At 42.2% G+C, this 57671-nt stretch carries 52 protein-coding genes and 1 tRNA gene (1 of these 53 running past the window's edge); 29 read left to right on the forward strand and 24 right to left on the reverse strand.

What is annotated here, in order from left to right; translation table 11 throughout:
• Positions 1 to 145 precede the first annotated feature (145 nt).
• The 6 genes from VQ643_RS00005 to VQ643_RS00030 form a co-directional block, all read right to left on the reverse strand.
• The gene (locus tag VQ643_RS00005; protein WP_414197078.1) at positions 146 to 2212 is read right to left on the reverse strand and encodes a hypothetical protein; all 2067 of its coding nucleotides are present in this window, start codon (positions 2210 to 2212) and stop codon (positions 146 to 148) included.
• Positions 2209 to 3357 carry a VWA domain-containing protein gene (locus VQ643_RS00010; protein ID WP_414197079.1) on the reverse strand — a complete coding sequence of 383 codons (1149 nt, stop codon included), beginning with the start codon at positions 3355 to 3357 and terminating at the stop codon, positions 2209 to 2211. Before VQ643_RS00010 ends, VQ643_RS00005 begins: the two co-directional genes overlap by 4 nt.
• On the reverse strand, positions 3354 to 5924 hold the full coding sequence (locus tag VQ643_RS00015; RefSeq protein ID WP_414197081.1) for a DUF5682 family protein: 2571 nt from the start codon (positions 5922 to 5924) through the stop codon (positions 3354 to 3356). The genes VQ643_RS00010 and VQ643_RS00015 overlap by 4 nt, the downstream gene beginning before the upstream one ends.
• An 8-nt stretch (positions 5925 to 5932) precedes the next feature.
• Positions 5933 to 7030 (reverse strand): ATP-binding protein, encoded by a 1098-nt coding sequence (locus VQ643_RS00020; RefSeq protein WP_414197083.1) that lies wholly within the window; start codon positions 7028 to 7030, stop codon positions 5933 to 5935.
• Positions 7031 to 7171: 141 nt separating this feature from the next.
• Complete coding sequence (locus tag VQ643_RS00025) at positions 7172 to 10960, reverse strand: DUF4132 domain-containing protein (protein ID WP_414197084.1); 3789 nt, start codon at positions 10958 to 10960, stop codon at positions 7172 to 7174.
• A gap of 273 nt (positions 10961 to 11233) precedes the next feature.
• The gene (locus tag VQ643_RS00030; protein ID WP_414197085.1) at positions 11234 to 13879 is read right to left on the reverse strand and encodes a DUF4132 domain-containing protein; all 2646 of its coding nucleotides are present in this window, start codon (positions 13877 to 13879) and stop codon (positions 11234 to 11236) included.
• A gap of 107 nt (positions 13880 to 13986) precedes the next feature.
• On the opposite strand from VQ643_RS00030, the gene VQ643_RS00035 reads away from it, so the two are divergent.
• Together VQ643_RS00035 and VQ643_RS00040 are read left to right on the forward strand one after the other, a co-directional pair.
• On the forward strand, positions 13987 to 14451 hold the full coding sequence (locus VQ643_RS00035) for an N-acetyltransferase family protein (RefSeq protein WP_414197086.1): 465 nt from the start codon (positions 13987 to 13989) through the stop codon (positions 14449 to 14451).
• Between the two features lie 36 nt (positions 14452 to 14487).
• Positions 14488 to 14868: a hypothetical protein gene (locus VQ643_RS00040; protein ID WP_414197087.1), complete on the forward strand. Its 381-nt coding sequence runs from the start codon at positions 14488 to 14490 to the stop codon at positions 14866 to 14868.
• Positions 14869 to 14904: 36 nt separating this feature from the next.
• Here the strand turns inward: VQ643_RS00040 and VQ643_RS00045 are convergent, their stop codons facing one another.
• Positions 14905 to 15498, reverse strand: coding sequence for a DUF308 domain-containing protein (locus tag VQ643_RS00045; protein WP_414197088.1), 594 nt, complete (start codon positions 15496 to 15498; stop codon positions 14905 to 14907).
• Positions 15499 to 15679: 181 nt separating this feature from the next.
• On the opposite strand from VQ643_RS00045, the gene VQ643_RS00050 reads away from it, so the two are divergent.
• From VQ643_RS00050 to VQ643_RS00065, 4 genes are all read left to right on the forward strand, one after another.
• A tRNA-Asn gene (locus VQ643_RS00050) sits at positions 15680 to 15754 on the forward strand.
• Positions 15755 to 16354: 600 nt separating this feature from the next.
• Positions 16355 to 16678 carry a DUF4377 domain-containing protein gene (locus VQ643_RS00055; protein ID WP_414197089.1) on the forward strand — a complete coding sequence of 108 codons (324 nt, stop codon included), beginning with the start codon at positions 16355 to 16357 and terminating at the stop codon, positions 16676 to 16678.
• A 67-nt stretch (positions 16679 to 16745) separates the two neighbouring features.
• Complete coding sequence (locus VQ643_RS00060; RefSeq protein ID WP_414197090.1) at positions 16746 to 17252, forward strand: hypothetical protein; 507 nt, start codon at positions 16746 to 16748, stop codon at positions 17250 to 17252.
• A 128-nt stretch (positions 17253 to 17380) separates the two neighbouring features.
• Positions 17381 to 17929, forward strand: coding sequence for a hypothetical protein (locus tag VQ643_RS00065; RefSeq protein WP_414197091.1), 549 nt, complete (start codon positions 17381 to 17383; stop codon positions 17927 to 17929).
• Between the two features lie 103 nt (positions 17930 to 18032).
• On the opposite strand, the gene VQ643_RS00070 is transcribed toward VQ643_RS00065, so the two are convergent.
• Positions 18033 to 18254, reverse strand: a complete 222-nt coding sequence (locus tag VQ643_RS00070) for a YdcH family protein (RefSeq protein WP_414197092.1) — start codon at positions 18252 to 18254, stop codon at positions 18033 to 18035.
• A gap of 379 nt (positions 18255 to 18633) precedes the next feature.
• On the opposite strand from VQ643_RS00070, the gene VQ643_RS00075 reads away from it, so the two are divergent.
• Both VQ643_RS00075 and VQ643_RS00080 read left to right on the forward strand, forming a co-directional pair.
• Positions 18634 to 19578 (forward strand): putative 2-dehydropantoate 2-reductase, encoded by a 945-nt coding sequence (locus VQ643_RS00075; protein ID WP_414197435.1) that lies wholly within the window; start codon positions 18634 to 18636, stop codon positions 19576 to 19578.
• A gap of 2 nt (positions 19579 to 19580) precedes the next feature.
• Positions 19581 to 20474, forward strand: a complete 894-nt coding sequence (locus tag VQ643_RS00080; protein ID WP_414197094.1) for a 5'-nucleotidase — start codon at positions 19581 to 19583, stop codon at positions 20472 to 20474.
• Here the strand turns inward: VQ643_RS00080 and VQ643_RS00085 are convergent.
• Positions 20471 to 20674: a hypothetical protein gene (locus VQ643_RS00085; RefSeq protein WP_414197096.1), complete on the reverse strand. Its 204-nt coding sequence runs from the start codon at positions 20672 to 20674 to the stop codon at positions 20471 to 20473. The two genes, VQ643_RS00080 and VQ643_RS00085, sit on opposite strands and share 4 nt — an antisense overlap.
• A gap of 93 nt (positions 20675 to 20767) precedes the next feature.
• The gene (locus tag VQ643_RS00090) at positions 20768 to 21352 is read right to left on the reverse strand and encodes a DNA-J related domain-containing protein (RefSeq protein WP_414197098.1); all 585 of its coding nucleotides are present in this window, start codon (positions 21350 to 21352) and stop codon (positions 20768 to 20770) included.
• 111 nt (positions 21353 to 21463) lie between these two features.
• On the opposite strand from VQ643_RS00090, the gene ttcA reads away from it, so the two are divergent.
• The 3 genes from ttcA to VQ643_RS00105 all read left to right on the forward strand — a co-directional run bounded on the left by ttcA (position 21464) and on the right by VQ643_RS00105 (position 24112).
• Positions 21464 to 22288: a tRNA 2-thiocytidine(32) synthetase TtcA gene (gene ttcA, locus VQ643_RS00095; RefSeq protein ID WP_414197100.1), complete on the forward strand. Its 825-nt coding sequence runs from the start codon at positions 21464 to 21466 to the stop codon at positions 22286 to 22288.
• A 48-nt stretch (positions 22289 to 22336) separates the two neighbouring features.
• Positions 22337 to 23527, forward strand: a complete 1191-nt coding sequence (locus VQ643_RS00100) for an MFS transporter (RefSeq protein WP_414197101.1) — start codon at positions 22337 to 22339, stop codon at positions 23525 to 23527.
• A 78-nt stretch (positions 23528 to 23605) separates the two neighbouring features.
• The gene (locus tag VQ643_RS00105) at positions 23606 to 24112 is read left to right on the forward strand and encodes a hypothetical protein (RefSeq protein WP_414197102.1); all 507 of its coding nucleotides are present in this window, start codon (positions 23606 to 23608) and stop codon (positions 24110 to 24112) included.
• Between the two features lie 107 nt (positions 24113 to 24219).
• Here VQ643_RS00105 and pncB read toward each other — a convergent pair whose 3' ends face one another.
• The 5 genes from pncB to VQ643_RS00130 form a co-directional block, all read right to left on the reverse strand.
• On the reverse strand, positions 24220 to 25434 hold the full coding sequence (pncB, locus tag VQ643_RS00110) for a nicotinate phosphoribosyltransferase (protein WP_414197104.1): 1215 nt from the start codon (positions 25432 to 25434) through the stop codon (positions 24220 to 24222).
• A gap of 76 nt (positions 25435 to 25510) precedes the next feature.
• Complete coding sequence (cmoB, locus tag VQ643_RS00115; protein ID WP_414197106.1) at positions 25511 to 26470, reverse strand: tRNA 5-methoxyuridine(34)/uridine 5-oxyacetic acid(34) synthase CmoB; 960 nt, start codon at positions 26468 to 26470, stop codon at positions 25511 to 25513.
• Complete coding sequence (gene cmoA / locus VQ643_RS00120; protein ID WP_414197107.1) at positions 26467 to 27210, reverse strand: carboxy-S-adenosyl-L-methionine synthase CmoA; 744 nt, start codon at positions 27208 to 27210, stop codon at positions 26467 to 26469. The genes cmoB and cmoA overlap by 4 nt, the downstream gene beginning before the upstream one ends.
• A 117-nt stretch (positions 27211 to 27327) precedes the next feature.
• Positions 27328 to 28410 carry a TIGR00730 family Rossman fold protein gene (locus VQ643_RS00125; RefSeq protein ID WP_414197108.1) on the reverse strand — a complete coding sequence of 361 codons (1083 nt, stop codon included), beginning with the start codon at positions 28408 to 28410 and terminating at the stop codon, positions 27328 to 27330.
• 9 nt (positions 28411 to 28419) lie between these two features.
• A complete protein-coding gene (locus VQ643_RS00130) occupies positions 28420 to 29829 on the reverse strand; it encodes an MBL fold metallo-hydrolase RNA specificity domain-containing protein (RefSeq protein WP_414197109.1) in 1410 nt (469 codons plus the stop codon).
• 110 nt (positions 29830 to 29939) lie between these two features.
• Between VQ643_RS00130 and VQ643_RS00135 the strand changes: the two genes are divergently transcribed.
• Positions 29940 to 32354: a xylulose 5-phosphate 3-epimerase gene (locus VQ643_RS00135; RefSeq protein WP_414197111.1), complete on the forward strand. Its 2415-nt coding sequence runs from the start codon at positions 29940 to 29942 to the stop codon at positions 32352 to 32354.
• A 57-nt stretch (positions 32355 to 32411) separates the two neighbouring features.
• Entirely contained in the window at positions 32412 to 33209 is a 798-nt protein-coding gene (locus VQ643_RS00140; RefSeq protein WP_414197112.1) for a YiiX/YebB-like N1pC/P60 family cysteine hydrolase, read from the forward strand.
• A 26-nt stretch (positions 33210 to 33235) separates the two neighbouring features.
• Here the strand turns inward: VQ643_RS00140 and VQ643_RS00145 are convergent, their stop codons facing one another.
• Positions 33236 to 34549, reverse strand: a complete 1314-nt coding sequence (locus VQ643_RS00145) for a short-chain fatty acid transporter (protein WP_414197113.1) — start codon at positions 34547 to 34549, stop codon at positions 33236 to 33238.
• A 388-nt stretch (positions 34550 to 34937) separates the two neighbouring features.
• Here VQ643_RS00145 and VQ643_RS00150 point away from each other — a divergent pair, with 388 nt between their 5' ends.
• The 6 genes from VQ643_RS00150 (at position 34938) to VQ643_RS00175 (ending at position 40454) form a co-directional block, all read left to right on the forward strand.
• Positions 34938 to 36458 carry an aldehyde dehydrogenase family protein gene (locus VQ643_RS00150; RefSeq protein WP_414197115.1) on the forward strand — a complete coding sequence of 507 codons (1521 nt, stop codon included), beginning with the start codon at positions 34938 to 34940 and terminating at the stop codon, positions 36456 to 36458.
• 91 nt (positions 36459 to 36549) lie between these two features.
• Positions 36550 to 37383 (forward strand): undecaprenyl-diphosphate phosphatase, encoded by an 834-nt coding sequence (locus VQ643_RS00155; protein WP_414197117.1) that lies wholly within the window; start codon positions 36550 to 36552, stop codon positions 37381 to 37383.
• A gap of 87 nt (positions 37384 to 37470) precedes the next feature.
• Positions 37471 to 38154, forward strand: a complete 684-nt coding sequence (locus tag VQ643_RS00160; RefSeq protein ID WP_414197119.1) for a TetR/AcrR family transcriptional regulator — start codon at positions 37471 to 37473, stop codon at positions 38152 to 38154.
• A gap of 37 nt (positions 38155 to 38191) precedes the next feature.
• Positions 38192 to 38695, forward strand: a complete 504-nt coding sequence (locus VQ643_RS00165; protein ID WP_414197120.1) for a L,D-transpeptidase family protein — start codon at positions 38192 to 38194, stop codon at positions 38693 to 38695.
• 13 nt (positions 38696 to 38708) lie between these two features.
• A complete protein-coding gene (gene nagZ / locus VQ643_RS00170; protein ID WP_414197122.1) occupies positions 38709 to 39704 on the forward strand; it encodes a beta-N-acetylhexosaminidase in 996 nt (331 codons plus the stop codon).
• 12 nt (positions 39705 to 39716) lie between these two features.
• Positions 39717 to 40454: an S-methyl-5'-thioinosine phosphorylase gene (locus tag VQ643_RS00175; protein WP_414197124.1), complete on the forward strand. Its 738-nt coding sequence runs from the start codon at positions 39717 to 39719 to the stop codon at positions 40452 to 40454.
• Here the strand turns inward: VQ643_RS00175 and VQ643_RS00180 are convergent.
• Complete coding sequence (locus tag VQ643_RS00180) at positions 40444 to 41160, reverse strand: 4'-phosphopantetheinyl transferase family protein (protein ID WP_414197125.1); 717 nt, start codon at positions 41158 to 41160, stop codon at positions 40444 to 40446. The genes VQ643_RS00175 and VQ643_RS00180 overlap by 11 nt on opposite strands.
• A 97-nt stretch (positions 41161 to 41257) precedes the next feature.
• Here VQ643_RS00180 and cysB point away from each other — a divergent pair, with 97 nt between their 5' ends.
• Together cysB and speE are read left to right on the forward strand one after the other, a co-directional pair.
• Positions 41258 to 42232, forward strand: coding sequence for an HTH-type transcriptional regulator CysB (cysB, locus tag VQ643_RS00185; RefSeq protein WP_414197126.1), 975 nt, complete (start codon positions 41258 to 41260; stop codon positions 42230 to 42232).
• Between the two features lie 76 nt (positions 42233 to 42308).
• A complete protein-coding gene (gene speE / locus VQ643_RS00190; protein WP_414197128.1) occupies positions 42309 to 43169 on the forward strand; it encodes a polyamine aminopropyltransferase in 861 nt (286 codons plus the stop codon).
• Between the two features lie 53 nt (positions 43170 to 43222).
• On the opposite strand, the gene VQ643_RS00195 is transcribed toward speE, so the two are convergent.
• Together VQ643_RS00195 and VQ643_RS00200 are read right to left on the reverse strand one after the other, a co-directional pair.
• Entirely contained in the window at positions 43223 to 43537 is a 315-nt protein-coding gene (locus VQ643_RS00195; RefSeq protein WP_414197130.1) for an SCP2 sterol-binding domain-containing protein, read from the reverse strand.
• Between the two features lie 42 nt (positions 43538 to 43579).
• Complete coding sequence (locus VQ643_RS00200; protein ID WP_414197131.1) at positions 43580 to 44275, reverse strand: histidine phosphatase family protein; 696 nt, start codon at positions 44273 to 44275, stop codon at positions 43580 to 43582.
• 162 nt (positions 44276 to 44437) lie between these two features.
• Here VQ643_RS00200 and sohB point away from each other — a divergent pair, with 162 nt between their 5' ends.
• The gene (sohB, locus tag VQ643_RS00205; protein WP_414197133.1) at positions 44438 to 45478 is read left to right on the forward strand and encodes a protease SohB; all 1041 of its coding nucleotides are present in this window, start codon (positions 44438 to 44440) and stop codon (positions 45476 to 45478) included.
• A gap of 13 nt (positions 45479 to 45491) precedes the next feature.
• The gene (locus VQ643_RS00210) at positions 45492 to 46478 is read left to right on the forward strand and encodes a YhdH/YhfP family quinone oxidoreductase (RefSeq protein WP_414197134.1); all 987 of its coding nucleotides are present in this window, start codon (positions 45492 to 45494) and stop codon (positions 46476 to 46478) included.
• A 709-nt stretch (positions 46479 to 47187) separates the two neighbouring features.
• Here the strand turns inward: VQ643_RS00210 and fabB are convergent.
• The 5 genes from fabB to VQ643_RS00235 all read right to left on the reverse strand — a co-directional run bounded on the left by fabB (position 47188) and on the right by VQ643_RS00235 (position 53631).
• The gene (gene fabB, locus VQ643_RS00215; protein ID WP_414197135.1) at positions 47188 to 48408 is read right to left on the reverse strand and encodes a beta-ketoacyl-ACP synthase I; all 1221 of its coding nucleotides are present in this window, start codon (positions 48406 to 48408) and stop codon (positions 47188 to 47190) included.
• Positions 48409 to 48420: 12 nt separating this feature from the next.
• Positions 48421 to 48936, reverse strand: a complete 516-nt coding sequence (fabA, locus tag VQ643_RS00220) for a 3-hydroxyacyl-[acyl-carrier-protein] dehydratase FabA (protein WP_414197136.1) — start codon at positions 48934 to 48936, stop codon at positions 48421 to 48423.
• A gap of 218 nt (positions 48937 to 49154) precedes the next feature.
• On the reverse strand, positions 49155 to 50636 hold the full coding sequence (locus tag VQ643_RS00225) for an ATP-binding protein (protein WP_414197137.1): 1482 nt from the start codon (positions 50634 to 50636) through the stop codon (positions 49155 to 49157).
• Positions 50629 to 51525, reverse strand: a complete 897-nt coding sequence (locus tag VQ643_RS00230) for a hypothetical protein (RefSeq protein WP_414197138.1) — start codon at positions 51523 to 51525, stop codon at positions 50629 to 50631. The genes VQ643_RS00225 and VQ643_RS00230 overlap by 8 nt, the downstream gene beginning before the upstream one ends.
• A gap of 3 nt (positions 51526 to 51528) precedes the next feature.
• Positions 51529 to 53631: a TonB-dependent receptor plug domain-containing protein gene (locus VQ643_RS00235; protein ID WP_414197140.1), complete on the reverse strand. Its 2103-nt coding sequence runs from the start codon at positions 53629 to 53631 to the stop codon at positions 51529 to 51531.
• Between the two features lie 125 nt (positions 53632 to 53756).
• Here VQ643_RS00235 and VQ643_RS00240 point away from each other — a divergent pair, with 125 nt between their 5' ends.
• The 6 genes from VQ643_RS00240 to VQ643_RS00265 form a co-directional block, all read left to right on the forward strand.
• Positions 53757 to 54776 (forward strand): NAD(P)H-dependent glycerol-3-phosphate dehydrogenase, encoded by a 1020-nt coding sequence (locus VQ643_RS00240; protein ID WP_414197141.1) that lies wholly within the window; start codon positions 53757 to 53759, stop codon positions 54774 to 54776.
• Positions 54777 to 54788: 12 nt separating this feature from the next.
• The gene (locus VQ643_RS00245; protein ID WP_414197142.1) at positions 54789 to 55109 is read left to right on the forward strand and encodes a DUF4389 domain-containing protein; all 321 of its coding nucleotides are present in this window, start codon (positions 54789 to 54791) and stop codon (positions 55107 to 55109) included.
• The gene (gene sixA, locus VQ643_RS00250) at positions 55106 to 55558 is read left to right on the forward strand and encodes a phosphohistidine phosphatase SixA (protein WP_414197143.1); all 453 of its coding nucleotides are present in this window, start codon (positions 55106 to 55108) and stop codon (positions 55556 to 55558) included. Before VQ643_RS00245 ends, sixA begins: the two co-directional genes overlap by 4 nt.
• Positions 55559 to 55577: 19 nt before the next feature.
• Positions 55578 to 56438: an alpha/beta fold hydrolase gene (locus VQ643_RS00255; RefSeq protein ID WP_414197145.1), complete on the forward strand. Its 861-nt coding sequence runs from the start codon at positions 55578 to 55580 to the stop codon at positions 56436 to 56438.
• 112 nt (positions 56439 to 56550) lie between these two features.
• Positions 56551 to 57363 (forward strand): DUF4892 domain-containing protein, encoded by an 813-nt coding sequence (locus tag VQ643_RS00260; protein WP_414197147.1) that lies wholly within the window; start codon positions 56551 to 56553, stop codon positions 57361 to 57363.
• 13 nt (positions 57364 to 57376) lie between these two features.
• Positions 57377 to 57671 carry the beginning of an AI-2E family transporter gene (locus tag VQ643_RS00265; protein ID WP_414197149.1) on the forward strand. Its footprint extends 782 nt past the window's final position, so 295 of the gene's 1077 nt are visible here — the first part of the coding sequence; the start codon lies at positions 57377 to 57379; its stop codon lies beyond the right edge, outside the window.

Below are 57671 nucleotides of genomic sequence, written 5' to 3' on the forward strand. Positions count from 1 at the left end.
ATGTTAATTATTTTAAGTTGAATTTTTTTTGATAACTCTGGCATTTTATTTTCCATTACAATCTGGTTTTCTTTTTAATATCTTTTTCAGTCATTCCTTCAGATACCAATGCACTTAGTGCTTAAAAACTAGCTTCCTGTGTGATTTATTCCGCCAACGCAATAGGTACTGAGCACTGCATTTGTTGCATGACATAGCACAAATAGACAGTGCGCAGAAGTTGCGGGAGGATGGGGCGTTGCTGGTTGTAAAGTTGCTCCAAGCTGTTGACGAGTGTTGTTAACCCTAACTGTTCAGCATCTTCTTTACATTGGGTTAGGGTATCTTTTTGTTCTTGAGTAAATACTTTACGTCCTGTGCACGCTTGTGCTTCTAAGCAATCTAGCAACGGTCGAGTAATACGCTGACTAATACTTGGTTGGCTATAGCTGCTTTGTACAAGTCGTTTTTTATGTTTTACGTATTCAATAATACGGTTAACAAAGTTGCCTTTTAATCGGCTAATAAAACGTTTAGGTAGTTCAAAGTCAAGGCATAAAGGTTTGATATGCCCTGTTTTTTCGTCCTCAATTAACAGACTAAAAGGTGAGAACTCCAAATGCTGATCTTGCTGATTAGGGCTGATTAATACAGCGCGTACTTTAGGCTGTTTTTTCAGGACTTGTTCTAATTTCTCAATACGTAACTGGCTATGTTCGTCCCAGAATAAACGTAAAAAAGCGGTATTGCCTTGGGGGTCTTTAACAGGCCAGACAATGCATTGTTCTACTTCGTCAAGGTAGGCCTCTTCGTAGCTCGTAATGTGTAATAGCAAGGTAAAAGGCATGCCTTCTTCACTGCTGTTTTGTTGATTCACATACTGCTTAAGCTGAGAAAAATTAGTGAAACCAAGCTGATTTTTTAGTTGTTCATAGCTGGTCGAGTTGAGTGGTTCTTTTGCAATAGCACGGCTATCAGCATTAAAGGCTAATTTGTTATCTTCAGATAAACGTGGTTTTTCTAGGGTAAAGGGCTGCATTATTAAACGATCAGGCGTTTGCTGCCAGAGTGCTAAGCTTTCCCATACATTTAACCGTGTAAAGCTGCTATCCATATTGTTGGTGCGGGCATTAGTACATTCAAGCCATTCAAGGTTGTCGTTATCCCAAAAGTGAAAAGTAGCACCGTGAGCCCCTGTTTTGCTGCTCCACCAGCTAGCACCTAAAGGTGTAAGGTTAAGCGCTTGATCCTGAGTTTGATAGCTGCGACGGCTACGTTTGCGTAGTAGGCTGAGCGTGTCTACATCGGCTTGTTTTAAGCTTTGTAAGTGTGCTGCTATACGCGCCATTAGAAACAAGGTCTCACGTTCGTCGGTTGCAAAATGTCGGTTCGCCAGTTGTTGTACGTGCTGACTGAGATTGCGTAATAGCGCGGCTAAGCGTGGCAGTCCTTCTGCGCGGGCCGACATATTCAGCATATGCAGTTGTCGCGCACTGCTTTGGCTAACATGGGATAACCCCTGAGCGAGCAGTTCATTCAAGTGCAGCTCAATATGGTTAACTAATGCTAACTCATCGCTGGTTAAAGGTTGGTTTTGTTTGTCTTCTGGAATAGCTGTTTCAGGCCATTGCCATTCCTGCTGGTTTTGCGCAAATAAATAGGCAACTGCAGCTAAATGCAGAGCGTGTTTTTGTTTGCTGGGTAAGTCTGAAATAATTCCCGAAAAGCCGCCTTGAGCAAGGTAGATAATAGGTTCGTCAAACTCAGGCAAGGTAATTTTTAATTGGCTACCAGCAACAGTTACCAGTACTTGTTGTTCTTGCCAAGCTTGAAAAAACTGATAGGCCGTCCGTACATTACTAATACCCACGTTTTTGCAAAGTTGAGCGCTATTTAAACTTAATAAATCGGCTAGCGGATCAATACTGGTTGTATCTGCTGTGTTGTCTTCCGTTGGGGCGCTGCTGTTATTGCTATGTAGCCATAAAATAGCCGCCAAAATATGCTTGCAAGCACTGGTGGCAGGGCAGCTGCATGTAGCCTGTTGAATACCTGTAGTTGGCAGGCACACCTGTTGCCCATCACTGGTGAACTGGCCTTGTTCAGGGCTTTCTTGATCAAGGCTGACTTTGTCACTTTCAACGTCTTTACGGGCGCGGCGTAGTAAACCTGGGTTGGCGAACACACAGAGCGCATCTTCATCGTAGCTGTGGTAAATACTTTGCCAGCTCATTGCATCACCTCCGACAACCATTGGGCAAAATGCTCTGGCGTTAAAGCAGCCACTTGCATGCCTAAATTAGATAGTTTCTGTGCAATTTGCATATCGTATTCTGGTTGTGCGTTATCGTTGAGTGCTGCTAAACCAAGGAGCTTGACCTTATTCGTGTGCATCCGTGCGACTGTACTGTAAAACTCGTTGAGTGAACCACCTTCAGCAAAGTCACTGATTAACGCCACTATGGTACGGCTGGGATTGCTGATTTTAGTTTCGCAATACTGCAAGGCTTTACCAATATAGGTGCCGCCGCCTAGTTGGACTGTCATTAGCACTTCAACAGGATCATGCGCCATATGTGAAAGGTCGACAACTTGGGTGTCAAACACCACCAAATGCACGTTAACAGCAGGTAATCCAGCTAGAATGCTGGCACAGACCGCAGCGTACATAATAGAAGAATCCATAGAACCACTTTGGTCAACGCACAGCACAATATCCCACGGAAAGTGACTTTGCATGCGAGAGTTGAAAATGGGGTTTTGAATGACAAGCTGCTGACGCTCAGAATCAAAATTTTTTAAGTTTGCAGCAATGGTGGCACGCCAATCAAAGTTTTGACTATTGGCAATGGGGGAGCGACGGAAACGGTTACGTCTACCTGTAATGGTATTTTTAAATTGGGTTTTTAGGCGGCGTAGAATTTCTTCTACTACTTTGCTGATGAGTTCCCTAATGGCTTCTTTCATTTCAGCACTCATACGCCCACGCATATTAAGTAATAAGCGGGCGGTATCAGGCGTAGGTGAAAGATTGCGAATGGCATTGGGGTCGCGCAATAGGCCATCAATTTGGTAACGTTCTAAAGCCTGTGTTTGCATCCGTTCAAAAGTGCTTTGTGGAAAAAGTTTGCGCGCTTGGCTTAACCAGTTAACTGCATTAAAGACTGAAACATCATCACTACCTTCGCCTTTAGGACCTTCGGTACGCATGCCGCGGCGTTCATACTCACGGTTGTAAAGATAGCTTAGGGTACGATCAAGGCGCATATCTTCTTGGCCAAACTGGGCTTGCCCTAAGTTTTTATCAGCATATTTGCCTAAAATAAGTCGCCAGCGGCGAGCATGGGCGAGGATGTCTGGTTGGTTTTCATCACTCATGACTGTTCTCCAGCAAACCACTGAGTTAAATGATTACGTTGCAAATACTGGTTTAACTGATGATCTAACGCGGCTCCTTCAAGCATATCTTGTTGGGTGAAGCTGCTAAAAGTAGTCGCTATTTGCTGTTCATTGAGTGCATATTTTTTGGCAATGCGCTCAGCTAATACAGCGTTTTGTTTCGGGGTTAACTGGCTAAATGCAAAGCGTAAGTCAGGAAGTAGGCTAATAAAACGCTCTTGATCCCAATCCATTAGTAGCTCATCGAGTACATTAAGGAGCAATGAGGTTTGCACTATCAGCTCAGGTGCCGTTCGCATAACACCAATAAAATAGGCTATGGCTAGATCATTATCAGCACCTAACGAGAAGGTGGCATGTAGTGCTTGCTCTAGTTCTTGTTCTGTTAAATAGCCATCAATAAAACGCATGGCATCAACCGCGCCACTAATTAAAGTAGTTGTCTGCATCTGTGGGCGTAAGCGTGCTAATTGCTGATAAAACGCCTGTTGATGAGCTAAGGTTGAAAGCGGTTCAGGCATTAACTTAACTAGCTCACGAAGTGACAATAAGCAACTAAGGGCTTGTTCTTGCTGATCGCTCTCTGCTGGAATAATTTGATCTAGATAAAATAGTGTTTGAGGCTGTATGGCTTCTAATAATAATGGCAAAGCGGTTTGGTTGGCTAAGCCTAAAAACTCGCGTCCGCGCCATAGATATAATAGACGGTGCCCGCAGTTTACTAAGGAGTCTAACTTGGCATCTTGCTCAATATACACAGCCAATTTTGAGGCTAATTGGGTTACTCGGTTATTCAGCCCCATTAACGCCGCCTGTACTAAAAGATGTACCGCTTGCGCACTTGAGCGTCCAAAGCCTTGCTGCTCCAATGCTTGTTCTTGCGCGTAGAGTTGTTTTAAAGCAACCTGTTCAAGTTGTGTGCCTTGTTCTGATAATTCAATTAAACGCGCCTCGACTGAAGGCGTCCATGCGTACTGCCATTCCTCAAATAAAATATCCAAACGGTGGCCATTAACAAAGTCAGGACCGTCGATTTTTTGAGCAAAACCAGTGTTGATAAAGGCCAGTAAATGCAAAAAGCGGCTACGTTCGCGATGGCTATCTTTACGATAAATATCCAGTTGGCTATTTTTACTGAGCGTATCTTCCAGTTTAAAACGAAATTTTTGGGCTTTTTGATAAACTTCGTTCACCAAAGGAGGTGTTGCACTGGATTTAGGAATACGACCTAAAGCAAAACCAGTAAAGCTTTGACGAATTTTGCTCCATAACTGAGCTTGCGTAGTATCTATACTGCCTTTGAGAAAGCCTGTTTGGAGTCCATCCAGTAAATCGTAACGACTCGGCCCTTGATGGTTACGTAAAGAAGCTAAACCAATGGCTTGTTCATAGGCACTGCGCAAGGCGGTAAAGTTTGGGGCATCGTCAAAGTGTTCATGACGTAATTGTTGCGCGATTTTTGATAGAAATTGCAAACTGTTCTGTTCACGCATGCTTTGTGTGCAACTGTTAGGCTGCTCTGCTTCTTGTTTCAGCATTGCTTGCCAGCGTTCTTGATAAAACTGTGGCGAAGGCATACCAGAAGCATAGCCGTTAAGTGCATCTAAGCGATCAAAACTATAACGAATAAGCCACGCTTGATCATTTTGCGCAGTGCGCTGCTGTTTTTCAAAGGTGCTGAGCTGACTTTTAGAGGCACAGGTAAGGGTGTTTTTCTGCCATAGCTGCTCAACTAACGCTAAGGTATGAAATCCGCCAGTGACTACCAAAATGCGAGCGTCTTTGTGTTGCTGTTTAATCTGCTGGATACAGATCAGCATGTGGGCTTCGCGCTGGCTAGAACCCTCAGCGTCTAATACTTGTGGCTCGTAATCTAAACGTGCCATAGCGCACCACGCAAAGGTGTCTTGAAAGAATGCTTGCCAGTCCTTTAATTGACCTAAGGTACGTAATTCAAAAAGGTGCTCCCAAAGATCGTCATGGTCACGACAAAAGAGCTTTTGCGCCATTCGTTGAATATAACGGCTATGTGCCAAGTAACGCTCAGCTTGCAAGTTGTTGCTTTGTAATGAGGGCTCACTAGAGGCCCGTGTTTCCTCTTCTAGCTTAGCCACTTCCAGTGCGACTTGTTCGCTCCAAGATAAGTCAATAAAGCTGAGTTGAGCTTTATGTAGGTGCCCTTGGCGTAGTGCTTGCCATTCGGGAGAATACTCGCAAAACGGATAAAAAGCCGAACGCAGAATAGGCTCAGGTTTTTCTTCGCCTTCTATTGTTGGTAGTTGTACTAAGGTTTGTCCTAAAATGGCTAACGGCGGACTGCTTTCTTCGCTGAGAAGGTCAGGAATCAGCGAGTTAAAGCTGTTTGGCGCCTCAATTAAAATATGCGTAGGTTTAAGCTGCTCAATCTGGTTACGAACAGCAAAGGCGCACGCTGGGCTATGATGGCGCACTGGCGCAAAGTAAATATGTGCTTGGGCTAAGGCTTCAATACTGTTTAAAGCCTGTGCCAGTCGATCAGGCAACTGCTCAAGAATGGGCGTAGACATAGGCGCTATTATTTCCAGAAGGCTTTTGAGGCTTCAAAAAATGAGCTCCATTGCTCGTCTTTACGTGCGCGCTCACGGGCGACGTTATCCATATAAAAACGCATGCGCTTAATATCATCAGGGTTGTCCTTTAACACAACGCCAATGAGCTGGCGGGCAATAGCGCCACCGGTTAAGGTTTTATCACCTAAATAGTAGGCTTCAAGAGCGGCAGCATGGGCGATATTCACTGCTTCTGCGGTAGACATTACTGCATCCGGCGTTTTTAAGCTGGCGCCTTCTTGGGTATTGCCACTACGCAATTCTTGGAAGGTTGTTACTAATAGCTCAATAACATTGGTTGGAATCTGTATTTGTGGTGCGAGCTCACCTAAGTCACGCGCCAACTGCAAGGTGATAAGTTCCATTTCAAATTGTGGATCGCTAATGGCTTTTACTGTTTCGAAGTTAAAGCGACGTTTTAACGCCGATGACATTTCATGCACACCACGGTCGCGCAAGTTAGCAGTGCCAATTAGGTTAAACCCTGGTTTTGCACTTACGCGTGCGCCTTCACCCATTTCTGGAATCATTAATTGTTTTTCTGACATTAAGGAAACTAAGACGTCCTGAATTTCAGGTGGGCAACGAGTAATCTCTTCAAAGCGCACAATTTTACCTTGCAGCATGCCTTGGTAGATTGGTGAGCCAACCAGTGCACGCTCTGTCGGGCCTTCGGCGAGCAAGAGTGCATAGTTCCACGAATACTTAATGTGATCTTCCGTAGTGCCTGCTGTGCCTTGTATGGTTAGGTTAGAGTCGCCACTAATAGCCGCTGCGAATAATTCTGAGAGCATGGATTTTGCGGTACCAGGTTCACCCACCAGCATTAAGCCTTGTTTGCCGAGCAAAGTTACTATAGCGCGATCTACTAAGGCGTCATCACCATAGAATTTGCGGCTGATGTTAAGCTGTTCATCACCTAAGATAAATTGACGTACGGCGCGAGGTGAACGCAGCCAACCTGCAGGTTTAGGGTTATCTGTATCGGCTTTCGTTAGACGTTTTAACTCATCGGCAAAACGATTTTCAGCGCTATCACGAATGACCTGTGGCTTGTTGCTCATGCTGGCTCCTAAACACAACGAAAACAGCCATAATTTGGCGAGCCACCCATAGTAGCTTATTGCTCATTGAGCACGCCTTATGCTGTTAATAGAATTAATAAAAAACAGTGCAGGCACTAAGCGCTGCACTGTTGTTGGCTATTACCAAAGCCCTTTCTTTTTCCATTCAGGATCAAATCCGCCACAGGCAGCGGCTACTGCAAGGTAGTCGGCATAGCCTTCGGCGAGCAGAATAGGTGGGATGTCCTTCAAGGCTACTTCTTGAGCGCTCCATGAGCGGCCATTGGCAAAACTTAGGCTGTACAGAACGGCTGGAATATTCTCTTCAGGCACATAGCTACCACTGAAATGAATATTGATATACAAACCAAGGCTATCAAAGGCTTTGCTGTAATGGTCAAAACTGCCAGCATCTTCTGCGTCTGAGCGTTTATAGCCCATTTTGGTTAGCACGCCACGTAAGGTAAAGGTGTCTGTAACCCAGCCTTTACGATCCTCAATGAGGCCAGTAGTATTTTTACTGATATCTGGAATGCTATTGATCATCTGCGCAAATAAAGGCTTCACTTTGTAGTCTTTAAAATGTGCTAACCATGCTTTGCTCAATTCAGCCTCTAGTAAGGCTGCATGAGCTAGTTTTAGTTGGCTATTTTCGGCGAGTTCAACCTCATCATCCTCTACATTGATAAGGCTGCCGTCCTCTGTTGGACGAAAGCTCGTAAGCAGATTGCCGTCAGTATCTACTTCTAACCAAACTAAGCGTTGAATTAACGGATTCATAACTGGGTGTGCGAAAAGGTATTCTTTCCAGTCAGCCGCTGACCACAAACGCTCAGCGCACATGGCTTCAAATAAGCGTGCACTTTGTAACTCAATGACTTGCTTAAGCTCTTTTTTGCTATTGGAAAGTAGCTTTTTAGCGTCTTTGACTAAGTCAGCGTCTTCTGTTTTCCGTGGTTCAGGTAAGGCTTTAATTTCTTTGCCTTCTGGATTAAGTAAGACAAATTTGTATTTATCATCCATGCGTGCAGTAAATACACGCTCACCATAATCTAGGCTAATAACACCTGTTTCATCCATACCTGCTGTTGGAATGGTTCGATCGGCCAGTTCATCAGGAGTCCAGCCATTGCGTTGGGCAATAGCAGTAATTAGTTCACGAGCTTTTTCTTGTACTGCGTTAGTGCGATAACGGCGGGATATAGATAATAACAATTGAATAATCAATGGATCATTGCTGTTACCAATCCCCATTAGCATTGCCATAATTTGGTTATAACGTGGGTAGTGGTCACGCATAAATTGGCGTACAGCCGTTACTGCAACATGGCCTTCAATGCCTGAGCATAGCGCTAGCATGCCTTTGTCTGACGTTGCTGAGCCAAGGTAGCGACTTAGCACTTCACGCTTAATTTCTTCTATCGTATCTTCTAAGGTGAAATGTTCGTATTTTGCATAGTATTCAGGGTAGCGTTTAAAACCACTTTGGTAGTTAGCTAAGCGCTGAGGAGCACTTTGTTGCGCTTCTGCCATGGCTTCTTCTAGGCTAGGGTGACGCGTATCCTGCGCAATGAAAGTGTGCAGCAAGAAGCTACCGAGTTTTTTCTGGCTGTCTTTACTGAGCAAGCCAACATAGCGTTGTAATAGCGCATTTCCTGAAGGATCTTTGAGTTTTACTGCCAGTACAATCCACCATTGAATAATAGCGGGCGCAACAGCCTTGCCATTTTCCCATGTAAGCGCTGGAATAAGTGAAAAATCAAACCATGCAAAGCTGGTTGGTAATTTAGCTTTTAGACCCGTTTCAGCTTCTTGCTGTAATACTTTAGGGCTTAAATAGGCGCTAATATCTTCCCCTAGTGCTTCTAATGCCGTAAGCAAAGCCGCGCGTACCGTTTCGCGCTTTTCTTTTTTCAGCGCCACATTGAGCGCTACACAGGAGGACGGCTGGTTCAAACGGGCTAGCCATTCCGCAGCAGTAATGCGAATTTCTTGCTTGCTAGAGGCTAGCGCTTCTTCAGCACGTAAATGAATATTAGGAATGCTTTCTAAGGTTGCCTGAGCGATAGGGCGTAAGGATTTCCCTTCGCCTAATGCCAGCTCTAAAATGCGTGGTACATAGTGTGCAGGCAAACTTGGGAACTGTTCTAAAATCTGAATAGCACAGGCTTCAGAAAACTCGTAATAGCGATTTTGATTGTTATTTTGGCTCGGGCGTAGTTTTAATGCCTCATCTAACAGTTCTGTATTTTCCGCAAAAAACGGCCAAACGAGATCTTTGTTGTTAAAATCTTCAAATGGATTGTAATAAGAGCTTGATAAGAAATAGTCTGCGATTAAACGCTTTGCATTAGGCGCACCTACTGCCGTCAACGCTTGAGCGGTTGCTCGTAAGTCAAACTGAGCAAAGGTTGTACCTTGTCTGAAAACCTGCCAAAGACTAATATGTTTGGCGGTGCTGTTAACCAGCTGGGTGCGTAAATGATGTAACGCACTGTATTCAGGCAAGCTAGAAATACGGTTTTTGTATTCAATAATGCGCAGGTCATGTCCAGAACGCTTGCTGATATTGCCTTTACCATTGAGAAAGGCAGCAAGCTGCGCATAATCAATGGCATTTTCTCGTTTCAAGCGGCGATAGTTATCTTGCGCCCAATGGTATTGATGGCGTTTTTCACGGGTTTCATTCTCTTGAGCTTCACTTTCTGCACGCAGGCGCGCTTCCTCAAGCATTTCATTGTAGTTTTGTTGCAAAATTTCAGCGACTTTGGCTTCTGGTAACTCCACTTCAGCGATGGGCGCAAAAGGTGGGATTTCTAGCGACTCCATAGTGCTAGCACTATCAATGCTATCAAATCGAGCCAGTGCGCTTTCTATTGCTGCGACAACAGTTTTAGTTTTTTCTTGCTCGAGTGCTTGCTCTAATAGTGCTTTATTTTCGGCTTTACGGGCAATGAGGTTAGCCGCAAAAACGCGCTGTTTGCTGTCGCCATTAAAGAGTGCTTCTTTTAGAGGCTCAAATAGAATTTCTGCATCTAACACAGAAAGTAGGCCTTCAGCTTCAGAACGAACAGTTTTTAGGCTGGAGGTTGCCAAGTTAATAACTAGCTCTGGAACTTGCGTGCAGATATCTTTGTGATTACCTAGGAAACGTGCCAAGCACACTTGACCTGGTGCGCTGAGTTGTTTAGGTAGCTGTTTAAACAATTCAATATGTTGCGTAATGTAGCTATCTACGTCCGTGAGCTTAAAGAAATGATCTAAACGGTCTAGGTAGTAAGGAGAGTCTATATTGCGACGGTCAAAAAGCATGTTTAATACAAGCTCTGCTGTATTGCTTTGTTCACTGGCTAAGAGATCATGTAGCTTTTGTACTGTCCAGCGTCCACGTACTTGTTGAAATTGACTATCTTTAATGTTGTGTAACTCAGTGCTTAAGCCATCAAGCACTAAATAGAGGAACCACAAAGGGACAAGGGGGCAGCTGATGCTGGTATTCCGCCCGCCACAGATGGCTGCTAGTACTTTAGCAAAGCGAATAATTTGCTCATCGGTAAAATCTTTGCTCCACAGCGTATAAAAGCGTTGGCGAGCTGAGCTGGTTTTTTGAATAAATTTGCGAATTTCTTTTGCAGATATGTCATGGTGGCTATACCAATACGAAACGCATCCAGGATTATCAATTAAGACAATGCCTAAGGTGTCTTGCTGTGATTCAAGTTCAACCAAAATGCCGCTGTCATTGCCTTGTAATATGAAATCAATAATGCGGGCAGGGTATTGCTCATTAATACGCGCTAATGGCACAAAAGCATCCACCAGTACTTCATATTGAACGGCTGGCTTGCCTTCAAACAGTTTGCTCAACTTAGATAGCAACCCAGTAGTGCCCATAAGTTCGTCGTATACTTTTTGTAGATTGGTTGACATGCGTTGGTCTCGTTAATTGGCTAGCTAGTGCTAAATCAAAATGCGCGCTCTGTAGCCTGTTTTATCCATAAATAACAGCATTGTGTAATGCGTTAGCTTAGTTTACAAAGTCTAGCGACATATTGTGTCGTATCAGTAAATACCAGTATATGACAGATATCTGACGGCTAGGTTGCAGCTTAAAAACAGTATTATGAAATGTGACGTATTTAGCTAACATTGTTCGTTAATTGTTGCGTTTATGCACTGAAAATAATTTTCAGCTAGATAGGGTTAATGGATAGCTTTACTGCTAAGAAAATCATTTAACCTAGATAAGTGCTCATAATCAGCATAACAGCGCGCTAAAAAAGGGCGTGGAACTTCAGCTAAAGCTAAGGCTCTAGCATCATTTACTCGATGAAAACGTAATTTATCTAAGGTTGATGGAATGTAGGAGCTGTATCCTACAGTACCAGTGATAGATGCACAGAGATTGTACTCAAGGTTAGTTAAAGTAAATTCAAAATTATTGTACAGATGGGGTGTTTCCTCATAATCTTGAGTAGATAAATAATTAAAGGCATCTAGGTAGTAGGTTATTGTGCCTTTTAAATGATTAACTTGCGTTTGGCTAAGATCTAAATCCGCTGGTAGCACAGGGTGTAATTGATTAAATAAAGGGAGGGTTTTGTAGTCGATAAAGTGCTGTTGCCATGCGTTTGCATCCTCAATTGATAGCAGATCCGCATGAGCTATCGTGATGATTTGCTCAGGTGCAAGCTCTAGTTCATCATCATTGAGATTCAGCAAACAGCCATCTTCAGTCGGGCGAAAACTCTGTATGTTCTGCTGGTCATCTGTGGCTAGCCAAATCACACGTTTAACCAGTAAACGCATAATTGGGTGTTGTAAATAATCACGTTGCCAATCGCTAAATAGCCACTGTCGTGCATTCATGGCGGCGTTGGCTAAGCGCTTGCTTTGTAAAGCCAATGTATCTTGAAGTTCTTCTTTTAAGGCTTTGAAGGTTTTGCGGGTTTCTTTAATAATTTCAGGATTATCAAGCTTGCGCGCACTAGGTAAGGTTTTAAGTTGTTTTCCTTCAGGCGTATAGAGTAGAAACTCACCACTATCACTGAGTTTAGCGCTTAGCTGACGAGTATCATAATCTAGCGTCAAAGTGCCATTCTCATCTAAGCCCGCTGTAGGAATAGTGCGATCTTGTAATTCTAACTCAGTCCATTGTTTGCGTTCAGCAATAGCTAGTATTAGCTTGTTAGCCGTGTTGCGTAGTATGGCTGTACGATTGTTACGCGCCTCATGAATAATCCATTGAATGCTACGCAGATCATCTTTATTAGCCAAGGCCAACAGCAGGCTTTCAATGCTACTCCGACGTTGATAATGTTGTGCTGTAAATCGTTGCACAAGAGGTACTAATGTCAACCCATCTATGCCGCTAATGAGTGCTAGCATGCCTTTTGCATCGCTGGCAGAACCTGCATAGCGCTGCATAATGTGTTTGATGTGTGTTTGTCGGCAGTGTTCTAAGGTAATACCAGCGTTAGCCAATTCTGTAGCAGAGTAGTGGCGTTGGTAATATTGAAAATCCTGCTGAGCAAGTGTGGCTGCCTCTATACTGGCTTCAGTATAACTTGGTCCGCGTGTGTCCTCATGAATATAGCTGTGCAGTACATAAAGCCCTAACTGCTCAGCACTGGCTGGGCTGAGTAAATTAAGATAACGCTGTAATAAGCCTTCACTGGAAGGGGATTTTAATTTAACCGCAAGTACCACCCACCATTGCGCAATAGCTGGCGCTACAGCAGTACCATCCTGCCAAGTAAGAGTATGAATAAGATCTAGATTAAACCAGCTCATACTGACAGGCGGCTTAGTTGTTAAACCTTTGTTGGCTTCACTGAGTAAAACATCAGGGTTAAGGTAGTATTTAATATCCGCGCCTTGTTTTTCAAGCGCTGTTAGTAACACTGCTTTCACCGTTTCGCGTTTTTCTATTTTTAGTTGCTGTTCAATTAAGGTGAGAGCTTGTGGGCTATGTAATGTGCTTAACCAATGCGCCATACTTAAGCGCACATCTTGTTTGCTAGAGGCTAAGCCTTCAGCAATATAGGCATATTTTTCAGCTGTATCTTTAAGTCGTTGTTGGGCCAGCAGCGCTATTGATTTTTTACCTGAAAGCGCATCACTTTTTAGCACAGGTAGAAATTGCTCTGGTAGCCTAGGCAGCATGCACAGTAAACGCATAGCACTGCGCTTGTTAGGCTCAAAGTACTGACACAATAGATGGTGCTCACCTATACCTAGCGCTTCTTCTAAAAATGCAAGATTCTCAGCAAAGAAGGGCCACACTAATTCATGATTATCATAATAACTCAGCTCATAGGTATTAGATTGATGCAAGAAACGCTCGGCTAAATAGTATTTAGCATGGTGGAAGCCAAAACGCTCAAAAGCCTCAGCTAGTTGACGTAGTTCAGTGGTAAAGAAAAAATGCCCCAGTTCAATTTGGCTATACTCATAACGGCTAAACTTGGCAGGGTTGGTTTGCAGTTGTGTTAGGCGCAATAAATGTAATAAATCTATTTCTTCGCAAAGGAAGTGATACAGAAAATGCCCTTCAAGTACTGTGGAATCGACCTTGGGTAGGTCATTAGATTTTAGATTAAGGCAGTCAATGAATTGCTGATAATGCGCACGCGTAACTTTTTTCAATTCAGGGTCGGGTTGATCCATATTTTCTAGAATATAGACGGCGTTATTGTCGGTTTGGGCTATTTTTTGTAGTGTTTCAAGGCGCTGTTCTAATTCTTTTTGCTGACTTATATGAAATTGCCAAAGTTTGTCAGTACAGTTCTCCGATAGGGGCACAAACTCAATGGCTTTAAACGAAGGAATATACTGATTCAGTGACATGGATAACGTCCTTTTCTATTTAATAATGTTAACTATAAAAAAATGATTTTTGTTGAGTAGAATACTAAGCATTATGCGCTATTAAAGTAATAGTTTAGGACATATATATGATAAAAATTCGTTATGCTTGTGTAGATGATATAAAACATATTGAGTATCTATATCATCAGCTATTTTGTCATGGCGCTGCATTGCAACCATTCTATCTACAAGAAGCACAGCAAGATGTAAGCTTTATCAAAGAGACTATTTTGGCTCCCAATAGTGATATTTTGCTTGCCGTACAAGCGTCCAATATTATTGGTTTTGCTGTGCTGCAGTTGCAAAAAACCTTACCGTATAAGTGTCTAGTGCCTCATCAGTATGTTTATCTTATAGATTTTATAATCGACCAGAATGTGCGTAACCAAGGCATAGGGCAAACACTCTTTGAGTCGGTACTAGATTGGGGCAAACAACGTGGAGCTGAGTATTTAGAGTTATCCACGCAAGCAGAAAATACTAAAGCGCAAGGCTTCTATGAACGTAATAACATGGCAGTAGCGACACTAACCTATCGCTATAGGTTTTAAACTAGTATTTAAAATTCAAATACAGGGAGCAACACAATGTCAGTGCAGAAAATAGTGCTACTAATAAGCGTATTAGGGGTAGCGGCATGCTCTACAACAGTTCAAAAACAAAAGCCTTATATTGACTATGCCAATGACCAGCTTATTGCACAGCTTCAAGAAAGCTATCCTATGATTAAGGTGAATCATGCTTTTATTGGTAAAAAATCAGCAAAAGCAGAAGCCGAACAATGGCAAATGATTTGCGGTAACCTTGATGCGCAAACCAGTTCTGGACCTTGGCTTAAGCAAAAGCGCTTTTATATTTTTGTTGATGGAGCTGAAATAGCTCAATTATCTGCAGAGCAAGCGGTAATTGATGATCCTCAGTCTGACGCTTTTCATGAGGAGGAATGGCAAGAATTTTGCCAAAAGTAACAGGTACTCGCAGATAGCGAGTACCTGAAAGCGAGCTTAATCTGCTTGGTTTTGTGCTTTTTCAAAAGCACTTATACCGCTGACTAGGCTAAATAAAGTGAATGCGCTAAATAGCAGCTCAAAACCGATTAAAAAGGTAATCATGCTTGCTGCAGTAGCAGGTGGCGAGGAAAATAGAATATAGCCAATAAAAAAGTTCATTAAGCCTAATAAAAGCTGCAACCAACCATCGGTATTTTTTATTCGTTGTAAACCCGCAGTGATGCGTAAAACACCTGCCAGAATAAAAACAACCGCTAAAATAATACCTAAGGCTGCCATACCTTTTAATGGATCGGTAAAGAAAATATATCCAATTAATAAATAGCCAATAGCCAGTACAGTGGCAGCAATTTTTGTTGGACCACCTAGCAAACTATTAGTCAGCACACCAAGAAGAAAAGTAGTCGCACTAATGAGCATGGACACGCCAATTATAATGCCGATAATTGAACCAGAAAGTAGAGGGTTAAGTAGACAGGAAATACCCGTTAACAGAAAAATAATAGCTGCTATACGCAAGAGTTTTTTCTGTCTGGCAATAATCTCGGGCTTAAGCTGTAATCTTTGTAAACGAGAGATATTTAACATTGTGCATTCCTAATTTCATCTAAGTATTAAAATAAATGTACACCTTTGCTGAATAAACTACTAAGCTACAATTGCAACAAGATTTATTCAGCTGGAAGCGATAGGCTCTTGAATCTTTGCAAAAAATCCGTAAAATCTATTTTCGTTATGTCAATAGCAGCTAAGCTTGAGATAGAGAAATTGCCGAATAGCTCAGCGGTAGAGCAGGTGACTGTTAATCACTTGGTCGCAGGTTCGATCCCTGCTTCGGCAGCCAAATAAAATTTTGCTTTCCTTATATGTTCAAAAAATTTAAGTGAGTAAGATATTTTTATTTATAATTTATTTTTATCTAATAAGTCTATACGATTTTTATTTTTAGAATAATATTTTTATAAAACAAGTGATAGTGTTTCTCGCAATATAAAATTTTATTTAAATACGAAAGTAGCTCTAGAACTCGCTACAAAAAGCTTAAGCGTCAAAGATTGAATTAATATTGAGCTAGCATCAATTCATTAAACCTGTTGCGCTCAGCTCTTGAATCTGCCTTGAAATTACTTTATTGAGTGTAGAAAATTACAGTGTAAAATCTAGGTCAAAAAATAATTTAGGTGTTATTTTCTCAGGTATTGATTTTGACTCAAGCGCACCATGGGAGACTAATATTGTAGAGGATCATAAAAATAGCACTTAGTCTTTTAAAAAATTTTTTATTCACTATAAACTATAAAAAAGTATAGTGAATGTAAATAATTATTAACTGCTTTTTGGATGATTTTGTTTGACTTAATTCAGTTTTTTGAAAATAGCTAGCTGTTATGCTAAAGGCAGTTATACGTTTAACGATAGTTGGCATACCGCCAAGAGAGTTCCTATGTTGAAAAAAAATATTGTATGGCCTTTTGTTGCACTTGCGCTAGTTGCTTGTGCGCAAACACCTAGTAAAGACGTTGCAACAACTAGGGTGGTTTATGTGCAAGATAAGCTTGTTGATTGTATAGGTGTTGGTCCTATGAAGTGCTTGAAAATGCGATTTGAAGATGAAGACGAGTGGTTTAACTCTTACTCGGGCATTGAAGGCTTTTCCTATCAGGAAGGTAGGGCGTATAAGCTAAAAGTAACACTTAAATCTGAGAGTACGCCACCTGCTGATAGCTCTTCTCTACGCTATATTTTTGTTGAAGAATTAGCAGATTAATATTCATTTTAATCGATAGGCAGCTTGGGTATAGATAGCATATATACATGCAGACAGGGGCGGCTGTATGACATCAAAAGAGATTTTAGGGGCGATATGTGCAAGTATTGTAATAATACTTTTTGCTTATAAAAATAATAAGACCGAAACCGACTTAACCCATAGCTCCAGCCCGGCCAATTGGCAAGCTAGTGCAAAAAAATCAGATCCTTTTATTGCTATAAGTACAGCTCAGTTAATTAAGGAGTCTAACAAAGGGGCTAATATGATCCTTTTTGTTAGCTCTGATAACTGCGGCTATTCTCGTCAGTTTGAACCAGCCTTACGTAGTTATCTTAAAGCCAATAGTCTGCAGGTAGGTAACCTAAATCTTTCTAAGGAGCGAGGCTATATTGATTTTAATGGGCTCAAAGCCATCTTAGGTGAAAGGGCAGGTGCCACACCTAGTGTTTATGCTATCCAAAATGGAAAGGTCTCGGAAAGGTTACTAGACAGAGATAATCCTCAAGTAGTAGACGATTTTTTTCGTCGAAATGCTTATCTAATGCAGTTTAGTCAGAGTGTTGAAGAATAAATAACTGTACTGCTAGGCTGAAGGTAAGTGTTTATATGCTAGTTATTTCTCAATAAAGTTAATTTAAAAGTATAGTGTTTGTTTTTTATGGCATACTTTTTTAACGATGAATAACTAGGACTTTGAATATGAAAAAAGTAAAGTATGGCATATTGCTGGCATTCAGCTTGCTTCTGAGTGCGTGCAGTCTTTTAGAGACAACAACGCCTGTGGTAGAAGGAGGGCATCTTAAAGAACAGGTTAAGGATGCTGATTTGTATGGCTTATGGGCTGCCTCCTCGATGGATGATGATCCAATGGAGTTTTTGTTAGTTAAAGTAATGTTTCCAGGTAATAAAGGGTTGGACTGGTTATATATCAATGACACCAAGGCGAAAGAGGAAACAGAGGGAGTTCAGCATTTCACTTGGAAGGTAGATAGTAAGGCTAAAACCTACACGCAAACCATTACTGAACGCACTGTGCGAGAAACTGGGAAAAAAGAGCTGAAAGAAAAACCCAATGTTGTAGAAACAGGGCCTTTAGAGATTATTCAGATTGATGATGAAATCGTAGCTGTCAAACTGGTAGGTGATAATCGTCAAATTCCATATATCCGGATGGATGAAGAAATGCTGCGTGATTTTATAACGGACAAAGCAGTAGCCGATTATATTTTAGCCAATATGAAAAAATAGTTTAATAGTCGCCTTTTAGTCTGTTTTATCTGTATTAATAAAAGGCTATTTTAAGAAAATCGGAAAATGGGTAGTAGTAAGCACTACTACCCCTTATGAATAGTTAATGTTTACCTGCTTCTTCTTGCAGAATTTTATAAATTTCATCTTTTAGCGCAAGCTTTTCTTTTTTTAGCTTGGCCACTTCTTGGTTGTATCCTGCGCCATTGGAACCTTCAAGGCGAGCAATTTCATGGTCAAGTGAGTTGTGTTTTTCAAATAACGCGTTATAGCGAGGGTGAGAGCCTTTCAAGCGGGACATTAAATCGCGGTACTCAGGGAACATAAGCGTCTCCGTTAGGTTAGTTGCGATTGCACTTACTAAACTGGGTTTGGTAAGTATTTATAATCCTATATTTCAACTATAGCTCAGGTTTTCCTGCTAAAGCTACAATGTATAGACAATTTGAAATATTTTTTGATCTAGATAACGATAATCAGTCTCTGAGATTATGCAGCTCTGCTTTGATGAGATAGATTTATTTGCTAATTAGTCAACTGGCTTGCGGGGGGTTAAGCAACTCGATGACTTTAGCTAGAAAAATATAAATAGAAGATTTACGTATAATTGCCAAAGACAGCAACTTCTCCATACTGCCATTCTAGCCTAAGTGCTTGGTAAAGGGTGTGCAATCGCGGCAATTAATTTAAAGGTAGGAATAATGATGAATATAGTCAAGCCACGCGTGGCCATTATTGGTACAGGAGCCATAGGAGGTTTTTATGGGCTAATGTTACAACGCGCTGGTTTTGAGGTGCATTTTTTATTACGTAGTGAGTATCAGGCTGTAAAAGAGCAAGGCATTAGAATAGAAAGTGCAACATTAGGTTGTTTGCAGGCAGACGTTAATGCTTGGGATAATGCCGGTGTCATGCCTAAATGTGACTGGGTATTACTAGGAACTAAAGCTACTGCTAATGCGCAGATGGCTAAGATCATTAATCAGGCAGCAAATACGAATGCTAACGTGGTGCTTTTACAAAATGGTTTTGGTTTAGAAGATGAGCTCCGTGCTTCATTGCGTGATGATTTGCTGCTATTTGGTGGCTTATGTTTTATTTGTGTTCACCGTAAATCAGCAGGCGTGATAGAACATCAAGCTTATGGTGGAGTCAATGTAGCTTATCATAGTGGTGCGGCTAGCCCTCAGGTAGGGCAAGATCAAGCACAGCTACTGGTTAATATGTTTAATCAGGCAAATGTAGATTCACATCTGATTGCAAATATTGAACAGGCACGCTGGCAAAAACTCGTATGGAACATACCCTATAATGGTCTTTCAGTTTTGTTAAATGCCCATACTGGACAGATGATGCAAAACTCTGCAACGCGGCAGTTAATTAGTGACATGATGCATGAAGTGGTTAATGCCGCTATGGCTCATGGTTATAGTTTGCCTGATAATTTTGTTGAAAAAATGCTGGTTTCTACGGACAAAATGCCTGACTACTTCCCAAGTATGTATCACGACTTTACTCATCAGCGACCGCTAGAGTTACATAATATCTATACCGCGCCCTTGGTCGCAGCTCAGCAAGTTGGTTGTGCTATGCCTAAAGTTGAGATGCTTTTACAAACGCTTTCTTTTATTGCGCAACAGCCTGCTTAATTATGACTAAATCTACGCCGCCTCAGTTGATATTGACTATTTCCTCTACAGCACTTTTTGACTTGAGTGAAAGTCATCAAATCTATCAAGAGCAAGGGATTGATGCTTATTGTGGTTATCAGATTGAGCGTGAAAATGATGTTCTAACCAAAGGTGAGGCGTTTTCGTTAGTTGAAAAATTATTAGCCATTAATAAGCGCCTAGGTGAAAGACGCGTAGAGGTCATTTTAGTTTCGCGTAATAGTGCAGATACGGGTTTGCGTGCTTTTAATTCAATTAAACATTATCAGTTGGATATTGAACGTGCGGCTTTTGTTGGAGGGCAGAGTCCCAATCCTTATTTGAAAGCATTTAATAGTCATTTGTTTTTATCAACTAATGCAGAAGATGTGCGCAATGCGTTAAGCGCAGGCTTTGCTGCTGCTACTATTCTGCCTGGTGGTGCTGAGCGCAAAGGAACAGGGCAATTGCGTATTGCTTTTGATGGTGATGCAGTATTATTTTCCGATGAAGCTGAGCGTATTTATAAAGAAAGTGGCTTAGAAGCCTTCCAGCAAAATGAAGTTGAAAAAGCACATACTAGTTTGGCTGATGGTCCTTTTCGCGGCTTTTTGGCTGCACTGAATCAGTTGCAAAGCGACTTTCTTGAAGACTGCCCGATACGCACAGCCTTAGTAACAGCACGCTCTGCACCTTCACATGAGCGTGTTATCCGTACATTGCGTGACTGGGGGATTCGCTTAGATGAGTCACTGTTTTTAGGTGGTTTAGATAAATCCCCTTTCCTAGAGGCGTTTGGTGCAGATATCTTTTTTGATGACCAAACATTGCATTGCGAAAAGTCTCGCCAAGTAGTGCCTACTGGGCATGTGCCTCATGGCGTTAGAAATAGTTAACTAAAAAATGGCTCTTCGCGCTCTAATCCGTGCAGTTGTTCCAGGGCTTTTAATCGTTGATCAAGATGCTCAATTGCTTGTGCAAGATAAAAAATAGCCTCGTATCCTTCGTGTGCTTTATTTGATGTGGGTAATGCTTGAGCAAAGGCATTTAGTTTGGCTTCAGATAAGCTGAGCATGTGTTTAATTGCTTTGGGCATACATCTACTCCGTGATTTTTGAAAAAAATCATACATGAGCTAAATCAATGAGTGGTTGGTTAATATGTTTAAAAGTATGTCTTTATGTTTCCATTAGGCTGTAACAGATTTAACAGAATAAATACCTTGAGCTTTTAAAATATCCATTGCTTGGTGCACCTCTTGCAGCTTGTCTTTATCTCCACCTCGATCAGGATGGTGCAGGCAAACCAGTTGCCGGTAACGTGTTCGTATTGTCTTGTTATCTAGCACTAATTGAGAGTTATCAAAGCCGAGCACTTTAAGTGCAGCAATCGTTTTGTCCTGCTCAGTTAGGCGTAAAATAGCACCGCTTAAAAGCTCGGCGGCTTTGCTTTCACCAGTAGGCAAATTTGCACAGTCTAAATAATAACTCCGAAGTGAATCAGTCTGGACGAGCTCTGGGAGAGCTGCATTCCAGGGTTTTAATTCAATGCCAAGAGGATCAATTTGTAATAAGCCTTGTTGATTTATTAGTAGCTGATCGCGAAGTTGGTACAGCGCATTAAACAGCAGAAAGTGGCAGCGAAAAAGATTTTTCGGATCGCGTAGGTCAGGGTTAGAAAATGCCGGAACACTGTGTTCATGCAAAAGTTTAAGGAGCTGTTGCTCTGTGAGTTTAGCGTGTGCCCTGAGTAGGCTGTAGATTAGGTTGAGCATAAGAGTAATGATGTACTAAAAAAACGCTCTGAGGATAACGGGTTTATTAGCTAAAAGCTTGCGAATAAGGGTAAAATAAGCGGTTTTTTAGCCCAGTTGGGATTTAGTTACATGAGCGCTCTTTCGGTTAACCAAAATAAATTGCAAAAACGCTTGCGCCGACTCGTAGGTGAAGCGGTAACTGACTTCAATATGATTGAAGAAGGCGACAAAGTAATGGTGTGCTTATCTGGTGGTAAAGATAGCTACACCATGTTAGATATTTTGCTGTATTTGCAAAAAGTAGCCCCTATTAAGTTTGACTTAGTGGCTGTGAATCTTGATCAAAAACAGCCGGGTTTCCCAGAGCATATTCTTCCTGAGTATTTAGCTGCGTTGGGTGTGGAGTACCATATTATTGAGAAAGATACGTACTCTGTTGTAAAGGAAAAAGTACCTGAAGGTAAGACTACCTGCTCATTATGTTCACGTTTGCGTCGTGGTACTTTATATACCTTTGCCGATGAAATTGGCGCTACCAAAATGGCTTTAGGCCATCATCGTGATGATATTCTAGAAACATTCTTCTTGAATATGTTTTATGGTGGAACGCTCAAAGCTATGCCGCCTAAACTGCTCTCCGACGATGGTCGTAATGTGGTGATTCGACCTTTGGCTTACTGTCAAGAACGTGATATAGAAGCCTACTCTGCATTAAAAGAGTTTCCTATTATTCCATGCAATCTATGTGGTTCTCAGCCTAACTTGCAGCGCCAAGTAGTAAAGCAGATGCTGCAAGAGTGGGAGAGCAAAACCCCAGGCCGTTTGGAAATTATGTTTCGCGCATTGCAGAATGTCGTACCTTCGCAGTTGGCTGACCGTAATCTATTTGATTTTTTCAATTTGAAAATGGATGACACAGCTACACCGCGTTTTTTAGATGTGACACATCTCTAGCGTGTTTAGCTAAGCTGTGCCGTTTGCTGGTTTTACTGAGGTTGTATTATGAGTCAAGAAGCAGAAGCGCCATCGGAGTATATCTTACAAGGAACTTCAGCTTATCGACGCGCAACTATTGCCTTGTTTTGCGCCGGTTTTGCCACCTTTGCGCTGCTCTATTGTGTTCAACCGCTTCTGCCTATGCTGGCAGAGGCGTTTCAGGTTTCTTCATCTTCCAGTAGTTTATCCTTATCAGTCACTACGTGCAGCCTTGCTTTTGGTTTGTTACTGTCTGGAGCGTTAAGCGAAAGTTGGGGGCGTAAACCTGTTATGGTGATTGCCTTACTTGCCGCCTGTATCTTAGGTATTGCCAGCGCACTGGTGAGCGATTGGACGTTACTATTAGTTATTCGAACACTGCTCGGCTTAGCATTAAGTGGTCTGCCTGCCTTAGCCATGGCGTATGTGGGGGAAGAGTTTGATCCCCGCTCATTGCCTGTTGCTATGGGACTTTATATTGGTGGTACTGCACTTGGTGGATTATTAGGGCGTTTGTTAGCGGGAGTCTTTAGTGATGTAGGTGGCTGGCAGCTTGCTTTAGGGGGTATTGCAGGCTTAGGCTTATTTTCTTGCCTTCTCTTTATTTGGTTATTGCCTAAGTCACGTCATTTTGTGGCACAGCCGCTATCCATTAAAGGCCTACTAAAAAACTTTGCGAAGCATCTAAGTAATAAAGATTTACGGGTTTTATTTTTACTCTCTTTTTTATTGATGGGTAGCTTTGTAGCTATGTTTAATTACATTGGCTTTCATTTGCAACTAGCGCCTTTCAATCTATCTAGTACCATTATTAGTTTTTTATTTCTCGTTTATTTGTTAGGTATTGTAAGCTCCAACTGGAGTGGGCGTTTAGTCTCAAAATATAGTGCTCGCCTTGTATTAATTGTTAGCTTGCTTATAATGTTGGCTGGGGCGTTAGCCTGTTTGATAGAGTGGTTGCCTGCCATTACTTTGGGCTTAGCCTTATTTACTATTGGTTTCTTTGCTGCGCATGCCGTGGCTAGTGGAATGGTGGGGCAAAAAGCCGGAGGAGCTCGTGCTCAGGCTTCGGCGTTATATCTTTGTGCTTACTATTTAGGTTCAAGCGCACTGGGCTATGCCGGAGGTTGGGTTTGGGATCATTGGGGCTGGATGCCACTAATAGCGGCTATTTCAGCTTGTTTGTTACTTGCTGTGTTTAGAACAAGAAATTTATAAAATAGTATTCTTGCTAGTTATGGGAGTTTTATTAGTAACTAGCAGTAAGTGTTGAGCTTACGCATTAAGGAGATATTGGTGTTAGAAATAAGCTTGCCTAAAAAACTTAAAAAAACATTAGAAAAAGAAGCATCAGATGCCAGTATTAATCTAGCTGCGCATATTGTTAAAAAACTAGAACGCATAACATCTCCAGCTGAGTATATAAACAAAAAGAAATTGAAAGCAGGATTGCCCATTTTAGTAGATTTTGTATCTAAGCTACCTGGTGTATCCATTATTGCTAGTGAAGTAACAAGAGATGCGTATTGGTGGATAAAATTCGATATTGATAGCTCACATCCACTGGTGTGGCGTGTAATTCAAGAGTTAAGTTTTGTATTTAATAGCATTGCGCTGAGTGATCCACTGCCTACAGTATTTAAACCCTCATCTCCGCCACCTTATTTAAACGGTGGGCCTGAAGAATTTTTATCCTGGGTTGTTGAGTCAACTTATAATTATATTGATCCTACTTGGATAAAAGAAGCAATAGAAAATGTACTGCCAAACCCTATTGATGATATTACCCAGTGGGATGTCTGATAGAAATATATTTAATTATTACTAGCTATTCATTTATCGCTCTTATTAGTTGATTAATAGGAGCGACAGTTATAAGTGTTCTGTATTTTCTAAGCTGTATAGGTGGGCTATTGAGTATCTTCTACATTAAATACTTGCTTCAAATAGGCCATAAAGGTTTCATCGCTGCATACAATTTTGCCTTGGCTATCTGATATCTTAGCTACGGTTTGACCATTGCAGCTAACCAGTTTCAAGACGATTTTTAGGGGTTCTAAACCCATGTCATTGGTGAGGTTGGTACCTATGCCAAAGCTTGTTTGGACGCGGTCTTTAAAGTGTTGATGAAGCTTAAAAGCTTTAGGGATATTTAGGCCATCGCTAAAGGTAAAGCGTTTGCTGGCAGGGTTTATTTTTAGTTTTTGGTAATGTGCAATGGCTTTTTCTCCCCAAATATAAGGGTCGCCGCTGTCATGGCGTAAACCATCAAAAAGCTTAGCAAAATATAAGTCAAAATCAGCCAAAAAAGCATCCATGGTAATAACGTCAGTCAGTGCTACACCTAAATCGCCACGGTATTCTTGAACCCAAGCTTCTAATGCTTTCTTTTGAAAATCACGTAGGCGCACATTGAGGGCTTGAAAGGCCTGTAAATATTCATGTGCCATGGTGCCAATAGGTGTGATGCCCAGTTGTTTGGCTAAATACAGATTACTTGTACCTCGAACTACATGGGGGACTTGGCTTACTAAGGTGCGAACCACATGCTCATGCCAGTCGCGGGTAAAGCGTCGACGTGTACCGAAATCAGCGATCAAAAAAGGTGGGTCTTGTGGATTCTGTTGCTGGTCTATTTGTTGTAATAACGCAACTTTCTCTTGTAGGCGGCGCTCACCCTCGCTAAAAACAGCAGGCGAGTGGAAGCGGGAAAAAAAGATTTGATTGACCAGTGCTAATACAAATATTTCAAAGAACATGGCTTGCACCATAGGGCCTTGAATATGAATATCAAGGCGACCTTGCTCATCAATACCTACTTGAATAAAACGGCGTTTGAGTTGAAATAGCTCAAGGTAATCAACAAAGTCGCTTTTGATAAAACGTAAGCTGCGTAAGTAGTCTAGTTCGTCAGGCTGAAAACGTAGCTCGCACAGGTAGTCAAGCTGTTGCTCTAGCTCATCTTTAATTTCACGTAAAGGATACTGTGCAGTATCGTTATTATGGCAACGAAATTTGTAAATGCTGGAGGCTTGTGGGAATTGGTGCAGCACTACTTGTAGCATGGTGAATTTATAGAGGTCAGTATCCAGTAGTGACTCAATAATAGGTTGTTGCTCCGCCATTGGGATTCTCTTTGCCGTATAACGAGGTAACAGCATAGAACCAATGGCGGTATCGCTCAAGAGTAGAGCATGAGTTTTAAGGCTTTCTGGCAATAAAAATGGCGCGAGTGGGCGCTGGTAAACCTTCTAAAGTTTTGCTTGGATCTTTGGGGTCGAGAAAATCAGGGAGTGATTGGTATTTCATCCACTCTGTAGCGCGCTGTTCTTCAATACTGGTGACATTAATATCTACGCAACGAATATCAACAAAGCCTGCACGCTTTAGCCATAGTGCTAATGCCTCCACTGAAGGTAAAAACCATACATTGCGCATTTGAGAGTAACGATCATCAGGCACCAGAACTTGCTGGGCATCGCCTTCTATTACGAGTGTTTCTAAGATTAGCTCACCACGGCTACACAAAGCTTCTTTGAGTGCGTACAGGTGATCAATAGGGGATTTTCGGTGATAGAGTACGCCCATAGAAAAGACAGTATCAAAGCCTTCTAGTTTTTCAGGTAGCTCTTCAAAAGCAAAGGGTAGGTGCCATATGTTAGCCGTTGGCTGATATTTTTTTAAGGCGAGGTATTGGCAGAAGAATAACCAGTTCGGGTCAACGCCAATGACTGTACGTGCGCCATCACCTAGCATGCGCCACATATGGTAACCATTACCACAACCCACATCTAAAACGCGTCGGCCCTTGAGTTGAATATGTTGGCGAACACGCTCCCATTTCCAGTCTGAACGCCATTCTGTATTTATGTGCGTTTTAAATACATCAAATGGACCTTTGCGCCACGGGATTAAGCCTTGCAATGCGCTCAGAATCTGACTGTCTTGATCTGCTGTGGTAGTGCCCTCAATGGCAACTTTATTAATGATATCAATATGGTTGGGCGTGATTTCCGGTAAGGCATCAACAGCTGCTTTCCAGCGAGGTAAATCACCGTGACTAATGGCGAGCTTGGCCGCAAATTGATCAGGTAATTGCTTTGCCCAAGTTGCAAGTGGGGTGTCTTCTAACTGAGCAATTAAAGGAGAAAAATCTATCATGGTAAGGCAATCATAGAAGCGAAATTTAAGCATTGAAACCAAATAGTAACCTCACGAAAGCCCGCTTCTAGCAAGCGTGCTTTATGGGTTTCAAAAGAATCTGGCAACATCACATTTTCAATGGCACGGCGCTTTTGTGCGATTTCTAAATCACTATAGCCATTGGCGCGCTTAAAACTAAGATGTAGGTCATATAGCAGTTGATGTTGTTTAGGGTCTTCAAAGCGTAGTTTTTCGGACAAAATCATAGCACCATTAGGCACCATAGCCTGGCGAATACGTTTTAGTAGTGCTAGACGTTGTGCAGGTGCAATAAACTGTAAGGTGAAGTTAAAGGCGACAAAAGAGGTGGGTTGAAACTCAAGCTCTAATAAGTCAGCTTCAAGCACATTAACAGGTAATAGTTCTTGAAACATGGCATTTTGTGCGCTGAAATACTCACGACAACGCTCCACCATAGCAGCGGAGTTATCGATGGCTAGCACACTGCAATCAGGCTGATCGACATGACGGCGCATGGCTTGAGAAACCGCACCTAAAGAACAACCAAGATCATAGAGTAGCGTATGCGGCTGAGCGAATTGAGCAGCCAGTACCCCTGTATTTTCAACAATGGTGGGGTAGCCAGGCACCGAGCGTTTAATCATGTCAGGAAAGACACGTACTACATCTTCATTAAACACAAAATCAGGCACTTGTGCTAAAGGTGCACTAAATAAACGATCAGGTTGGTCAGTCATGAAACAAAAACAATCAGCTGAAAAAGAATGGGCGCGTATTATGGCATAAATTGTTTTGTACAGCAGGTTTATGCGTGATGCGCCCTATCATGCAATAGGGCGCAGATTGATACAGTATTATTTTTTCCAATGACTTGGCTGGTTGATAAAATCAATCAACTCACGTAAACGACCATGATCCCGCCCATTAAAGTCGAATTCTAAGCGTACCAGATTACAAAATTCAGGCTCATCATGGGTGCTGGCGCAATACGCCTGCTGTACGTAGCCATGCCCATTAATGCACAGGTCACGGAAGTCAGTGTTAAGTGTGCTAATAGCCTCATCAGATAAGAAATGCTGCATACGAATCAGCATAAACTCATGGGCTTTGCGAGAAGAATGGTAATTGCGATAGAAGTTAGCAATTTCCTCGCAAGCTGCTTCAGGTGTACGTACAAGACGCATCAGTGAGGTGTCGTTAGGTGAGATATAATGATTACCTGCCAGTTCTTGATTTAAATAATCAAGGAATGCATCCCAGAATGTGCCGCCTTCTACATCCATTAGGATAATAGGTACAACCGGACTTTTGCCTGTTTGTACTAAGGTTAAGACTTCTAAGGCTTCATCTAAAGTACCAAAACCACCTGGGCAAAGTACTAAGGCATCCGCCTCCTTAACAAAGAATAGTTTACGCAGGAAGAAAAAGTTAAAGGTTAGTAAATGGCTGCTGTTGTGCACGGTAGTATTGGCAGATTGCTCAAACGGCAGCTCAATATTAAAACCTAAGCTATTTTCTAAGCCAGCACCTTCATGGGCTGCGGCCATAATACCATTGCCCGCACCAGTAATAACCATCAGGTTGCTGTCAGAGAGCAGCTTGCCTAGTTGCTTGGCTTGAGCATATAGCGGATGCTCAGGCAAAGTGCGGGCTGAGCCAAAAACGGTAACCTTACGGCGACGTTTAAAACGTTCGAGGAGGCTAAAAGAGGCTTCTAGCTCTTTGAGCGTTTGATTCATGATTTTAGCATCCCAGCGGCTGCGGTCAGCCTCTGCCATGCGAGCAACAGTCATCAGCATGTCACGGTAGAGCGGTCGATTTCCGCTGCTTTTGGGGGATACACGATCTAGCAGTTGGTCAATTAATTGAGCGAAATCTAAACTGCTAGCAAAGTATTGGCGGCTTAGATAATCATTATTATTGCTGTTGTTTGGCATTTAAACTCCTTAAATAGCGATACTATCGCCATATTGCGCGATGGCGGCATCCCAGTGCAGCTCATCTCTAATTCGTTCTTGCAAAATCCGCATTTTGTCGGGTTCGCCATGAACTAAATATAAATCAGGTTTGTGTTGGAAATGGTTAACCCATTCAACTAACTGAGATTGTCCAGCGTGCGCGGAAAAACCGCCAAGTGTGTGTACTTGGGCGGCGACTTTAATGCGCTCTTGAAATACTTTGATGTTTTGGAATCCATCAACAATTTTTCGCCCAGTTGTACCTTGTGCTTGATAGCCAGTAAAAATTAAATGGCATTCAGGACGCCATAAGTTATGTTTAAAGTGATGAATAATACGTCCACCATTACACATACCGCTGCCAGCAAGAATGATAGCGTCTTGTTTGTATTGATTTATCGCCATGGACTCATCAGGTGTTGGGGTTAGCTGCAAAATAGGCAGCCAGTCTTTTGCTGTTTTAACCTGATGGTTGCGTAAGGTTAGCCTATCATCTTCAGCAAACTCATCTTTATGGCGCAAATAAACCTCATTGGCTTTAATCGCCATTGGGCTATCTAAAAAAACCTTATCTTGTGGCAATTGTCCATGCTGATAAAAGTTGCCGAGATGAAAGAGTAGGTCTTGTGTGCGACCCACAGAAAAAGCTGGAATCATGACGTTACCGCCATCTTGCTTGGCTTGTTGAAGAATTTGGCGTAACTCATCTAATGTTTGCTCAGTGTTTTTATGGTCACGGTCACCATAGGTTGACTCCATAAGCACTACATCCGCTTGGGATAGCTCGCTAGGCTCACGCATTAGTGGCGAGTTATTGCTACCTAAGTCTCCTGAGAATACAAGACGACGTGGACGGCTATTATTGGGCTCATCAAAACTCAGTTCAACAATAGCAGAGCCAATAATATGCCCAGCATTATGGAAACGAACATTAACCCCAGGAAGTACCTCGCTCCACTCTTGGTAGGCACAAGGATGGCGTTTTTTTAAAGCGCGTTCCGCATCGGCAACAGTATATAAAGGCTTAATTGGCGGGCGACCTTTACGAGCACGCCATTTATTTTCCCATTCGGTATCTTTTTCTTGCAAATGCGCTGAATCAATAAGCATTAACTCTAATAATTCACAGGTGGCGCTGGTGGCAAAAATTTTGCCTCTAAAACCTTCAGACACTAACTTAGGTAGTAATCCTGAGTGGTCAATATGTGCATGAGAAATAACCACAGCCTCAATATGCTCAGGGTTAAATGCCCATTTTTGACGGTTATCTTGCTCTTGATCACGGCGACCTTGTTGCATGCCGCATTCCAGTAATATCTGCTTGCGGTCATAGGTTTCGATAAGGTAACAGGAGCCTGTTACTTGTTCTGTTGCGCCTAAAAACGTTAAAAGTGCCATTCTTGTATCCTTTTGTCGCTCAGCAGCGTAGCCATCTTGATACTTATCACAATACTTACAGAGTAGCTTAAGCTAGACTCATAAGTATAGGAATGAGTGGAGTACGTACTATGCACCAAATACTGCCGGGGCAGCCTGAATTACATCAACATTCGTTGCAAGAACCTGAATTTGCTAAGTGGATTCAGGGTTATGGTCCAATTCAGCACAACGCAGAAACGCAAGCAGCAGTTTATCGCTTAGCGCATCAACTGGTGCAGGCGAAAGTTCAGCCTGATCTTGCAAGCGTATACAAAATATTTACCGCCTTAGACAAGTTAACAGCCGCTGCTATGTGGCTGGTTGTACATATGACCTATGCCAAGCGTGTTCGTCTTGATGGCTCTGCCATGCAAGCTGAGGATTTTAAAACCACGCCAGAAGGCCATACTGGCGGGGCATTAAATATAGTTCCGGCCTATGCAGGTTATTTGGCTATTAATGCTTTAACAGCTCAAACTCGTGCTTGGATGATGGGGCAAGGGCATTGTGTCGCTGCCATTGAGGCTTTAAACGTTTTTTTAGGTAACTTGCACCCTGAGCAGGAATCTGTTTACGCCAAAGGTGAGCAAGGCCTCAATCAGCTTATCCGTGATTTTTATGGTTATGCCTTAGCTGCTAATGGCAGTAATGCTGCACCGCTGGGAAGTCACGTTAACCCACACACTGCGGGTGGTATTTTTGAAGGTGGTTATTTAGGCTTTGCTGAACTGCAATATGTGCATAAGCCGTTAGTTGGCGAAAAACTCGTGACCTTTTTATCCGATGGCGCGGCAGAAGAGCAGCGAGGTAGTGACTGGATTCCACGCTGGTGGCGGGCGGAAGATAGTGGTGTGGTCACGCCTATTATGATTGCTAACGGGCGTCGTATTGAACAGCGTACTTTATTAGGTACAGAGGAAGGTCTTAATAGTTTTGAGAAGCATCTTCGTGGTTGTGGTTTTGATCCTATTGAGTTCGATGGGCGCGACCCAGCTGCTTTTGCCTGTACTATTTGGGAGATGGAACAGCGTTTAGAGCGTCGAGTGCAGGAAAAAAATAATGGTATTCTCAAGTATCCATTGCCTATTCCTTATGGTATTGCCCAAACCGAAAAAGGTTTCGGTTTTTATGGCGCCGGTACCAATGCGGCACATAACTTGCCACTACCTGCTAGCCCTGCACAAGATGAAAGATCACGCGAACTCTTTAATCAATACGCTAAACCATTATGGGTTGAGCAAGGTGAGCTACAAGCTGCTATTGCATTATTTAAAAATCATACAGAGCAAAATCGCCCATTAGAGCGCGATACTGCGTTAGCTAAGCGTAAGCCTAAAACCCCTGTTTTACCTAAAGAACACTATCATGATGAAAGCTGCTCACCGATGTCGGCATTAGATAAGTATTTTGTGGACTTAGTGGCGGCTAACCCAGATTTACGCCCGCGTGTAGGCAATCCAGATGAGCTGGCTAGTAATAGATTATCCGGTGTGCTTAAAGCATTACGTCATCGAGTGGTTGATCCAGAAAGTGAGCTGGAAGCCATTGATGGTAAGGTTATTACTGCCTTGAATGAAGAAGCAGTAATTTCAGCTTGTTTGGCTAATCAAGGCGGCTTAAATCTGGCGGCTAGTTATGAAGCATTCTGTGTGAAAATGCTTGGAGCATTGCGTCAAAGTATTATATTTGCACGTTTAGAAAAGGAAGCAGGCCGCCCAGCGCAGTGGATCAGTTGGCCAACAGTGGCCACTTCGCATACATGGGAAAATGGTAAAAACCAGCAATCGCATCAAGATACAACCTTCTGTGAGGCCTTGTTAGGCGAGATGAGTGATGTTTCTCGCGTGCTTTTTCCAGCCGACCACAACAGCATGCTGGCGCTGCTGCCGACTATTTATGGCTCACGTGGACAAATCAATTGCATCGTTTCACCGAAACGCGATCGTCCATGCTACTTCAATGAGGAGCAAGCAAAGCGTTTAGCTAAGGATGGCGCCATTGTCGTCAAGGAGTTTGCAGGTACAGATAAAGATCCGGTGTTGCTCATTGCCTGTGGTAGTTACCAACTTGAACAGGTGTTGCGCGCCAGCGAGCGTCTGGAAGAAGCGGGTATGGGATATCGTGTTGTTTATTTGCAAGAGCCAAGCCGTTACCGTGTACCACGTGATGAGTGGGAGTGTGAGGTGATTGCGGACGACGCCATGATTGAGCGTATCTTCCCTGAGCGTTACCGTTTGCGGGTACTGTTAACTCATATGCGGCCTGAGGTGGCGCGTGGGCATTTATGGGCGTTATTACCTGAAGCACAAGCGAGTTTTGTGCTAGGTTATAAAAATCGTGGTGGCACCTTAGATGAGTTTGGTTTGCAATTTGCTAACCGTGCCTGTTGGGCTAATGTGGTAGCCGCATGTGCATACCTGCAAAATATTCCTAGAACCGCATTATTAACTAATGAAGAAGCTCTAGCGGTTTCAGGAAAAGGTAATCCTGAGGTTCTACGCTAAATCAAGTACCCGTCTGCTGATAATAGGGGTAGGCGGGTATCTATTAAGGAGAATACCATGTGCCAGCGTTTTAAAATCGCTCTCGTGGTTGTGTTGTCTGTCTTGCTGGCAGCCTGCGCAGGGAAGTGGGAAAAAGAGGGAGACTATTACACCTTTAATCTACAACGCTCTAATACAGCGCCTAAAGAAGGTGTAAAAGTAATAGAGACTATTGAGCTAGAAGCGGGTGATATTCTATTTTCATCAGCCACCAGTGCACAGTCGATTGGCATTCGCCTTTTCAATAATGCACCTATAAGTCATTCATTTATTTACTTAGGTGATGGGCTAATTGCTGAAGCCGTCGGCAGTGGTGTGCAAATTATTTCTTTAACTGAAGCCCTAGAACATGCCAACTTGGTTGCGGTGTATCGTTATCCTGGGTTAACTTCAGAAGATACAGCGAAAATGCGTGAATTTGCGAATAGTTTAGATGGCAGCAAATATAACTTTGTGGGTATCGCTAAACAAATGCCATATTCTATTACGCGTAAAGCTTGCGAGTTGCCTGTTAATCCAAGATTTATACGCCAAGCTTGCTTAAACTCGATGGGCTATTTATTTGTTTCGCCTTTACAAAGTGAGCGCTATTTTTGCTCTCAATTTGTAGTGGAAGCCTTTAACGTAGCAGGTAAACCTTTGACGCATAAAAATCCTGAGTGGGTCAGCCCTAGTGATATTTTGCATATGCGAGAAGATGATGTGCCTTCTATTCGTTCTAAAGTAGAGCTAGCTTATGTAGGGCACTTAGCCTGTTCCGTATCGATTTGGAATAGCAGCTGTTCTGCCCAGAAGCCCAAAGACACTATTCCCTAGCGTCTCTGGGGGTAGATATAGAGCTATTAAAAGTACGTAAGCCCTATAGAGATAACAGCGCCGCTAATGACTAATAACACTAAACAGTAACCCATAATATCTTTAGCTTTTAGACCAGCTATTGCTAATACGGGTAACGCCCAGAAAGGTTGCAGTAAGTTGGTCCATGCATCCCCCCAAGCGACCGCCATAGCAACCCGTGGGATATCTGCACCTAGCTCAATAGCCGCAGGCAACATTACAGGTGCTTGAACAGCCCATTGACCACCACCGGATGGCACAAAAATGTTTACAATACCTGCACTAATAAATGACCAAAAAGGTAGAGATTCAGCGCTAGCAAGGTTAACAAAGACTTCAGACAAGGTTTTTGCTAAACCTGAGTCCATCATAATACCCATGATGCCAGCATAAAATGGGAATTGAATAACAATGCCTGCACCGCCTTTAATGGCTTCTTGCAAGCTGTCTAGCAAGCGTTGTGGGGTGCCATGTAAAACAATCGCTAAGAATAAGAACATAAAATTAACAATGTTCAGGTTCAAGCCACCGCTGCGATTGACAAAATAATCAAATAAATAACAAAGCCCAGCCACGCCAACAAGCAAGGCTAAAATACGGCTGTTTTCTAAGCGTTCAGCCGGTCGGCTAGGATCAGTTTTATGTTCAACTGACTGTTCTTCGAGCAGCTTAGGATCAACATAAATACTTTCTGCTTCGCTTGGCATCATTAAGCGATTCACTAAAGGAACAATGATGAACAACGCCAGTACAATCAGCAAATTGTAAACAGAGAAAATCGTATGATCTGTACTAATAACGCCAATTTGTGCTGCTGAAAAATGCCCTTCAGTGGCAATAGTTAATGGTACAGAACCGGCCAAACCGCCATGCCATACTAAGAATCCAGAATAAGCACTGGCAATCAATAGTCGGTAGTCGACTCTAACTTTGCGTGCTAGCTCTTTAGCAAAGATAGCACCGACCACAAGCCCAAAACCCCAGTTCAGCCAGCTAGCCGAAAGTGAGACTAAGGTAACTAAGATGATCGCTGTTCCAGGTGTTTTAGCCACACCCGCCAATACACTTAGCACACGTTTAACTGGCGGTGAGTTAGCCAGCATAAAACCTGTAATTAGTACCAGTAGCATTTGCATCGCAAATGCCAGCAAGCCCCAAAAACCATTACCCCAATAGCGCATAACTTCAACAGGTGTTTTACTTTCCACTGCCATTGCCGCAACGGCTGCAATAATACTGAGTAGCAAAACGAAGATGTAAGAATCGGGTAGATACCGCTCAACCAGCTTTACAGCAGGTCTGGAAAGTGCTCTAAGCATAACTAAAACCTTTTTATTGTTATTCCTAGTTGGCTATTTATTATTTTTGATAACCAACGTCTATTTGGGTTTATACAGACAGTTACAAGTGTTCGACAATATTGGCTTTAGTCGCATAGCTTTGGGTGGATATTTACTGATAGATCAATCGCTTGGTTTAAGCCGCATCTAGTTTTAAAACAACCGAATAAATTTTATTGAACTCGTTAAGTTCTTGTAGGATTTTATAACTGGTCGACAATTTTAGTTGCGGTAACATAGATTTTGGTGGGTATTTTATTGACGCATCACATAGCTTTTTGTCAGTCTGATGAGGCGATGAACTAAGAGTGTTAGAGTGCAGTCTGTGTTATTTAACGATATTTTTCATGACAAAAGGTAAAGCACAATGATTTATGCTCAACCCGGTACAGAAGATGCCTTGCTTACGATCAAACCACGTTATGGTAATTATATTAACGGTGAGTTTGTACATCCTGTTGATGGTCAGTACTTTACCAATACCACCCCTGTAACAGGTGCTGAGTGTGGTGAGTTTCCACGTTCTAGTGCCGATGATATAGAAATTGCCTTAGATGCCGCGCATGCCGCAGCCGAGGCATGGGGCCGTACAAGTGTACAAGAGCGTTCACGTATTTTATTGAAAATTGCTGATCGCATGGAAGCTAATCTAGAATTATTAGCGGTTAGCGAAACTTGGGATAATGGCAAACCCATCCGTGAAACATTAAATGCTGATGTACCTTTAGCTATTGATCATTTTCGTTATTTTGCAGGTTGCATTCGTGCACAAGAAGGCACAGCGTCTGAGATTGATGAACATACTGCAGCCTACCACTTTCGTGAACCCTTAGGGGTGGTGGGGCAAATTATTCCATGGAATTTTCCGCTACTTATGGCGTCATGGAAATTAGCACCAGCCCTAGCAGCAGGTAACGCTATTATTCTAAAACCTGCTGAGCAAACCCCATTAACTATTACCGTGCTAATGGAGCTCATTGGCGATTTATTACCGCCAGGCGTGTTAAATATTGTGCATGGTTTTGGCCGTGAAGCGGGTGAAGCCTTAGCCTCTAGTAAACGCATTGCGAAAATTGCCTTTACTGGTTCAACGCCTGTTGGCTCACATATTATGAAATTAGCGGCAGAGAATATTATTCCAAGTACGGTTGAATTGGGTGGTAAATCACCTAACGTATTCTTTGAAGATATTATGCAAGCCGAACCTGAGTTTATTGAAAAAGCTGCTGAGGGCTTAGTCTTAGCCTTTTTCAATCAGGGTGAAATTTGCACCTGCCCATCACGCGCCTTGATACAAGAAAGTATTTACGATGACTTTATGCAAGTAGTGCTTAATAAAGTTAAGCAAATTAAACGTGGTAACCCGTTAGATACAGAAACCATGGTTGGTGCGCAAGCTTCGGCGCAACAGTTTGATAAGATTTTATCTTACATGGATATTGCGGAAGAAGAAGGTGCAGAGCTAATTACAGGCGGTAGTGTGGAACAGCTCGAAGGCGATTTGGCCAGTGGTTATTATATTCAGCCAACGCTTTTGAAAGGCCATAACAAAATGCGTGTATTCCAAGAAGAAATTTTTGGTCCCGTAGTAGCTGTCACTACCTTTAAAGATGAAGCTGAGGCTTTAGCTATTGCCAATGATACGGAGTTTGGTTTAGGAGCGGGTGTTTGGACACGTGACATTAATCGTGCTTATCGTATGGGGCGTGGCATCAAAGCAGGGCGCGTTTGGACTAACTGCTATCACCTTTACCCAGCGCATGCTGCTTTTGGTGGCTACAAGCGTTCAGGTGTAGGGCGTGAAACCCATAAAATGATCCTCGATCATTATCAGCAGACAAAAAACTTACTCATTAGTTATGATACAAAACCATTAGGCTTCTTCTAATGTAAACTAATGTTAAAGAAAACGGCTCATGCTATGCCTTGAGCCGTTTTTTTATGCGTATTTATTCAACCTGAATCAGGGGAGATTCACAGTGGAGTTTTGGGCAGTCATACAGGCATTTATTTTAGGTGTAATTGAAGGTTTAACTGAGTTTTTGCCGATTTCGAGTACAGGCCACCAAATTATTTTTGCTGACTTATTAGGTTTTGGCGGGCAACGAGCAAAAGCCTTTAACATCATTATTCAGTTAGGTGCTATTTTGGCTGTAATGTGGGAGTTTAGGCAGAAAATCATGCAAGTAGTCATAGGGTTGCCTAACCAACGTACCGCACAGAATTTTACCCGAAACTTGCTTATTGCGTTCTTTCCAGCTGTTATCTTGGGCTTGGCTTTTGCAAGCACAATAGAAAAATGGTTGTTTAACCCTATTACTGTGGCATCAGCACTGGTAGTAGGCGGCGTCGTTATGATTTGGGCTGAAAAACGTAAGCATGTGATTGCCACTGAAAGCGTAGACGATATGACATGGAAACAAGCACTACAGGTTGGTTGCTGCCAATGTTTAGCCTTGATTCCAGGTACCTCACGTTCTGCATCGACCATTATTGGTGGTTTGATATTTGGTTTGTCACGGAAAACGGCAACTGAATTCTCATTCTTTTTGGCAATGCCAACCATGATGGGAGCTGCGGTATATTCACTTTACAAACATCGTAATTTATTTGAGACAGGCAATGATATTCCTGTTTTTGTAATTGGTTTTGTTACCTCCTTTATTTTTGCAATGATTGCGGTAAAGGCCTTGCTTAAATTTATTGCAAACCATAGCTATGTTGTTTTTGCATGGTATCGCATTGCGTTTGGCTTATTAATTTTAGCGACTTGGCAGTTGGGGGTAATCGATTGGAGCACGGCAGGCGAGTGAAAATCAGCCGCATCGCAAATAAAATTGCTTGACGCATGAAAATTTGAAACGTATGTTTCAAACGATTGTTTGTCTTGCGGATTGATTATGGCTCAGTCAGATACAGTTGAACGTATTTTAGATACTGCTGAACAGCTCTTTGCTGAACGCGGCTTTGCTGAAACCTCATTGAGGCAAATTACCAGCAAAGCTAAAGTAAATCTGGCAGCAGTAAACTATCATTTTGGTTCAAAAAAAGCACTTATTCAGGCAGTGTTTTCTCGTTTCTTAACGCCATTTTGCGAACACTTAGAAAAAGAATTGGATGAGCACATTGAAGATGAGAGTAGCCTAACGTTAGAAGATTTGTTGTCATTATTGATCAAACAAATTTTATCAGCACAACCACGCCATGAAAACGATCTCTCTATCTTTATGCGCTTATTAGGCTTGGCTTTTAGCCAAAGCCAAGGGCATCTAAGGCGCTATTTAGAGGTGAGCTATGGACGCATTTTTCGTCGTTATATGCTGCTGCTACATAATGTTGCACCTAGTATTCCACCAATAGAGTTGTTTTGGCGTATTCATTTTATGATAGGTACCGCAGCCTTTAGCATGTCTGGTATTCAAGCGTTACAAGCAATGGCTGAGAGCGATTATCAAGTTAAGGTTTCTATTGCCCAAGTTATGCAAATGATGGTGCCTTTCTTGGCTGCAGGTTTACGCGCACCTAGCATGATTAGTGATCCGCAACTAAAACAAGCAAAACTCCATTTAAGATTTCTTGAATAGATTGTTTTGCCATGCTTGCATCAGTTAAGCTGCAAGCATGACTTTTATAACCCATCTTCATATTTCAATTGCCGATCAATGCTTGTTGGCGTATAGCCAGCAGGAGCAAGTTGCACGTTATCGCATTTCTACTGCTAAAAACGGTGCCGGCGAGCGTTCTGGTTCTGGCTGTACGCCACGTGGTGAACATATCATACGCGCCAAAATTGGCGCTGGCTTGCCTTATGCAGCTGTTTTGAAAGGGCGGCGCTGGACTCAAGAAATTTGCACCAGTGAGTTATATCAGGCCTATCCAGAGCGTGATTGGATTTTGTCGCGAATTTTATGGCTAAGCGGTACTGAACTAGGTCGCAATCGTTTAGGTCAAGTAGATACGTTTCAACGTTATATCTATATTCACGGCACACCCGATGAAGAACCTATGGGAATTGCTATGTCGCATGGCTGCATCCGTATGCGTAATGCCGATATTATTCAATTATTTGATCAGGTTATTTTAGGTTGTCGCGTAACTATTAGTGAAAAGTCACTACAAACCTAACTAAGGGTTTTATATGCAAGGTTCATTGTTATTAGATATTCAAGGTACATGGCTAACAGCTGAAGATCGTCATATTTTGCGTCAGCCTCAGGTCTGTGGCGTTATTTTATTTGCACGCAATATTGAAGCGCCGCGCCAAGTTCGAGAGCTTTGTGCCGCTATTCGTCAAGTGCGAGATGACTTAATTATTACGGTGGACCAAGAAGGTGGGCGAGTACAGCGTTTACGCCAAGACTTTATTCGCTTGCCAGCAATGGGAAGCTTTGAGAATAAAACAAATGCAGCTGAGCTGGCTAAGGCTTGCGGCTATTTAATGGCAACTGAAGTACTGAATGTTGGAATAGATCTTAGTTTTGCGCCTGTACTGGATTTAAATTACCAGCGTAGCAAAGTGATAGGTTTACGTTCATTTTCGATGCAGCCGGGAACTGTCATTAACTTAGCAGGGTATTTTATTGAAGGCATGCACAGCGCCAATATGCCCGCAGTAGGCAAACATTTCCCAGGGCATGGCTGGGCAGAAGCAGATTCGCATGTTGCTATTCCGGTGGATGAGCGTAACTTTGAGCAGATTCAGCAACAGGACTTAAAACCCTTTGTCGCACTGCATAGCAAGCTGGCAGGCGTGATGCCCGCGCATGTGATTTACCCAGAGATAGACTCGCAACCAGCGGGTTTTTCAAGGGTATGGTTGCAACAAATCCTACGCCAACAAATTGGTTTTAAGGGTGTAGTTTTTAGTGACGATCTATCTATGGCTGGCGCTCATGTGGTGGGTGATGCAGCCGCGCGTATAGAGGCCGCCATTAGTGCAGGCTGTGATGTAGGCTTGGTGTGTAATGACCGTGCCAGTGCCGAGCTAGCGCTGTCACGCTTACAGCAACTAGCTGTGTTGCCAACTCAAAAAACGCAGTTACTGCGTGTACGACAACTGACTAATTGTGCTTATAAAGAAAATCCAAGATTCTTAGCTGCAAAGCAGTGCTTAGCGCAGGCGCAACTTATCTAAAAAGGGCAATCCATGGGCAGTTATGCAATTATCGGTGGCACAGGGCTTACGCAGCTAGAAGGCTTAGATATTATTGATGCGCAGTTTATTGATACGCCTTATGGCGAACCTTCAGCCAATATCATGCGAGGACGTTATGCTGGACAGGACGTACTTTTTTTAGCGCGTCATGGGCATCCTCATCGTATTCCTCCGCACCAAGTAAATTATCGCGCCAACCTATGGGCGTTACGTCATGCGGGGGCAGATAAAATTATTGCAGTCAACGCTGTCGGTGGTATTAGCTGTGCTATGCAAACAGGACATTTTTGTATTCCCGATCAAATTATCGATTACACCTCTGGGCGTGAACATACGTTTTATGCTGGCGATTTAGATCATGTCACTCATGTTGACTTTAGCTATCCCTATGATCAGACGTTACGTTTAAAACTGATAAAAGCTGTATCTTCTTTGGGTTTTTCTTGCACCAACCAAGGTGTTTATGGGTGTACTCAGGGCCCACGTTTAGAAACAGTGGCTGAAGTTACGCGAATGGAGCGTGATGGCTGCGATATTGTCGGCATGACAGGCATGCCCGAAACCGTTTTGGCACGCGAACTGGGATTAGCCTATGCCAGCTTAGCGCTAGTAGTTAACCCAGCAGCAGGAAAAGCACAAGGCGTCATTACCATATCGCAGATTGAGCAGGCAGTTGTTGAAGGCATGGCGAAAGTCAAACAGATCTTAAGCAACCTGCTTAGCGCTTAATCCGAACGAGGGTTATCACCGACTCTTTGGTTAACTGATAAAGGCCAACAATAGATTGGCCTTTATGCCATTCCTGATTAAGATCTTTTTGTAGGCTGATTTCAAAACAATTCTGTTGAATCTTCACGCTGGCATCTTGTAAACCAAACCACGCCTCTGTTAATGGGTTTAGCGCTTTAAAGAGGCTTTCCTTCGCTGAAAAAATCAATGTTAGTTGTTGCGCTTGCTGACTCTCAGGTAGCTCATGCCAGTCAGTTAATTCGCGGGTTGTTAGAATTTCGCAGGCTAAGCGTTGAGCGCGTTCTAATGGCATAAAATGCTCGATATCTAAACCTAAGCTTTGCCAGATTTTAGCATCTCCTACAACGGCCATGGCTTTGCCTTTGCTATGGCTAATGGAGCCTGTGACAGAGGCATCCCACAATGGAGCGCGGTCAGTGCCATTTCTTTTTGGATATAGCCATTGGTTATGTAGCAGTTTGCATCCATGTGCGGCACAAATACGCCCAGCGAGAAATTCACTCTGGCGTTTTTCACTGCCTCTTGGCGTTTCTAGCTGGCTTAGAGTAAACAGCTCTGGGCTGATTACTTCTGCGTTAAAAGTGCATTGGGTAAGCAAGCAATGCTGTGCGTCTTGTGCAAAAGGCCAAGTGTTGTCGACCTGTTGTAAGAAGTTCGCTGCAGTTAACTGAGAAATAATTGTCATGAAAGCTTTTCTGTTAAAAGGATATAAGTTATCCTGCCATTAATTCTTTTAAGTTATATGCAAAACTTAAGGCAAGCCGAAAATTGCTGGAGTAAATATGAAACTACAACAGTTACGCTATATTTGGGAAGTATCACGCAACGGATTAAATGTTTCTTCTACCGCTCAAGCGTTATATACCTCTCAGCCAGGCATAAGCAAACAGATTCGTTTACTTGAAGATGAACTGGGTGTAGAAATTTTTGCTCGTAGCGGCAAGCATCTTACGCGAGTTACGGCAGCCGGTGAGCGTATTATTCATACCGCAGGTGAAGTGTTACGTAAGTGTGAAAATATTAAACAAATTGCACAAGAATTTTCTAATGAGCGCACAGGTGCTCTTTCTATTGCTACAACACATACTCAAGCACGTTATGCCTTGCCAGCCGTTATTAAACGCTTTGTTGAGCAGTTTCCAGATGTGTCTTTGCATATGCAGCAAGGAACGCCTACGCAAATTGCAGAAATGGCGGCCGATGGCACTGTTGACTTTGCGATTGCAACAGAAGGTTTAGATCAGTTTGGCGATTTAATCATGATGCCATGCTATCGCTGGAATCGCTGCGTTATTGTTACGCGTGACCATCCACTAGCCCAAGAAGGTAAGTTAACACTTGAACGCTTAGCAGAGTTTCCACTGGTGACCTATGTCTTTGGTTTTACTGGCCGCTCAAAGCTAGATGATGCCTTTAGTAGTCAAGAACTAACGCCAAAAGTGGTCTTTACGGCGGCAGATGCCGACGTTATTAAAACCTATGTACGTCTAGGTATTGGTGTTGGTATTGTGGCACGCATGGCGGTTGATGAATTAGAAGATGATGATCTAGTGATTTTAGATGCTAGCCATTTATTTGAAGCCAGTATTACAAGCATTGGCTTTCGCAAAGGCACTTTCTTGCGTGGCTATATGAGTGATTTTATCCAGCGCTTTGCTCCCCATTTAACCCGCGAAGTACAAGAAAAAGTATTGCAGTGTCGCAGTAAAAGTGAAATTGAAGAACTATTTAGGCACACTGAGTTGCCTGTGTATTAAGTCTGTGCCTGACATTGTTCTGTCATGGATTTAGTGTAGTCATAATGTATTTGAAAAATAACAAGGAAACTTAAAGATGGCTGAATATCGTGAAACGCTATACGAAAGTTATGGTCAGGCTTTTAAGATTGACAAAATCTTGCATGAAGTGCGTACCGAACACCAGCATCTTATTATTTTTGAAAACCAACGCCTAGGTCGCGTAATGGCGTTAGATGGTGCCATTCAGACGACTGAAGCTGATGAGTTTATTTACCATGAAATGCTTACCCATGTGCCTATTTTAGCCCATGGTTTAGCACGTAAAATACTTATTATTGGTGGTGGTGATGGTGGCATGTTGCGCGAAGTTTGCCGTCATTCTAGCGTTGATCAGATTACTATGGTTGAGATTGACAATGCCGTGGTAGAAATGTGCAAAGCGTATTTGCCAAATCACTCCAATGGTGCGTACAACGATCCTCGCTTGCAGCTAGTAATTGATGATGGCATGAACTTCTTGCGTCACTGCACAGAGCAATTTGACATTATTATCAGTGATTGCCCAGATCCGCAAGGGCCAGCAGAAGTACTCTTTTCAGAAGATTTTTACCAAGCTTGTCATCGCTGCTTAACGGAAAAAGGTATTTTGGTAGCGCAAAATGGCACCCCTTTTATGCAGTTAGATGAGGTTAAAACCACAGCTAAGCGAGTCAGTGTGCTATTTAATGATTGGCATTTTTATACCGCAGCTGTGCCTACTTATATTGGCGGTGCTATGACCTTTGCATGGGCAGCCAAAGATAAAGTTTTGCGTCATCAAAGCTTAGCGCTTTTACGCGAGCGTTTTGCAGGAAGTGGCATAGTCACGCGTTACTATAATGCTGATATTCATAGCGCTGCTTTTGCTTTACCAAATTATGTTTTACAGGCAATAGGTAAAGCGGATAATAGCTAGTTGTGGATTTAATAAAAAAGCCGGAGTAGATCTCCGGCTTTTGTTTATCGCAATTAAACTGGGAATAATTCGCTGAGTTTCATCGCTAGCATCATGTCGCCTTCTGCGCGTAGTTTGCCCGCCATAAAAGCTTGCATGCCATCAGTTTCGCCACTGGCTACACCTTGTAGTGTTTCGCTATCCATAATCAGTGTTACGTTAGCTTCATCAGAATCACCTTGTTTTACATCACAGGTGCCATCTTTTACCACAAGGTAGTAGTTTTCAGCATCTTCAATATTGAATTGAAAAATGAGATCAAGCCCAGCAGCAGCGCTAGCATTGAATTTTGATGTCATGGTATCAATGAATTGAGCAGCATCAGTCATGATAATATCCTTCTGTTTTTATTCGGCAAGGCCGTGAATGAGCTACCTATAGGTGATTAGCTCAGGTTTATTAAGTAGTTCTAAATGTGTCGCGTTATTGAAGTTAACAAGCAAAGCCTGTTGTTTAATCTGTACTTCACTGACAGATGTGTTAACGATATGCCATGCCATTTCAAAAGATTTAGCTAATGGAATTAAAGCTAAATGTTGAAGCAAGGCAGTAATAGGGCCACAGGAGGTAACAATTGCAATGGTTTCTTGTGGCTTTATCGTATGAGTTATTTGATCAAATGCTTTTTGCACGCGGGAGCTGACCTGCGACCAAGGCACTACACCTTGAATATCTAATTGTTGTACCGCCCATTCATGGAGCATTTGGTCAAAATAAGGTTTTAGTTGTTCGGCATATTCTTTTATGTGAATAAATTTTTCGAGTAGTTCAGGTTGTTTTTCAACCAGCTTAGGGATTTGATGACGTACAATTTCTTCAGCTTGAATTTCATTAAAGGCAGAGTTCACAATAATATTAGGCTGACTAGCGCAATGTTTTAGCATATGTTTAGCTGTATCTTGTTGGCGCACAAGGGAACCGGAATAAACACGATCAAAGTGAATATTACGCTGGCTAAAAAACTTGCCTAAGTAACTTGATTGCTCAATCCCAAGGGGGGATAGCTGATCATAGTTATCACTAGCAAAGGATGCTTGCCCGTGGCGTATTAAGTAAATGCTAGCCATTTATCGTTCTCATGTATGCTGCCTTGTGCAGATTAGGGATCAAGCCTTTATGTGTCAATGCTAAATCATACGTTTGTTTGAATTTAATATCAGAATAGCAGCTAGCTATAATCTTGCTAGCACTTTACCCTTAGCAAAAAGTTTTAGATAACGAGGTTGACTGTGGATTTTATCTTAGATTATGCGGCATTTTTGTTACGTGCGATCACTGTGTTAGTGGTAATAGCTTTGGTCTTAGCGATGATTTTTAGTGCTAAAAGTAAGGGCAAGGGGAAAAGCAAAGGACATTTACAGATTACTAATGTCAATGAAAACTTAGCTGAACTTAAAGAAACCTTAGAAGATGAGTTGCTCAGTAAAGCAGAGCTAAAAAGACAGCGTAAAGAACAGGCCAAAGCAGATAAAGCAAAGGCTAAAGAGCAAGCCAAACAAGATACTGAGGAAAGCAAGCCTAGGGTTTTTGTGCTTAACTTTGTGGGTGATATTAAAGCTTCAGCCACTGAAAGTTTACGTCAAGAAATCACCGCTGTATTGACTATGGCCACTGAGCAAGACGAAGTTGTGGTGAACTTAGAAAGCGGTGGTGGCATGGTTCATAGCTATGGCTTGGCTTCATCGCAGTTAGCACGTATTCGTCAAGCTAATATTCCATTAACAGTTTGCGTTGATAAAGTCGCCGCCAGTGGTGGTTATATGATGGCTTGTATTGGCCAGCGTATTTTAAGTGCGCCTTTTGCTGTGCTAGGTTCTATTGGTGTGGTTGCCCAAGTGCCCAATGTGCATCGACTTTTAAAAAAGAATGATATTGATGTTGAGATTTTAACGGCTGGAAAATATAAACGCACCTTAACTATGCTGGGCGAAAATACTGAAGAAGGGCGTGAGAAGTTTTTAGAGGACTTAACCAGTACTCATCAGCTATTTAAGCAGTTCGTTAGCCAATATCGCCCGCAATTAGCCATTGAAGAAATTGCCACTGGAGAAATTTGGTTTGGTACAGATGCGCTGGCTAAGCAACTCGTTGATGAAATTAAAACCAGCGATGAATATCTTGTTGAACGCGCTAAAAGTGCCGATGTTTACATGATTGAGTTTGTACAAAAGAAAAGTGTTCAACAGCGTTTTGGCTTGGCCGCAGCGAATACAGTGGATCGTGTTTGGTCCCGTATTTGGGAGCGTTTGCAGCAACCATTTAATCATTAAGTGAGCAGGACTGATGAGTAATTTTAAAGCTATCTTGGTTAAACAAAACAACAAAGAATATAGCTTGGATGTGGTTGAGCGTAGCTTGAATGAGTTGCCAGAGGGCGATGTGCTAATTCGAGTAGCCTATTCGTGCTTAAATTTTAAAGATGCTTTATCTGCTTCAGGTAATAAAGGCGTTACTAAGCAATATCCCCATACGCCTGGGATTGATGCGGCTGGCGTAGTAGCCCATAGCGCTAGCAATCAATTTAAACAAGGCGATGAAGTTATTGTCACAGGCTATGATCTGGGTATGAATACCAGTGGTGGGCTAGCTGAGTATATTCGAGTACCTGAGACATGGGTGGTGCGACGTCCTACGGCTTTAAGTTTACGTGAATCTATGCTCTTAGGTACGGCAGGGTTAACTGCTGCTTTATGCGTGAATAAGTTAGAGCATGCAGGGCTTAATCCAGAAGACGGCGCTGTATTAGTGACAGGTGCTACTGGTGGTGTTGGTTCTATTGCGGTGGCACTATTGGCTAAGCTAGGTTATCAAGTAGTTGCAGCAACAGGTAAAGCACAAGAGTATGATTACCTAATGAGTTTGGGGGCAGCAGAGGTTATTTCCCGTGAGGCATTATTAGAAAAGCAAGAGCGTCCCATGCTGGCACCTAAGTGGGCAGGTATTATTGATACTGTTGGTGGTGACTTGCTTTTTAATTGTGTAAAAGCGCTGAAGTACGGTGCTAGTGCGGCTTGCTGTGGCTTAACGGCGGGTGTTGAATTTAATGCAAATGTTTTTCCGTTTATTTTGCGCGGTGTTAATTTGCTAGGTGTGGATTCTGTTGAGTTACCTTTGGAAGTTAAACAAGAAATGTGGAGTAAATTGGCAACAACTTGGCATTTAAATAATTTAGAAAAATTGTCACAAGAAATTAATCTAACTGATGTACCAGAAGCAATTGAGAAAATACTAAAAGGAACGCATAAAGGGCGTTATTTAGTGAAAGTCTAAATGGCGAGTTATTTGGTTCCGCATAGTTTTAAAATGGCATTTTTGCTGGTGCTGTTCATTTGTAAATGCTAATGGTAATTTAGCTAAACGCCTGATGTCTCACATTAGGCGTTTTATTATTAAAATATCAATCGAACACCACTGGTTATAGTGCTTAGTCACTTTGCGAATCCTGTTAAAAATTAGTTGGGTCATTTTTAAGTTTGTCTTTATGACCACAGCTGTTGGTGAGGCGGCTTCATTTGTATTTTTTCGCCGTAACTTTGGGTTTAGGTTGGACGCTCAAGATTGCAGTTTTTGGGCGATGCGCTACTTTTTGCATCCTTAACGGAATGACGGATGAGTCGAAAATCGGCAGAGTAGTAGCCTGTTGGGGCTCTGTATGCGTAAATAATATTAATGTGTTGGTACTAAGTTTATTTGGGCTAAGAAAATATATTAATATGAAATTAAGTCGCTAATGCTTGATATGAAAAAATATTAGTTTTGTTTTTAGTATTTAGCATTCTTGTAGTATGGTTTCTGTCTGTTCAAAAAGGCTTCTTGAGACTGGAGAAGTATAGCGCTAGTGATTAATTAACGCATATTACTTTGAACATGATAGTTTAATAGTATATAAAAAGGATAAAAAAGGTGCATTTCCATGAAGAATTGCACCTTTTTGTCTCTTAAGTAACAGCTGTAAAGCTGACTTTGGTGTACGCCAAACTTAAGCGTCCCAGCGTTTTAGGACTATAGTGGCGTTAGTGCCACCAAAGCCGAAGCTGTTGCTCATAACGGTATTGAGCTGGGCGTTTTCTTCAGTTTTCAACACAATAGGTAAGCCTTCAACCTCTGCATCTAGTTTGTCAATATTGGCTGAAGCTGCAATGAAGTTATTTTCCATCATAAGTAGACAGTAAATAATCTCATGCACGCCAGCAGCACCTAATGAGTGACCAGATAAGCTTTTAGTTGAGCTGATTTTTGGCATATTTTCAGATGTAAATACTTGCTTTACAGCACCTATCTCAGCAACATCGCCTACAGGCGTTGAAGTGCCATGTGTATTGAGGTAATCAATAGGGCTATCTACTGTTGCTAATGCTTGCTGCATACAGCGAATTGCACCTTCACCACTTGGCGCAACCATGTCGTAGCCATCGGAGCTTGCACCATAGCCAACAATTTCAGCGTAGATTTTTGCGCCACGCGCAAGGGCATGTTCTAACTCTTCCACAACGACCATACCGGCACCACCGGCAATAACAAAACCATCACGTTCGCTATCATAAGCACGTGAGGCCTTGTTAGGAGTGTCGTTGTATTTGGTAGATAGAGCGCCCATGGCATCAAATAGGCACGATTGTGACCAATGCTCTTCTTCGCCACCGCCAGCAAAGACAATGTCTTGCTTGCCCATTTGAATTTGCTCAACCGCATGCCCAATACAGTGCACAGAAGTTGCACAAGCAGAAGAGATTGAGTAGTTCAAACCTTTGATTTTAAAAGGAGTAGCCAAGCAAGCTGATACTGTATTGCCCATGGTGCGTGTAACACGGTATGGACCAACACGTTTTACGCCTTTTTCGCGCAAAGTATCAATGGCTTCCATTTGGTTAAAAGTAGAAGCGCCACCTGAGCCCGCAATTAAGCCTGTGCGAGGGTTAGATATTTGATCCTCAGTTAACCCACTATCGGCAATCGCCTGCTGCATGGAGAGATATGAAAAAGCAGCAGCATCGCCCATAAAGCGTAGTACTTTGCGATCAATTAGGCTTTCTAAATCAAGATCTACTGAACCACTAACATGGCTGCGTAACCCTTGATCAACATATTCTTGGTTGAAACGAATACCACTACGTCCTTCACGAAGGCTGTTAGCAACGGTAGCTTTATCAGTACCTAGGCAAGAAACTATACCTAAGCCAGTAATAACGGCACGACGCATAAGTTTTTATCCTTAGAAGCTATCTGTCGAAGTGAAGAGGCCAACACGTAAGCCTTCTGCACTATAGATTTCACGCCCATCAACGCTAATAGATCCGTCTGCTATGGCTAGGATCAGGGAGCGAGTGATGGTGCGTTTAATATGAATGTTATATGTTACTTTTTTTGCTTCAGGCGTCACTTGACCAAAAAATTTGACTTCGCCAGAACCTAAAGCGCGTCCGCGGCCAGGATTACCTTTCCAGCCTAAATAAAAACCCACGAGTTGCCACATGGCGTCTAAGCCTAAACAACCAGGCATTACAGGGTCGCCAATAAAGTGGCAGCCGAAAAACCATAGGTCTGGATTAATATCAAGTTCCGCAACGATTTCACCTTTACCATACTTACCACCGGTATCACAAATGTGCGTAATACGATCAATCATGAGCATATTAGGCGCAGGCAATTGCGCGTTACCTGGACCGAAAAGTTCACCACGTGAACAGCGTAGTAAATCTTCGTAGGTGTAGGCGTTTTGTTGGGTCATGCTGTTTCCTCAAGTGCCTGAATCTGACAAATAATGAAAAAGAGTGGGATACAGGGCACCCACTTTATAAATAAGTACTTGTTAAGACTTCTCACTTAGACTTAAGAGTCACATTTTTAGTGGGAAGATTTGTCCTTAAAAACAAAGTTTTACTTATCTACCTAAGCACAGACAACGGCCTGCTTTAGAAAGTCACAACTCTTTAGTCTAAAATAGCGTTAATCCGTATAAGCAGTGCTTTGTAGTAAGGTTACAGGGACACGGAAAGTAAAGCAGCTACCTTGGCCTAAGGTACTCTGTAATATCAGAGAGCCATTCATTTGTTCAGCAAGGTTACGTGCAATAGTTAAACCAAGCCCAGTTCCACCATAACGACGAGTAATAGTAATATCCGCTTGATTAAATGGGCTGAAAATATCGGCTTGATGCTCACGCGCTATACCTATTCCAGTATCTGTTACTTTAAACACAAGCTCCAACGATTGTGCGTTTTTATAGACCCAAGAGGTTTCTAATATTACAGTGCCCGAATCGGTGAACTTGATAGCATTGCCAATGAGGTTGGTCAGTATTTGTTTTAAGCGAACAGGGTCGCTTTTCATGGTGAGCTGCGCTAAACCTGGTTGCGTTTGACTAATTAAGCTAAGGCCTTTTTGCTGTGCAGAGGTTGTAAACATCTCAATCAGCTCGTTGACTAGTTTGGCTGGTGAGAAAGGTACGCGCTCAATGTGCATGGGGCTATGTTCAAAGCGTGTGTAATCTAAAATATCATTGATGACTTGGACGAACTGTTGACATGAAGTGATAGCCATCATGGTGTAGTTTTTCTGTTCACTATCTTGATGGGTTGATTCAAGTAATTGCAACATGCCAAGCACGCCATTCATAGGTGTGCGTAGTTCATGGCTCATCATGGCTAAAAAATCAGATTTTGCTTTATTGGCTTGCTCGGCTTCCTGGTAGGCATTAGAAAGTTTTTGAATGCTTTGACGTTGTTGTTGTTTGGAATGTTCAAGTACTTTGGATAAGTGTTCAATATGCTGCGCTAGCTCGCCAATTTCACCACCATATTCTGGGAGTGTTACTGGATTAGGCTGGCTCTTTTGAATATCTTTAATTGCTACGCTAAGTTGGGTAATAGGGGTGGCTAGGCCTTTAGCGAGTTTAAATGCAATAATTCCTGTAATAATTAAAGCAAAAGCAGTTAGGAAAATAGCGCGCAAAATAATATGTATTTGCTGGGCCCGTATATGTTGCTTTGTCATAGCAATGGATACATAGCCTAAGTATTCTGGGGCTAGCGTGGATGTCTCTGTAGGTAAAAAACTATCCTTTAATGAAAGAGGGTGATGCAAAATCTCCGCAGTAAATACCGCATCTTTAAACTCAGTTTGCGTATCAATATGCTCAACCAGTTGTTGTTCACGATTAAATACTTTTACGCAAACGACATTAGGTGTGTTGTATACCGAGTCTAATAGGCTTTTTAAAGACTCTTGATTGCCAGATATAATGCTATATTCTGCGGAGGCTGCAAATTGTTCAGCCAAGGCTATACCTGTGCGCTCTATTTCACTATGTAATTCTTTAATGCGACTAATGCTAAAGTAGCTTGTCAGTAATAAGGCTACTAATAAAGCTGGAACAAGGCTTACAAAGAATGTATGGCGACTTATACTACCAGCAAGCCATTTATTCATATGTATTTTCCTTTAATAATAAAAGCTTAGCAAGTTCGCTATCTGAGGGCAGGGTTAAGCTAAGCGAATGCGCTACCTGTGAGTTAGTTTTTACTCTAAAACGACTGGCATAGCTTTCACTAGGCCATTGATCCACGGGCTGGTTAAGCCAATAAGCAATAGATTCAATCCAGTTATCTTGATCAGCGTAAACGGTAGCTAATGCACCAGCATCAACATAAGGAAAACTTGGACCCAATAAAGGTATGCGGTCAGCATAACTCGTCAGCAAAATGCTTTTAATGCTATATGGATTGTAGAGTGTAATGTCATCTATACCTAGTAAAATATCACTGCGCTGCAGTAGGTAGCGTAAATCCGATATATTGTCATAAGCTGATAGTTGACGTGTGGTTACTTTTAAGCCTAGTTTTTCAGCTGCCTGTTCAATTTCAGGGATTAGAAAGGCGCTTTGTTCAGTGTAAGGGATACCAACACGTTTAAAGCGCTTGCTCAGTAGTGTTAATAGCTTTAGCTGTAATTTGGCTGGTGGATCATTCCATAGGAGTAACTGGTTATGGGTTCTGTGTTCGCCTAAGATATGCTGCCCTTGTACTTGAGATATTTTAAGTACAATACTCGGTGGTGGGTTGTTTAATTGCATATGCCAGCGTAGGGGATTTTCACCAACTAAAATATAGATATTATTGGGGGTAACTGTAGTTTGGTATAGCTCGTTGCTTGCTACAAAACTAACGGAGTAGTTTGGTAGGCGTGCATCTAAGCTTTGCACAAACAGCTTAATGGCAGCATCGTTTCTATTGGCGCTTACAATAACAGAAGGCATTGCACTGGCAATAGTAGGCATTGTCAGTAGTATGACTATGCAAAGTAAGCGCAAAATCCACATAAGCTAAAATTCAGCCTCTACTGAAAAGTAAAACTGAGAATTTGACTTATAACGCATGCTATACGGGGTGCCAGCTAACTGGTGGGTATCGGGTTGATCAAAAACATGCCTCCAGTTAAAAGCTATTGTAATGTCTTTCTCTTTAAGAAACATGGATTTGCTAATGCGCGCTTGTAGTTGTCTATTTTGGCTTAGTGTTTTATTGCCAGAGTAGTAAAAATACATCAGGCTAGTATGCCAATCACTTGGCCATTGCTTTAACCAAGCTAGGCTGGCTGTATGTTTGCTTGATTTATGTGTGGCTACCATTGCGTGGTGATGGCGTTTGTAGTCACCTTTATCTTCTAGCTGAGTATAGGTGCTTCTGAAACGGTTATCTGCATTGATTTGCCAATCGGCCTCCATTTCAAAACCATAGAGTTTTAATGAATAATTATTAATGGTTTCAAAGGTTTGAATATTAGGTGCACGACTAATAATATTATTAATTTTATCGTGAAATAGCTTTATATCTAGAGTGAGGCTAGGTTCTTCAAAAATGCCATGATAGCCAAGCTCAATTGAGCGCATACGTTCTTGGTCTAGTTTAGGGTTGCCTGTAAAATTAAAAATGTATTTGTTTGAGCTGGGTGGAGTAAAGCCTGAAATATGACTAAAGCGCATGCGGTATTGGCGATTCCCTTTAAGGTCAAACAGGTCAGGAGAGCGCGTCGCTTCGCTATAAACTAATCTTAGGCTGTGCGCTGGTGAGAATAAATAGTTAGCAGCTAGACGGGGAGTGTAAGACTCGCCAACAATGCTATCATGTTCAAACATCAGTCCTGATTGTAATAGCCAGTGGTTTGTGGCTTGCCATTCGCCTTGCCAAAATAAGCTACTGATATAACGGTTGGCAGAGTGATTAAAATAATCATCAGAGTAAGCAAAATCTTTGCGAAAACGTATCCCTTGAATAGTGCGTAATTCTGGCGTGATGTTAAAAGTATCTTGTAGCTCTATATCAAAACGTTTTTCTGTCAAGTTTTGCTGAATATTGCCACATACATAGTTTTCTGGGTGAATAATGACATTGCCGGCTGGATCTAAGGGCCATTGGTCATAGTCAATGTATAACAACGCTAGTTCACAGCTATTCCAATTTTGTTTGCTTTGAAAGTAAGAAAGCCCTACTTTAGCCTCAATAAGATGCTGCTCTGATAAATCCCAAGACCAGTGCGCACCTGCGTTATAGCTGGTATTTTTTAAGTTGGCATTAGCATCCATATTGGGTAACTCACGCTTCCACTGCGGGAACTCCCCAAAAATATCATAGAAAAATGAAGATGCGGTGTTAGATGGAGCATAGTTTGTGCCTTTGCTACCTGCTAAGAACCAACTGATTTTTTGCTGGTGGGCTAAGTTTTGGCTGCCTTGCCAGCGAATATTGGTATGCTCATTGCCACTATTAAATGAGCGTTGTAGTGGTTTGTTGGTGTTTTGTGTAAAGCCATTATCTGATTTTCTAGCAATTGACAGCCACGAACCACCTGTATTCCAGCTATGACCTGTATTTAAATACCAATCATTAATGCCGTCCGCGCCTTGGTTAACTTTAATTCGGCTATTGTGAGTGTATTGGGTTGGACGGGTGATAATGTTAATAACGCCAAATAAAGAGTTGGCCCCATAGCTTACGGTGTTTGGGCTGCGAAATATCTCAATACGTTCTATATCATCAATGGCAATAGGTAAGTCATTCCAGTGCACTGTGGTAATAGCCGCTGTTAAGACAGATTGCCCATCAATTAAAATTTGCATGCGACGAGAGTGCTCGGGATCGCCACCATGGTAGTTAACACTTGGTGTATGTCCATTCTGAGTAATGACTTGCATGCCGGGCACTAAACGCAACATTTCTGGAATAGTACGGGCACTAGAGGCTTTAATTAATTCTCGATCTAGCACCGTTAAACTGCCAGGCACCTCAGTAGGTGACTGCTGTAAGCGTGTTGCTGTCAGCACTTTAGTGGGATTAACCTCGGCATCCCAAAAAACACCTGTAGCTAAAGCCATTGAAAGGTTGGCTAATTGATACCAAATAAGAGTTATCAGTAAAAGAATGCGCACACTATTACCTAATATTTACTTACAAAAAAATAATTTTATCTAAGCTGTAAATAATTATCACTGGTTATCGACAACTTGTTTCGTATAATGCAATTATCGCCGTTTAAGGCTTGAGAGTTTTTTCGATGAACAATAAACCTGTTGCAGTACTTGGAGGCGGTAGCTTTGGTACTGCGATTGCCAACTTATTGGCAGCTAATGGCAGTCTTGTATATCAATGGATGCGCGATGAAGAACAAGTCAAAGCTATTCGTGAAACGGGATTTAACCCCCGTTATTTGAAAGGCATTCCATTAGATAAAAATATCCAGCCTACCACTGACATGTTACTTGCCTTGACGGCGAGTGAACTTGTGTTTGTAGCACTTCCTTCTGTTGCATTACGCACAGCATTAATGCCTTATGCTGAACTACTTAATACTAAACGCTTGATTAGTACAACAAAGGGAATTGAAGCACAAAGTTTTAAGTTAATGAGTCAAATTTTGCAAGAAATAGCCCCTCAAGCCCAAGTCGGTGTTTTGTCAGGTCCTAATTTGGCTCGGGAAGTTGCTGAGCATGCTTTAACCGCAACTGTTATTGCCAGTAAACATGCTGATCTGTGCCGCGAAGTGCAACAGGTTTTACATGGCAAAACGTTTAGAGTGTATGCTAGCTCCGATAGTTTTGGTGTAGAGTTAGGCGGTGCCCTCAAAAATGTATATGCGATTATTGCTGGAATCGCAAGCGCCATGAAAATGGGAGAGAATACGAAAAGTACATTAATAACGCGTGCGCTAGCTGAAATGACACGTTTTGCTGTGCGCCTGGGAGCTAACCCTATGACTTTTTTAGGTTTAGCAGGTATTGGTGACTTAATTGCGACCTGTACCTCGCCACAAAGTCGAAATTTTCGAGTAGGTTATGCTTTGGGGCAAGGATGTAGTTTAGAAAGTGCGATTGAAGAGCTTGGCGAAGTGGCCGAAGGCGTTAATACAGTTAAAGTGCTAAAAGCTAAAGCTGATGAGTTAGAAGTCTATATGCCACTGGTACAAGCGCTATATGCCATCGTGTACGAGAACAAAACAATAAAAGAAGTCGTAGGCTCTTTAATGGGGGGCGAGCCAAAAACTGATGTTGATTTTATTTCAATAGATAGTTTTTAAGTCGAGGTGTAAGTGAATAATTCCAAGCAAAGCGGTAATGGTGAAATGCTTGTGTTACGCATTTTATGGATGCTGATTTTTTTTGGTATTTGGCATTTGGCTGCACCAATATTAGCGGTTATTGTTATTTTACAAGTGATTTATCGAATTATTTTAGGCTATCCCAGCAGTAGTTTGATGTCATTTGGTGATAGTTTGAGTCAATACTTATCTGCTATTGGACGCTTTTCGAGCTTTAGTACGGAAGAAAAACCTTGGCCTGTAGCCGACTGGCCACAATCGCACTTAGAGCAGGATGATGCCCAGGCTTCATCATCGGATAGTCAACCATGAAACTATGGTTACTACGGCACGGGCAGGCCTATGCCTATGCAGCGCATGACAGTGAAAGAGCCTTAACTGAGCAAGGGAAGCAAGAGATTGCGCAAAGTGCGGTGCATTTGTGCGATCAGCCATTAGATATCATTCTTAGTAGCCCTTTTGTACGGGCGGAACAAAGCACAGATCAAGTACTAAAAATCTTAGCTAGGCCTGTAAAAATTGAGCAGGCTAGTTGGGCTACGCCAGATGATAATCCAAGAGCTGCGTTAAAGTACTTAGATCAATTAAGTGATTATCAAAATATTTTATTAGTGACCCATCAATTTTTTGTTGGGCAGCTAGCAGGGCTGCTAACTGGGCAGCCGCCAGTTGCTTTCCGTACGGGCACATTATTAGAGTTAGAGGGTGACTTTATTGCAGCAGGGTTAATGAGCCTAAAGCACAGTTATCATCCAAATTGAGTATTAAGAGAGTAGCCATTTGAAGATTCAAGATATTCGTATTCAACTACCTCATACAGAATTGGCAGCCCAAGTGTATGGCGAAGAGGGCGGAAAACCTGTTTTAGCTCTGCATGGTTGGTTAGATAATGCCATGAGTTTTGCACGGTTAGCGCCTAAACTTAAAGGCTTGAAAATTGTTGCCTTGGACATGGCTGGACATGGCTACTCAGCTCATCGCAGCTTAGATTCAGGTTATCAGCTATGGGATTATGCCATGGATGCCTTTCTTGCAGCGAATTACTTAGGTTGGGGGAAGTTTTCATTATTAGGGCATTCTTTAGGTGGTATTGTTTCAGTATTATTAGCTGGCGCTATGCCGGACCGTATTAGCCGAGTAGCTTTAATTGATGGGTTAGTACCCTATACGGGTGAAGCACATGAAGCACCAGAAAAGCTTAAGGAAGCTTTGCAAGCTCAATTAGCATTAGTGCATAAGCAAAAGCCTGTTTATCCAACCTTGGAACATGGTATTAGAGCACGTATGCAAGGCTTGATTAAGGTGTCTCGTGAAGCCGCTGAGTTGCTAGCTGAGCGCGGCTTGAGTCCTATCAAAGGTGGTTATACATGGAATACTGATCCACGCTTAACACTCCCTTCACCCTTAAGGTTTACTAAAGCGCATGCAGTGGCTTTCGTTATGGCGGTTAAATGCCCAGTGAGCTTGGTGTTAGCTGAGCAAGGCATTTTGTTAAGTGAGCGAGCAGCACAACCATTTCTAGATAAGCTGCCATTTGAGCTACACACTTTACCAGGCGGGCATCATTTACATTTAGATGATGAGCAAGGTGCGCAAGCTGTGGCTGAGTGCTTTAATGATTTTTTAAATCAAACAGAGTAATTCAACGTTAATACAGCCATGTTTTGATGTGTCTTTAATTTTTTTTAAAGACGCCTGCTAGTTTGAGATTAACAGAGCTATCAATCCTATTATCTTATGAGAGTTGGTTTTAATGCGAAACTTAGGTGCTTCTTGTCTTATTGGGTTTTTACTGATATTTACCTCAGCAACGCAGGCTGTAACACTTGAGCCAAAACCTTTGGCGCTTCGCCAATCGCAGTTAGTTTTTGAACAAACGAAAACAGTACCAACCTTCACCTATCCGTCTAGTGCTGTTCATCGGGTAGCGGGTAAGGCCAGTATGAGAAATAGCGTACATACTGGCGGTATTCAAACTGAAAAAATGTGGCACCTAGCTTCAGCTTATAATGCGATAGATGTATTTAATGAAGTAAGAACAGCACTTCAAATGCAAGGAATGCATGTTTTGTATTGGTGCACTGGGCGTGAGTGTGGCCCTAGCAATCTATGGGCAAACCAAATTTTTAATCAAGCGGAGTTATACGGGCCTGATGATCAGCAAGCTTATGCACTATTAACAGCTATCAATAGCGAGGCTAATACTCAAAGCTTGTCTGCTGTCTATACTGTGACTCGTGGTAATGGAAGAGCCTATGTTTATTTGAATCAGGTGCAAATGGATGAAGTGCAAGCTGAGCTAAATCCAGAGCCTTCTACCTTACTTAAACAATTAAAAGAAGATGGTGTACTTCACTTTCTTAGTCTTGACAAAGAACCAGATGAGCGCTGGGTAGCATTATTTGTACAAATGTTAAGACAGAATTCAACACTGCGTGTAGCTTTGCAAGGCGATACAGCTGATTTGTGGCGTGATCAAATGCTAGCGCAAGGTATAGCGAGTGCTCGAATTGAGCTGGCAGCGTCAGAGGGTGAAAAGGGTTTATCTATTCGTTTAATGCGTTAACTGGGCAGAATGAATGTCACGAATCAATAATGATCGTTTAGTCACACAAATAATCTTAATTATTTTATTAATCGCCTGTATTTGGGTGCTAAAACCTTTTGTGTCTGCTTTATTTTGGGCAGCTGTTTTAGCCTTTGCTACATGGCCATTAATGCGCGTTACAACACGACTAATGCGAGGCAATGTCACTGCGGCCGCTTTTTTTCTAACAGGCGCTTGGACCTTATTAGTAGCAATACCCTTAATTTATTTAGGTTTTAATATTGCGGATAATATTCGCGATGGTTTAGTTATGGTTCGCGATTTTC

This window comes from Pseudomonas sp. F1_0610 (genome assembly GCF_047470865.1).
Classification (GTDB): Bacteria; Pseudomonadota; Gammaproteobacteria; order Pseudomonadales; family Pseudomonadaceae; genus JAZDRH01.

Coding starts and splice junctions, on each gene's coding strand:
- VQ643_RS00005 (WP_414197078.1), bottom strand. CDS start 2,212: ATGAGCTGGCAAAGTATTTACCACAGCTACGATGAAGATGCGCTCTGT.
- VQ643_RS00010 (WP_414197079.1), bottom strand. CDS start 3,357: ATGAGTGATGAAAACCAACCAGACATCCTCGCCCATGCTCGCCGCTGG.
- VQ643_RS00015 (WP_414197081.1), bottom strand. CDS start 5,924: ATGTCTACGCCCATTCTTGAGCAGTTGCCTGATCGACTGGCACAGGCT.
- VQ643_RS00020 (WP_414197083.1), bottom strand. CDS start 7,030: ATGAGCAACAAGCCACAGGTCATTCGTGATAGCGCTGAAAATCGTTTT.
- VQ643_RS00025 (WP_414197084.1), bottom strand. CDS start 10,960: ATGTCAACCAATCTACAAAAAGTATACGACGAACTTATGGGCACTACT.
- VQ643_RS00030 (WP_414197085.1), bottom strand. CDS start 13,879: ATGTCACTGAATCAGTATATTCCTTCGTTTAAAGCCATTGAGTTTGTG.
- VQ643_RS00035 (WP_414197086.1), top strand. CDS start 13,987: ATGATAAAAATTCGTTATGCTTGTGTAGATGATATAAAACATATTGAG.
- VQ643_RS00040 (WP_414197087.1), top strand. CDS start 14,488: ATGTCAGTGCAGAAAATAGTGCTACTAATAAGCGTATTAGGGGTAGCG.
- VQ643_RS00045 (WP_414197088.1), bottom strand. CDS start 15,498: ATGTTAAATATCTCTCGTTTACAAAGATTACAGCTTAAGCCCGAGATT.
- VQ643_RS00055 (WP_414197089.1), top strand. CDS start 16,355: ATGTTGAAAAAAAATATTGTATGGCCTTTTGTTGCACTTGCGCTAGTT.
- VQ643_RS00060 (WP_414197090.1), top strand. CDS start 16,746: ATGACATCAAAAGAGATTTTAGGGGCGATATGTGCAAGTATTGTAATA.
- VQ643_RS00065 (WP_414197091.1), top strand. CDS start 17,381: ATGAAAAAAGTAAAGTATGGCATATTGCTGGCATTCAGCTTGCTTCTG.
- VQ643_RS00070 (WP_414197092.1), bottom strand. CDS start 18,254: ATGTTCCCTGAGTACCGCGATTTAATGTCCCGCTTGAAAGGCTCTCAC.
- VQ643_RS00075 (WP_414197435.1), top strand. CDS start 18,634: ATGAATATAGTCAAGCCACGCGTGGCCATTATTGGTACAGGAGCCATA.
- VQ643_RS00080 (WP_414197094.1), top strand. CDS start 19,581: ATGACTAAATCTACGCCGCCTCAGTTGATATTGACTATTTCCTCTACA.
- VQ643_RS00085 (WP_414197096.1), bottom strand. CDS start 20,674: ATGCCCAAAGCAATTAAACACATGCTCAGCTTATCTGAAGCCAAACTA.
- VQ643_RS00090 (WP_414197098.1), bottom strand. CDS start 21,352: ATGCTCAACCTAATCTACAGCCTACTCAGGGCACACGCTAAACTCACA.
- ttcA (WP_414197100.1), top strand. CDS start 21,464: ATGAGCGCTCTTTCGGTTAACCAAAATAAATTGCAAAAACGCTTGCGC.
- VQ643_RS00100 (WP_414197101.1), top strand. CDS start 22,337: ATGAGTCAAGAAGCAGAAGCGCCATCGGAGTATATCTTACAAGGAACT.
- pncB (WP_414197104.1), bottom strand. CDS start 25,434: ATGGCGGAGCAACAACCTATTATTGAGTCACTACTGGATACTGACCTC.
- cmoB (WP_414197106.1), bottom strand. CDS start 26,470: ATGATAGATTTTTCTCCTTTAATTGCTCAGTTAGAAGACACCCCACTT.
- cmoA (WP_414197107.1), bottom strand. CDS start 27,210: ATGACTGACCAACCTGATCGTTTATTTAGTGCACCTTTAGCACAAGTG.
- VQ643_RS00125 (WP_414197108.1), bottom strand. CDS start 28,410: ATGCCAAACAACAGCAATAATAATGATTATCTAAGCCGCCAATACTTT.
- VQ643_RS00130 (WP_414197109.1), bottom strand. CDS start 29,829: ATGGCACTTTTAACGTTTTTAGGCGCAACAGAACAAGTAACAGGCTCC.
- VQ643_RS00135 (WP_414197111.1), top strand. CDS start 29,940: ATGCACCAAATACTGCCGGGGCAGCCTGAATTACATCAACATTCGTTG.
- VQ643_RS00140 (WP_414197112.1), top strand. CDS start 32,412: ATGTGCCAGCGTTTTAAAATCGCTCTCGTGGTTGTGTTGTCTGTCTTG.
- VQ643_RS00145 (WP_414197113.1), bottom strand. CDS start 34,549: ATGCTTAGAGCACTTTCCAGACCTGCTGTAAAGCTGGTTGAGCGGTAT.
- VQ643_RS00150 (WP_414197115.1), top strand. CDS start 34,938: ATGATTTATGCTCAACCCGGTACAGAAGATGCCTTGCTTACGATCAAA.
- VQ643_RS00160 (WP_414197119.1), top strand. CDS start 37,471: ATGGCTCAGTCAGATACAGTTGAACGTATTTTAGATACTGCTGAACAG.
- VQ643_RS00165 (WP_414197120.1), top strand. CDS start 38,192: ATGACTTTTATAACCCATCTTCATATTTCAATTGCCGATCAATGCTTG.
- nagZ (WP_414197122.1), top strand. CDS start 38,709: ATGCAAGGTTCATTGTTATTAGATATTCAAGGTACATGGCTAACAGCT.
- VQ643_RS00175 (WP_414197124.1), top strand. CDS start 39,717: ATGGGCAGTTATGCAATTATCGGTGGCACAGGGCTTACGCAGCTAGAA.
- VQ643_RS00180 (WP_414197125.1), bottom strand. CDS start 41,160: ATGACAATTATTTCTCAGTTAACTGCAGCGAACTTCTTACAACAGGTC.
- cysB (WP_414197126.1), top strand. CDS start 41,258: ATGAAACTACAACAGTTACGCTATATTTGGGAAGTATCACGCAACGGA.
- speE (WP_414197128.1), top strand. CDS start 42,309: ATGGCTGAATATCGTGAAACGCTATACGAAAGTTATGGTCAGGCTTTT.
- VQ643_RS00195 (WP_414197130.1), bottom strand. CDS start 43,537: ATGACTGATGCTGCTCAATTCATTGATACCATGACATCAAAATTCAAT.
- VQ643_RS00200 (WP_414197131.1), bottom strand. CDS start 44,275: ATGGCTAGCATTTACTTAATACGCCACGGGCAAGCATCCTTTGCTAGT.
- VQ643_RS00210 (WP_414197134.1), top strand. CDS start 45,492: ATGAGTAATTTTAAAGCTATCTTGGTTAAACAAAACAACAAAGAATAT.
- fabB (WP_414197135.1), bottom strand. CDS start 48,408: ATGCGTCGTGCCGTTATTACTGGCTTAGGTATAGTTTCTTGCCTAGGT.
- fabA (WP_414197136.1), bottom strand. CDS start 48,936: ATGACCCAACAAAACGCCTACACCTACGAAGATTTACTACGCTGTTCA.
- VQ643_RS00225 (WP_414197137.1), bottom strand. CDS start 50,636: ATGAATAAATGGCTTGCTGGTAGTATAAGTCGCCATACATTCTTTGTA.
- VQ643_RS00230 (WP_414197138.1), bottom strand. CDS start 51,525: ATGTGGATTTTGCGCTTACTTTGCATAGTCATACTACTGACAATGCCT.
- VQ643_RS00240 (WP_414197141.1), top strand. CDS start 53,757: ATGAACAATAAACCTGTTGCAGTACTTGGAGGCGGTAGCTTTGGTACT.
- sixA (WP_414197143.1), top strand. CDS start 55,106: ATGAAACTATGGTTACTACGGCACGGGCAGGCCTATGCCTATGCAGCG.
- VQ643_RS00260 (WP_414197147.1), top strand. CDS start 56,551: ATGCGAAACTTAGGTGCTTCTTGTCTTATTGGGTTTTTACTGATATTT.